At 36.5% G+C, this 57671-nt stretch carries 58 protein-coding genes, 1 pseudogene and 1 riboswitch (2 of these 60 running past the window's edge); of the genes and pseudogenes, 52 read left to right on the forward strand and 7 right to left on the reverse strand.

The genetic code is table 11. The annotated features are described in order from the left end of the window. The 8 genes from truB to AC6UD8_RS02830 form a co-directional block, all read left to right on the forward strand. A protein-coding gene (gene truB, locus AC6UD8_RS02795; RefSeq protein ID WP_500695581.1) for a tRNA pseudouridine(55) synthase TruB crosses the window boundary here: on the forward strand, positions 1–255 show its final stretch. 657 nt of this gene lie to the left of the window's left edge; the window shows 255 of its 912 coding nt (coding positions 658–912); its start codon lies off the left edge, out of view; it ends in the stop codon at positions 253–255. 8 nt (positions 256–263) lie between these two features. Then, positions 264–1214 carry a riboflavin biosynthesis protein RibF gene (ribF, locus tag AC6UD8_RS02800; RefSeq protein WP_500699438.1) on the forward strand — a complete coding sequence of 317 codons (951 nt, stop codon included), beginning with the start codon at positions 264–266 and terminating at the stop codon, positions 1212–1214. A 90-nt stretch (positions 1215–1304) separates the two neighbouring features. Beyond that, positions 1305–2348 carry a heat-inducible transcriptional repressor HrcA gene (gene hrcA / locus AC6UD8_RS02805; RefSeq protein WP_500693835.1) on the forward strand — a complete coding sequence of 348 codons (1044 nt, stop codon included), beginning with the start codon at positions 1305–1307 and terminating at the stop codon, positions 2346–2348. Further along, positions 2345–2926 (forward strand): nucleotide exchange factor GrpE, encoded by a 582-nt coding sequence (grpE, locus tag AC6UD8_RS02810; protein WP_500699555.1) that lies wholly within the window; start codon positions 2345–2347, stop codon positions 2924–2926. The genes hrcA and grpE overlap by 4 nt, the downstream gene beginning before the upstream one ends. Before the next feature lie 39 nt (positions 2927–2965). Then, positions 2966–4825, forward strand: a complete 1860-nt coding sequence (gene dnaK / locus AC6UD8_RS02815; protein ID WP_500693834.1) for a molecular chaperone DnaK — start codon at positions 2966–2968, stop codon at positions 4823–4825. 97 nt (positions 4826–4922) lie between these two features. Continuing rightward, positions 4923–6074, forward strand: a complete 1152-nt coding sequence (gene dnaJ, locus AC6UD8_RS02820) for a molecular chaperone DnaJ (RefSeq protein ID WP_500699439.1) — start codon at positions 4923–4925, stop codon at positions 6072–6074. 115 nt (positions 6075–6189) lie between these two features. After that, positions 6190–8028 (forward strand): translation elongation factor 4, encoded by a 1839-nt coding sequence (lepA, locus tag AC6UD8_RS02825; RefSeq protein WP_500693832.1) that lies wholly within the window; start codon positions 6190–6192, stop codon positions 8026–8028. A gap of 29 nt (positions 8029–8057) precedes the next feature. Continuing rightward, complete coding sequence (locus AC6UD8_RS02830; RefSeq protein ID WP_500723564.1) at positions 8058–8543, forward strand: GNAT family N-acetyltransferase; 486 nt, start codon at positions 8058–8060, stop codon at positions 8541–8543. Positions 8544–9355: 812 nt separating this feature from the next. Here the strand turns inward: AC6UD8_RS02830 and AC6UD8_RS02835 are convergent. Further along, entirely contained in the window at positions 9356–9625 is a 270-nt protein-coding gene (locus tag AC6UD8_RS02835) for a hypothetical protein (RefSeq protein ID WP_500699441.1), read from the reverse strand. 293 nt (positions 9626–9918) lie between these two features. Here AC6UD8_RS02835 and pnuC point away from each other — a divergent pair, with 293 nt between their 5' ends. Next, positions 9919–10683 carry a nicotinamide riboside transporter PnuC gene (pnuC, locus tag AC6UD8_RS02840; protein WP_500693829.1) on the forward strand — a complete coding sequence of 255 codons (765 nt, stop codon included), beginning with the start codon at positions 9919–9921 and terminating at the stop codon, positions 10681–10683. 44 nt (positions 10684–10727) lie between these two features. Here pnuC and AC6UD8_RS02845 read toward each other — a convergent pair whose 3' ends face one another. Then, the gene (locus AC6UD8_RS02845) at positions 10728–11510 is read right to left on the reverse strand and encodes a DNA/RNA non-specific endonuclease (RefSeq protein ID WP_500699442.1); all 783 of its coding nucleotides are present in this window, start codon (positions 11508–11510) and stop codon (positions 10728–10730) included. After that, positions 11507–11641, reverse strand: a pseudogene (locus tag AC6UD8_RS02850) (sunset domain-containing protein); the annotation flags it as partial. The pseudogene AC6UD8_RS02850 and the gene AC6UD8_RS02845, both read right to left, overlap by 4 nt. 444 nt (positions 11642–12085) lie before the next feature. Between AC6UD8_RS02850 and AC6UD8_RS02855 the strand changes: the two are divergent. The 10 genes from AC6UD8_RS02855 (at position 12086) to AC6UD8_RS02900 (ending at position 20099) form a co-directional block, all read left to right on the forward strand. Continuing rightward, positions 12086–13384: a Y-family DNA polymerase gene (locus AC6UD8_RS02855; RefSeq protein WP_500699443.1), complete on the forward strand. Its 1299-nt coding sequence runs from the start codon at positions 12086–12088 to the stop codon at positions 13382–13384. Next, a complete protein-coding gene (locus AC6UD8_RS02860; RefSeq protein ID WP_500693825.1) occupies positions 13377–13691 on the forward strand; it encodes an acetyl-CoA carboxylase in 315 nt (104 codons plus the stop codon). The genes AC6UD8_RS02855 and AC6UD8_RS02860 overlap by 8 nt, the downstream gene beginning before the upstream one ends. Positions 13692–13711: 20 nt before the next feature. Continuing rightward, positions 13712–14074: a hypothetical protein gene (locus AC6UD8_RS02865; protein WP_500693824.1), complete on the forward strand. Its 363-nt coding sequence runs from the start codon at positions 13712–13714 to the stop codon at positions 14072–14074. Positions 14075–14171: 97 nt separating this feature from the next. Continuing rightward, entirely contained in the window at positions 14172–14558 is a 387-nt protein-coding gene (locus tag AC6UD8_RS02870) for a VOC family protein (protein WP_500693823.1), read from the forward strand. A 152-nt stretch (positions 14559–14710) separates the two neighbouring features. After that, positions 14711–15034 carry a hypothetical protein gene (locus tag AC6UD8_RS02875; protein WP_500695594.1) on the forward strand — a complete coding sequence of 108 codons (324 nt, stop codon included), beginning with the start codon at positions 14711–14713 and terminating at the stop codon, positions 15032–15034. Between the two features lie 36 nt (positions 15035–15070). Next, the gene (gene prmA, locus AC6UD8_RS02880) at positions 15071–16027 is read left to right on the forward strand and encodes a 50S ribosomal protein L11 methyltransferase (protein WP_500699444.1); all 957 of its coding nucleotides are present in this window, start codon (positions 15071–15073) and stop codon (positions 16025–16027) included. Then, positions 16028–16771: an RsmE family RNA methyltransferase gene (locus tag AC6UD8_RS02885; RefSeq protein WP_500699445.1), complete on the forward strand. Its 744-nt coding sequence runs from the start codon at positions 16028–16030 to the stop codon at positions 16769–16771. It begins immediately after the preceding gene. 6 nt (positions 16772–16777) lie between these two features. Further along, positions 16778–19003 carry a RelA/SpoT family protein gene (locus AC6UD8_RS02890; protein WP_500699446.1) on the forward strand — a complete coding sequence of 742 codons (2226 nt, stop codon included), beginning with the start codon at positions 16778–16780 and terminating at the stop codon, positions 19001–19003. A gap of 6 nt (positions 19004–19009) precedes the next feature. Next, complete coding sequence (gene dtd / locus AC6UD8_RS02895; RefSeq protein WP_500699447.1) at positions 19010–19465, forward strand: D-aminoacyl-tRNA deacylase; 456 nt, start codon at positions 19010–19012, stop codon at positions 19463–19465. Between the two features lies 1 nt (position 19466). Then, a complete protein-coding gene (locus tag AC6UD8_RS02900; RefSeq protein ID WP_500699448.1) occupies positions 19467–20099 on the forward strand; it encodes an HAD-IA family hydrolase in 633 nt (210 codons plus the stop codon). Here AC6UD8_RS02900 and AC6UD8_RS02905 read toward each other — a convergent pair. After that, positions 20088–20936: a fructosamine kinase family protein gene (locus AC6UD8_RS02905; RefSeq protein ID WP_500699449.1), complete on the reverse strand. Its 849-nt coding sequence runs from the start codon at positions 20934–20936 to the stop codon at positions 20088–20090. The two genes, AC6UD8_RS02900 and AC6UD8_RS02905, sit on opposite strands and share 12 nt — an antisense overlap. Before the next feature lie 13 nt (positions 20937–20949). After that, positions 20950–21801, reverse strand: coding sequence for an N-acetylmuramoyl-L-alanine amidase family protein (locus tag AC6UD8_RS02910; protein WP_500696642.1), 852 nt, complete (start codon positions 21799–21801; stop codon positions 20950–20952). A gap of 348 nt (positions 21802–22149) precedes the next feature. Between AC6UD8_RS02910 and aspS the strand changes: the two genes are divergently transcribed. The 6 genes from aspS to AC6UD8_RS02940 all read left to right on the forward strand — a co-directional run bounded on the left by aspS (position 22150) and on the right by AC6UD8_RS02940 (position 29133). After that, a complete protein-coding gene (aspS, locus tag AC6UD8_RS02915) occupies positions 22150–23928 on the forward strand; it encodes an aspartate--tRNA ligase (protein ID WP_500699450.1) in 1779 nt (592 codons plus the stop codon). Positions 23929–24029: 101 nt separating this feature from the next. Next, a complete protein-coding gene (locus AC6UD8_RS02920) occupies positions 24030–24908 on the forward strand; it encodes a YitT family protein (protein WP_500693813.1) in 879 nt (292 codons plus the stop codon). A gap of 157 nt (positions 24909–25065) precedes the next feature. Beyond that, positions 25066–26133, forward strand: coding sequence for a CDP-glycerol glycerophosphotransferase family protein (locus AC6UD8_RS02925; protein ID WP_500695603.1), 1068 nt, complete (start codon positions 25066–25068; stop codon positions 26131–26133). Positions 26134–26160: 27 nt separating this feature from the next. After that, on the forward strand, positions 26161–26970 hold the full coding sequence (locus tag AC6UD8_RS02930) for an ABC transporter permease (RefSeq protein ID WP_500693811.1): 810 nt from the start codon (positions 26161–26163) through the stop codon (positions 26968–26970). Between the two features lie 11 nt (positions 26971–26981). Continuing rightward, complete coding sequence (locus AC6UD8_RS02935) at positions 26982–28205, forward strand: CDP-glycerol glycerophosphotransferase family protein (protein ID WP_500695604.1); 1224 nt, start codon at positions 26982–26984, stop codon at positions 28203–28205. After that, entirely contained in the window at positions 28198–29133 is a 936-nt protein-coding gene (locus AC6UD8_RS02940; RefSeq protein WP_500699451.1) for a deoxyribonuclease IV, read from the forward strand. Before AC6UD8_RS02935 ends, AC6UD8_RS02940 begins: the two co-directional genes overlap by 8 nt. On the opposite strand, the gene AC6UD8_RS02945 is transcribed toward AC6UD8_RS02940, so the two are convergent. Further along, on the reverse strand, positions 29114–29932 hold the full coding sequence (locus AC6UD8_RS02945) for a pyruvate, water dikinase regulatory protein (protein WP_500696648.1): 819 nt from the start codon (positions 29930–29932) through the stop codon (positions 29114–29116). The two genes, AC6UD8_RS02940 and AC6UD8_RS02945, sit on opposite strands and share 20 nt — an antisense overlap. A gap of 142 nt (positions 29933–30074) precedes the next feature. Here AC6UD8_RS02945 and rpsU point away from each other — a divergent pair, with 142 nt between their 5' ends. The 14 genes from rpsU to pepT all read left to right on the forward strand — a co-directional run bounded on the left by rpsU (position 30075) and on the right by pepT (position 43723). Beyond that, entirely contained in the window at positions 30075–30272 is a 198-nt protein-coding gene (gene rpsU / locus AC6UD8_RS02950; protein ID WP_039142968.1) for a 30S ribosomal protein S21, read from the forward strand. Positions 30273–30326: 54 nt separating this feature from the next. Beyond that, positions 30327–30770, forward strand: a complete 444-nt coding sequence (locus AC6UD8_RS02955; protein WP_500695606.1) for a GatB/YqeY domain-containing protein — start codon at positions 30327–30329, stop codon at positions 30768–30770. Between the two features lie 116 nt (positions 30771–30886). After that, positions 30887–31861 (forward strand): PhoH family protein, encoded by a 975-nt coding sequence (locus tag AC6UD8_RS02960; RefSeq protein ID WP_500693806.1) that lies wholly within the window; start codon positions 30887–30889, stop codon positions 31859–31861. A 2-nt stretch (positions 31862–31863) separates the two neighbouring features. After that, positions 31864–32346, forward strand: a complete 483-nt coding sequence (ybeY, locus tag AC6UD8_RS02965; RefSeq protein ID WP_500693805.1) for an rRNA maturation RNase YbeY — start codon at positions 31864–31866, stop codon at positions 32344–32346. Continuing rightward, the gene (locus AC6UD8_RS02970; protein WP_500693804.1) at positions 32330–32725 is read left to right on the forward strand and encodes a diacylglycerol kinase family protein; all 396 of its coding nucleotides are present in this window, start codon (positions 32330–32332) and stop codon (positions 32723–32725) included. The genes ybeY and AC6UD8_RS02970 overlap by 17 nt, the downstream gene beginning before the upstream one ends. A gap of 10 nt (positions 32726–32735) precedes the next feature. Then, positions 32736–33644 (forward strand): GTPase Era, encoded by a 909-nt coding sequence (era, locus tag AC6UD8_RS02975; RefSeq protein WP_500693803.1) that lies wholly within the window; start codon positions 32736–32738, stop codon positions 33642–33644. Positions 33645–33652: 8 nt separating this feature from the next. Continuing rightward, positions 33653–34426 carry a DNA repair protein RecO gene (gene recO, locus AC6UD8_RS02980; RefSeq protein WP_500693802.1) on the forward strand — a complete coding sequence of 258 codons (774 nt, stop codon included), beginning with the start codon at positions 33653–33655 and terminating at the stop codon, positions 34424–34426. Positions 34427–34706: 280 nt separating this feature from the next. After that, positions 34707–35675, forward strand: coding sequence for a glycine--tRNA ligase subunit alpha (glyQ, locus tag AC6UD8_RS02985; RefSeq protein ID WP_500693801.1), 969 nt, complete (start codon positions 34707–34709; stop codon positions 35673–35675). Further along, positions 35676–37754, forward strand: coding sequence for a glycine--tRNA ligase subunit beta (gene glyS, locus AC6UD8_RS02990; RefSeq protein ID WP_500699452.1), 2079 nt, complete (start codon positions 35676–35678; stop codon positions 37752–37754). A gap of 45 nt (positions 37755–37799) precedes the next feature. Next, positions 37800–39620: a DNA primase gene (gene dnaG / locus AC6UD8_RS02995; protein WP_500699453.1), complete on the forward strand. Its 1821-nt coding sequence runs from the start codon at positions 37800–37802 to the stop codon at positions 39618–39620. A gap of 26 nt (positions 39621–39646) precedes the next feature. Then, positions 39647–40912: an RNA polymerase sigma factor RpoD gene (gene rpoD, locus AC6UD8_RS03000; protein WP_500693798.1), complete on the forward strand. Its 1266-nt coding sequence runs from the start codon at positions 39647–39649 to the stop codon at positions 40910–40912. Positions 40913–40969: 57 nt separating this feature from the next. Next, positions 40970–41674: a tRNA (adenine(22)-N(1))-methyltransferase gene (locus AC6UD8_RS03005; protein ID WP_500695610.1), complete on the forward strand. Its 705-nt coding sequence runs from the start codon at positions 40970–40972 to the stop codon at positions 41672–41674. Further along, entirely contained in the window at positions 41661–42473 is an 813-nt protein-coding gene (locus AC6UD8_RS03010) for a Nif3-like dinuclear metal center hexameric protein (protein ID WP_500699454.1), read from the forward strand. The genes AC6UD8_RS03005 and AC6UD8_RS03010 overlap by 14 nt, the downstream gene beginning before the upstream one ends. Positions 42474–42484: 11 nt before the next feature. Further along, positions 42485–43723 carry a peptidase T gene (gene pepT / locus AC6UD8_RS03015; protein WP_500699455.1) on the forward strand — a complete coding sequence of 413 codons (1239 nt, stop codon included), beginning with the start codon at positions 42485–42487 and terminating at the stop codon, positions 43721–43723. 45 nt (positions 43724–43768) lie between these two features. Here pepT and AC6UD8_RS03020 read toward each other — a convergent pair whose 3' ends face one another. Then, positions 43769–43945 (reverse strand): YjzD family protein, encoded by a 177-nt coding sequence (locus AC6UD8_RS03020; RefSeq protein ID WP_500693794.1) that lies wholly within the window; start codon positions 43943–43945, stop codon positions 43769–43771. A 126-nt stretch (positions 43946–44071) separates the two neighbouring features. On the opposite strand from AC6UD8_RS03020, the gene dnaE reads away from it, so the two are divergent. From dnaE to cmk, 13 genes are all read left to right on the forward strand, one after another. Further along, a complete protein-coding gene (dnaE, locus tag AC6UD8_RS03025) occupies positions 44072–47422 on the forward strand; it encodes a DNA polymerase III subunit alpha (protein ID WP_500699456.1) in 3351 nt (1116 codons plus the stop codon). A gap of 115 nt (positions 47423–47537) precedes the next feature. Then, entirely contained in the window at positions 47538–49298 is a 1761-nt protein-coding gene (gene pyk, locus AC6UD8_RS03030) for a pyruvate kinase (protein WP_500695614.1), read from the forward strand. A gap of 89 nt (positions 49299–49387) precedes the next feature. Further along, a complete protein-coding gene (locus AC6UD8_RS03035; RefSeq protein ID WP_500693791.1) occupies positions 49388–50257 on the forward strand; it encodes a CvfB family protein in 870 nt (289 codons plus the stop codon). A 6-nt stretch (positions 50258–50263) separates the two neighbouring features. Next, positions 50264–51151, forward strand: coding sequence for a site-specific tyrosine recombinase XerD (gene xerD / locus AC6UD8_RS03040; protein ID WP_500693790.1), 888 nt, complete (start codon positions 50264–50266; stop codon positions 51149–51151). A 42-nt stretch (positions 51152–51193) separates the two neighbouring features. After that, complete coding sequence (locus AC6UD8_RS03045) at positions 51194–51574, forward strand: riboflavin biosynthesis protein RibT (protein WP_500693789.1); 381 nt, start codon at positions 51194–51196, stop codon at positions 51572–51574. After that, positions 51543–52265: a segregation/condensation protein A gene (locus AC6UD8_RS03050; RefSeq protein ID WP_500699457.1), complete on the forward strand. Its 723-nt coding sequence runs from the start codon at positions 51543–51545 to the stop codon at positions 52263–52265. Before AC6UD8_RS03045 ends, AC6UD8_RS03050 begins: the two co-directional genes overlap by 32 nt. Then, positions 52265–52837 carry an SMC-Scp complex subunit ScpB gene (gene scpB, locus AC6UD8_RS03055; RefSeq protein WP_500699458.1) on the forward strand — a complete coding sequence of 191 codons (573 nt, stop codon included), beginning with the start codon at positions 52265–52267 and terminating at the stop codon, positions 52835–52837. The genes AC6UD8_RS03050 and scpB overlap by 1 nt, the downstream gene beginning before the upstream one ends. Next, the gene (locus AC6UD8_RS03060) at positions 52830–53555 is read left to right on the forward strand and encodes a pseudouridine synthase (RefSeq protein ID WP_500699459.1); all 726 of its coding nucleotides are present in this window, start codon (positions 52830–52832) and stop codon (positions 53553–53555) included. The genes scpB and AC6UD8_RS03060 overlap by 8 nt, the downstream gene beginning before the upstream one ends. A 6-nt stretch (positions 53556–53561) precedes the next feature. Continuing rightward, positions 53562–53682: riboswitch (FMN riboswitch) on the forward strand. Between the two features lie 6 nt (positions 53683–53688). Beyond that, on the forward strand, positions 53689–54321 hold the full coding sequence (locus AC6UD8_RS03065) for an ECF transporter S component (RefSeq protein ID WP_500693785.1): 633 nt from the start codon (positions 53689–53691) through the stop codon (positions 54319–54321). Beyond that, positions 54318–55400, forward strand: coding sequence for a helix-turn-helix domain-containing protein (locus AC6UD8_RS03070; RefSeq protein WP_500699460.1), 1083 nt, complete (start codon positions 54318–54320; stop codon positions 55398–55400). Before AC6UD8_RS03065 ends, AC6UD8_RS03070 begins: the two co-directional genes overlap by 4 nt. Next, positions 55378–56805: a RecQ family ATP-dependent DNA helicase gene (locus tag AC6UD8_RS03075; protein ID WP_500699461.1), complete on the forward strand. Its 1428-nt coding sequence runs from the start codon at positions 55378–55380 to the stop codon at positions 56803–56805. The genes AC6UD8_RS03070 and AC6UD8_RS03075 overlap by 23 nt, the downstream gene beginning before the upstream one ends. 58 nt (positions 56806–56863) lie before the next feature. Next, positions 56864–57526 (forward strand): LysM peptidoglycan-binding domain-containing protein, encoded by a 663-nt coding sequence (locus tag AC6UD8_RS03080; protein ID WP_500699462.1) that lies wholly within the window; start codon positions 56864–56866, stop codon positions 57524–57526. Positions 57527–57556: 30 nt separating this feature from the next. Then, positions 57557–57671: the start of a (d)CMP kinase gene (gene cmk, locus AC6UD8_RS03085; RefSeq protein ID WP_500699463.1), read on the forward strand. The gene runs 587 nt beyond the window's last position; the window shows 115 of its 702 coding nt (coding positions 1–115); the start codon lies at positions 57557–57559; the stop codon falls past the right edge of the window.

A 57671-nucleotide genomic window follows, 5' to 3' on the forward strand; every position in this document is an offset into this window, starting at 1 on the left:
AAAGAAGCCATGAATTCTAATCAAATCAATAAAGTTGTTTTTCCAATTTCACATGCTCTTAAAGATTTTAAGACTATTGTGATTAATAAAGAGCAGTGGAATCGTGTTCAAAATGGCGGTTTTTTAAGTATTGATGAGATCGCTTGTCAAGATGAAGTGATAGTTTTAAAGTATAATAATATTGATCGAGCTTTGTATTATAGAAATGAACAGGAAAATAATTATAAGCCCAAAAAAATGTTTGATTTAGATTAGAGGAAATTATGGAAGTCAATTATTTATCATACCCACTTGATAAGAACGAAAAAAATCGTCCCCAAGTCATTGCCATGGGGTTTTTTGATGGAGTTCACCTGGGACATCAAAAAGTGATTAATCAAGCTAAACAAATTGCTAAACAAAAAAAACTTCCTTTGGCAATTTTAACTTATGATCATCACCCGTCGTTAGTGTACAAGAAGTTGGATGGAAATGAAAAACGTTATTTAACCCCGCTTAATCGTAAATTACATTTATTTGAGCAACTGGGGGTTGATGTGGTCTATGTCATCAATTACAACTTTGCTTTTCAAAATCAAAATCCCCAAGAATTCGTTGATAATTATTTGATTGGATTGAATGCTGATACGGTTATAGCAGGATTTGATCATACTTATGGAGAACAAAATGCGGGCATGAAGGAGCTCCCTCAATATGCCAGGGAGCGATTTGATGTAGTCAGTGTGGCCGCTGATGAAATGGACGACAAGAAGGTTAGTTCTACTAGGATTCGTCGAAATCTTGAACAGGGACACATCCGGACGGTTAACGATCTTTTGGGATATGAATTCGAAAATGACGGAGTGGTTGTTCATGGGTTTGCTCGTGGTCGTGAATTAGGCTTTCCCACTGCTAACGTTGAGTATTCGGCAAAACAGCAGTTGCCCAAACTTGGGGTGTATGTGGTCCAACTTGAAGTTAATGGTACGTGGTACAAAGCGATGGCATCAATTGGCAAAAATGAGACGTTTGGAAATGATAATCCAGTTACTTTAGAAATTAATATTTTGGATTTCGATCAAAATATCTATGGTAATCACGTCAGAGTTAGATGGTTATCGAAAATGAGAGACGAGGTCAAATATCAGGGGCGGAAACCGTTGATTGATCAATTAAAAATTGATGAAAGTAACACCCGATCTTATTTTAAGAAATACATTAATTCTTACCAGTAAACTTATTTCTTGACGTTCTTTAATACCTTTGGTAAGGTATAAATGTACGTTAGCACTTGATAATAAAGAGTGCTAAAAGAGGTGGTAAGAATGCTCACAAAGAGACAAGATATGATTCTAAAGTACATTGTTGATGACTATACTAACAATGGTGTTCCAATTGGATCAAAACGCTTGGCTGATCAACTCCCAATGAATGTTAGTTCGGCTACCATTCGTAATGAGATGGCAGTTTTAAGTGGTCAAAATTTGATTCAAAAAGTTCATACTTCGTCTGGAAGAGTTCCTTCAAATGAAGGATATCGATATTACATTGATAATTTGGTTAATCCTGTACTGGTTGGCAATGAAGAAAAAAGTTTGATTCATAATGCTCTGGGAGGAACATTTCAACAAATTGATGATATTGTTAAACAATCTGCTGATATTTTGTCCAGCTTGACCGATTATACCGCGATGACTTTGAGTCCAGAACAGACTAATACCGAAACTTTACAACATTTTCAACTAATTAAGTTAGCCGATCACCAAGTGATGGCAATTATGGTGATGAATGATGGGCAAGTTGAAAGTCAGCCCTTTATAACTAATCACCAAATTGATGAAGATAAGTTACTTCAAGTAACTAATTTAGTTAATGACAAGCTTTTTGGTAAGACAATTCCGGAAGTTTTAGAGGCACTTAAAAGTACAATTCCTGACGAAATTAGACACTATTTAACTTCTTCAGAAAACTTTGTTGGAGCCTTTGAATACGTCATTAATAAATCGCTTAAAGACCATTTCTTTGTTAGTGGAAGAATGAATTTATTGGATACAATGGATGATAAGAACGATCTAAAAAATATTAAGCCACTTTATTCAATGTTTGGAAATAACTCGAATATGGCAAAAATTTTAGATAATGAATCCAAACCCATTTCAGTTATGATTGGTTCTGAGCTACGAAATGATTTATTGAAAAATTATAGTATTATCTCTGGAACTTATGATGTTGGGATTCATGGTGTTGGTAGGATTGCTGTAATTGGCCCTACCAGAATGTCTTATCCTAAGGTTTTGGGTCTAGTTGATGCGTTTAAAGATGAACTTCAGAAACGAATCAATGGATACTATGATAATTATGATAAATAAAAAGGAGGTTCAAAATGGCGAGTGATAAGGAAAAGCAAAGTAAAGATTTAGATGATAAAACGGAAAATGTTGATGAATCGAGTAAGTCAGAGCAAGAAGTCAAAACAGACGAGAAAGATGATTCTGCAAAAAAGATTGATGAACTAAATCAACAACTAGATTCAGTTCAAGACAACTACTTACGAGCAGAAGCTGAGATTCAGAACATTCAAAATCGAAACAAAAAAGAGCGTGCTGATTTAGCAAAGTATGGTGCACAAGATCTTGCTAAAGACGTTGTGCCTGTGATGGATGATTTAAAAAGAGCTCTTGACGTTGACGTATCTGATGAAAACGGTAAGCAACTCAAAAAGGGGATCGAAATGGTCCAACAACATCTTGAAAAAGCTCTGAAGGATAATGATATTTCGGAAATTAATGCTAATGGAGTGGAATTTGATCCTAGTTTTCATCAAGCTGTTCAAACGGTTGCTCCAAGTGATGAACATCCAAAGGGAACCGTAGTATCGGTACTTCAAAGCGGTTATAAAATTGCTGATCGGGTCTTAAGACCAGCAATGGTAGTAGTGGCACAGTAATTAAATAGTTATTAAATATATAAAAAGAAGGTTTAAGTTATGGCAAGTAATAAAGTTATTGGAATTGATTTAGGAACAACTAATTCAGCTGCAGCCGTTATGGAAGGTAATGAACCAAAAATCATTACCAACCCAGAGGGATCAAGAACGACCCCATCAGTAGTTGCTTTTAAAGATGGCGAGATTCAAGTTGGTGAAGTTGCTAAGCGTCAAGAAATTACTAACCCAGATACTGTTGTATCAATTAAGAGTCACATGGGTGAGCAAGGATACAAAGTAAAGGCAAACGGAAAAGAATATACTCCACAACAAATTTCAGCTATGATTCTTCAATACATTAAAGGCTATGCGGAAGATTACATTGGTGACACTGTTAGTGAAGCTGTTATTACCGTTCCTGCTTACTTTAATGATGCACAACGTCAAGCTACTAAAGACGCTGGTAAAATTGCTGGGCTTGATGTTAAGAGAATTATTAACGAACCTACTGCTGCTTCACTTGCATATGGTTTAGACAAAAAAGATAAAGATGAAAAAATCTTGGTTTATGATTTAGGTGGAGGTACTTTTGATGTTTCCGTCCTTGAATTAGGTGACGGAGTCTTCCAAGTTCTTTCAACTAATGGTGATACTCACTTAGGTGGGGATGACTTTGATAAGAGAATCATGGACTGGTTAATCGATAACTTCAAGAAGGAAAATGGGGTTGACCTTTCGAAGGATAAGATGGCTTTACAACGTTTGAAAGACGCTGCTGAAAAAGCTAAGAAAGACTTGTCAGGTGTAACTCAAACTGAAATCTCACTTCCATTCATTTCTTCTGGTGAAAATGGTCCGCTTCATTTACAAACCACGCTTACACGTGCTAAGTTTAACGAATTAACTTCTGACTTAGTTGAAAAGACTAAGGCTCCTTTAGACAATGCTTTGAAGGATGCTGGACTTTCAGCTAGTGATATTGACCAAGTAATTCTTAATGGTGGTTCAACTAGAATTCCTGCTGTTCAAGAGGAAGTTCAAAAGTGGACTGGTAAAGAACCAAGTCATTCAATCAACCCCGATGAAGCTGTTGCTTTAGGTGCAGCTATTCAGGGTGGAGTAATTACTGGTGACGTTAAGGATGTTGTTTTACTTGATGTTACTCCACTATCACTTGGTATTGAAACGATGGGTGGGGTATTCACTAAGTTAATCGATAGAAATACAACCATCCCAACTTCCAAGTCACAGACTTTCTCAACTGCTGCTGATAATCAAACGGCCGTTGACATTCATGTTTTGCAAGGTGAACGTCCAATGGCTGCTGATGATAAATCATTAGGTCGATTCCAATTAACTGATATTCCTGCAGCACCAAGAGGTGTTCCTCAAATCGAAGTTACCTTTGATATCGATAAAAACGGAATTGTAAATGTTTCTGCTAAAGATAAGGGAACTGGAAAACAGCAAAAAATCACCATCAAAGATTCCAATGGTCTATCAGACGACGAAATCGATAAGATGATGAAAGAAGCCGAAGCAAATGAAGATGCCGACAAGGAAAAGAAGAACAAGGTTGATCTAGATAATGAAGTTGACCAATTGATCTTCCAGACTGATAAGACATTGAAAGATGTTAAAGGCAAAGTTTCAGATGATGAGATTAAAGCCGCTCAGGATGCTGAAGACGAACTCAAAAAAGCTAAAGAAGATGGCGATACTGATGCAATGAAGACTAAAAAGGATGCTTTGAACGAAAAGGTTCAAGCATTAGCAGTTAAATTGTATCAACAAAACCAAGGCCAAGCTGATCAGGGACAACAAGGTGGAAATAATGCTAACGGTGGATCATCTAATGGAAATGATGATAATACTGTTAATGGTGACTACCATGAAGTCCATGATGATGACAACAAATAATTGTGGCAATTGAGGCTATTAACAATTGATGAAGAGCTAAAGTCAGTTTGATGGGCTTTGGCTTTTTGTTGTATTATTTGAGCTTGGAGGCGAACTAATGGCTAATAAAGATTATTACAAAGTATTAGGCGTGGACAAAAGCGCCAGTGAAGATGACATTAAGCATGCCTATCGAAAATTATCAAAAAAATACCATCCAGATATTAATAAAGCTCCAGATGCAGAGGCAAAGTTTAAGGAAATAACCGAAGCATATGAAGTTTTAGGTGACAAAAAGAAACGAGCCAATTATGACCAGTATGGTTCAGCTGATGGTCCCCAAGGATTTGGAGGCTTTGGTGGCGGAGCCGGTGCTGGTGCTGGTGCAGGCGGACAAGGTGCCGGATTTGGTGACTTTTCTGATATTTTCAATGATATTTTTGGTGGTGGCGGAAGACGTCGTCAAGCTGACCCAACTGCACCACGTCGTGGACGAGATTTGCAATATCAAATGACACTTACATTTGATGAAGCTGTTTTTGGGACTAAAAAGACCATTAAGTATAATCGTGAAGAAACTTGTCCAACGTGCCATGGCACTGGGGCTAAGCCCGGGACTAAGCCAGAGACTTGTTCTAACTGTCATGGAAGCGGTTATGTTACTAAAACGGTTAATACCCCGCTCGGTCAGATGCAGACCCAGGAACCATGTCCCGTTTGTGGCGGCACTGGAAAAGTAATTAAAGAGAAGTGCCCAACCTGCGGCGGTACTGGAAAAGTTGAGAAACAACATTCTCTTGAAGTTACGGTCCCTGCTGGTGTTGAAGAGGGACAGCAAATGCACATGCAGGGTCAAGGTGATGCCGGTGAAAATGGCGGTCCTTATGGTGACTTGTACGTGATCTTTAGAGTTCTTCAAAGCAAGTACTTTAGAAGAGACGGATCTACTATCTACTTTGATCAACCAATTTCATTTGCCACTGCTGGTTTAGGTGGAGAAATTAAAGTTAAAACCGTTCATGGTGACGTTGATTTGAAAATTCCTGCAGGCACCCAGACTGGGACGGTCTTCCGTTTAAGAGGAAAAGGTGCGCCTAAACTTCATGGAAATGGTAATGGTGACGAAATGGTAAAAGTTAAGGTTCAGACGCCAAAGAAACTTAACTCTAAACAAAAAGTTGCTTTACAAGCTTTAGCTGAAGCTAGTGGTGATACTAATGTTGAAGAAGGCAAGAATTTCTTTGATAAAATGAAAGATGCTTTTAAATAAACAAATAAAGGAGCGGTTTAAAGACCGCTCCTTTATTTGTTTGTTATACATATATCGGGTTGTTATAATAATAGTAACGACTTGGACGAATTAATAATGAAAGTAGGAAAATATCGTGGATTATAAAAAAATGAAGGAAAAGCAACGCCGGACGAGGAATTTTGCTATTGTTGCTCATATTGATCACGGTAAGTCAACTTTAGCCGACCGAATTTTGGAGTTGACTGACACAGTTTCTAAAAGGGACATGCAAGATCAAATTTTGGATAATATGGATTTGGAACGGGAACGTGGAATTACCATCAAGTTAAATGCGGTTGAGTTAACTTATCATGGTAAGGATGGGATTGACTATGTATTTCATTTGATTGATACTCCCGGACACGTAGACTTTTCTTATGAAGTTTCTAGAAGTCTGGCTGCTTGTGAGGGTGCCTTACTGGTTGTTGATGCCACTCAAGGAGTTCAAGCCCAAACCTTAGCTAACGTTTATTTGGCTTTGGATGATGATCTTGAAATTATTCCTGTCATTAATAAAATTGATTTGCCTTCAGCAGAGCCCGAGAAAACTAAAAAAGAGATTGAAGATGTGATTGGATTGGATACCTCTGATGCAGTTGAGATTAGTGCCAAGACTGGACTCGGGGTTGAGAACTTATTAGAGGAAATTGTTAAAAAGATTCCTGCTCCAAAGGGAAATATTGAGGGTCCGCTTAAGGCGTTGGTTTTTGATTCAGTTTACGATGATTATCGTGGCGTAGTACTAAGTGTTCGTTTGTATGATGGAGTCGTAAAGCCTGGAGATCAAATTCGCTTGATGAACAGTGGAAGTGAATATGAAGTCACAGAAGTTGGTGTTAACTCGCCGAAGCCACTTCAACGAAAGTACTTAATGGCTGGGGATGTGGGATACATTACTGCCAGCATTAAAGATATCACTAAAACGCGAGTTGGCGATACAGTTACTGACGCAAACAATCCAACTGATAAAGCTCTACCAGGATACCGTGAAATGATTCCCATGGTTTATGCTGGATTGTATCCAACTGATAATGCGAAGTTTGGTGATTTAAGGGAAGCACTTGAAAAACTTAAATTAAACGATGCTTCACTTGAATTTGAGCCGGAATCGTCTGAAGCACTGGGTTTTGGATTTCGTTGTGGGTTCCTTGGATTACTTCACATGGACGTGGTTCAGGAACGTCTGGAACGTGAGTTTGGGCTGGATTTAATTACTACGGCTCCATCAGTAACTTATCATGTGGATTTAAATGATGGAAGTACACTTGAAGTTGAAAATCCATCTGAAATGCCAGATGTATCAGCAATTAAGGATATTAAGGAACCATTTGTTAAGGCTAGTATCATGGTGCCAAACGATTATGTTGGTGCTGTGATGGAAATGTGTCAAGATCGACGTGGTCAGTTTGTCACGATGGAGTATCTAGACGATGCCAGAGTGAATGTCATTTATCAAATGCCATTATCGGAGATTATTTTTAATTTTTTCGACAAATTAAAATCAAGTACGCATGGTTATGCATCACTTGACTATGAATTATCTGAGTATCGACAAAGTGATCTAGTTAAAGTGGATATTCTATTGAACGGTGATAAGGTCGATGCTTTAAGTTTTATTTCCCATAAACAGTTTGCTGCCGGCCGAAGTCGTGAAATTGTTAAAAAACTCAAGAGTATTATTCCAAGACAAAATTTTGAAATTCCAATTCAAGCAGCAATTGGCGCTACCATTATTGCTAGAACTAATATTAAAGCTTATCGAAAAGATGTGACGTCTAGAATTCATACTGGTGACCCTGATCGAAGAGCGAAGTTACTTGAGAAGCAAAAACGTGGGAAAAAGCGGATGAAAGCGGTTGGAAAGGTTGATATTCCTCAAGAAGCCTTCATGGCTGTCTTACAAACTGATGAAGACCAAAAAAGCGACAAATAGTAGTTGCCGCTTTTTTGATACTAACAATTATGGATTATAATAAGTTAAATTTGATGATTGGAGGTGAATATATGTGGATGGTAAAGTCATTTGATCAATTAACTTTGAACGAATTATTTGATATTTATCAACTGAGATGCGAAGTGTTTGTAGTAGAACAAAAGATTACTTTGCAGGATATTGATGATAATGACAAGAAGGCATGGCATGTTTTTTTGCTTAACGATCAAAATCACGTTATTGCTTATGGTCGAATATATAAACAAGATTACTATATAACTTTTGGAAGAATTGCTGTTTCTGCCGAACAACGTGGGAAACATTTGGGAACAAAATTAGTTCAAAGAGTGATGAGGGTTATTAAAGAAAAATATCCTCATAAAGAGATTATTATTGAGGCACAAAAATACGTTGAAAATTTATATGCTTCATTTGGTTTTCGACCAGAAGGAGAAGTTTTCATGGAGGGAAATGTTGAACATGTAAATATGGCCCACGAACCGCTTTTTAAATAATAATTATGATATTTTAAAAATTAAAATTTATTATTTTATTTAGTACTAAAAACCACTATTATAGAATAGTGGTTTTTTAGTTTAAATGATATTATTCTTTCCGTTAATTGTTAATAAATTTCATGAAATGCCGGTATTATGATTATGAAAATCATTAGTTAATGTTATGGATTACACAATTGGATTGAGTACACTAATGAAGTGATATGACTAACTTTTCCAACTATCAAACGAAAGGGTTCTTTGTTTTTAATTATGAATTGCCACTATTAATCCCGTTGTCATGGGTGTTAAGATATGTGATATGGGAAACAATATAATTGTAAAAATTTCTTAGAAAAATTTTTTATAAGATAAAAATTGCTTTATGATTAGTCTTTGTGTTCTCTTATAAGGAGTATATTTTGATATTTTTTACTTATATACTTGATTAGTAACAGCTAATATAATATACTGTAAAAGTAAGGTAAAGATTAAAGAATTCACGCTAGGGGATTTGAATGTACAAAAAAAGCACTCAAATAGAGTGCTTTCTACGATTAGAGAGGTTCAAGAACTGTAGCATAGTTATGAGAAGTAACAATCTAATAAGTAAAGATCTATGAAATAAAAGAGCACACGTGTCTAAGACTAATAAGCAGTAGGAGTGGAAAGCCTTAGCTGATGTGAATGTTGAGAATGTGACAGAAATTTATTACCTCTCTAATCTACACTCTATATTTAATCACACTTTACGAAATTTTACCAGGGAATTCTCATAATTATGATGCTTATTTACCAAAGAAGTACTATCTGTTAGGTAGTACTTCTTTTTATTTTGGAATTGCCATGAACACAACCGTATTATTTGATGGGAATGAGTTCTTTTCACCGAATTCATCAAAGGAAATACTTTCACCAGGAGCTCCCAATTCATGTTTAGCGTCTTTTGTAATGGTTAAAAGATGTTCATGATCACGATCAATATCGTCAAGGGTGACGGCGTCTAATTCTACTTTTTCACCAGATGGCATTTTTACGGTAACTTTCTTAAGATCATGAACTCCATCGGCTTTGATTGCAAATGGGACATTTACTAGCATGTTATTTCCTCCTTTATACTTCATTATTCATTATACATATTTTTTGTTTGCATTTACAATATCTTTTATATTTTATAAATGATACATTTATCTTAATTTGTCACACTTTGAATTTTTTTATCAATTTCTCTCTTATGATCGAAAAAAAATGAAGCTATAAAAATAAAAAAATTTTTTTATGGACCAATGTTGGGCCAATTTATAAAAGTTAGGGTTGTTAGCAAATTTGTTTAGAGATTATAAGTGTGTAATGATGAAAAGTGAATTCAAATTTGTCGAAGGGATGATTATTTATGTCAGAGAAAAACAACATTGCGGCTTATGACATATTAAAGCCTAATTGGTATGTCAATCAGATGAAAGGTTGGAGCTTTAAAAGCTATTTGTTGCTCCTATTTGGTTTGGGAGTCATTGCTGGATCAACTGTCACACAACCACTTTCGTTTATTGCGATTATGACGATGTTAGCGGGGATGCTCGGATTTACTACTACCATTTCAATTACTAATACGAAACCATTAAATGGAATTTTTGGTTTGATTAGTGCTTTGATTTATATCTATGTTGCATTCACTGCTAAGAATTACAATGATATTATTCTCCAAACTACATACATTGTACTTTTGGATATTCCGGTCTTGTTAATTCCTAGTTGGGCTACTAATGTTGATGAACATATTAAGAAATTGACTGTTAAGGGTAACCTTAAAAAAACGTTTATGAATTGGGGGTTGACAGCTCTTTTCTTTGTTGTAGTATTAGGAGCTTTATATGCCTGGGAGCATGGATACAGTGATAGCCCTCGTCCTTTTGTAGATAGTTTTGCGGCCACAATTGGAATTACTGGTGCTTTACTTACGACTTTAAGGTTTCGGGATACTTATTATTTCTGGCTTGCCCAGGGGATTTTCTCGATTATTCTGTGGGGCATTACTGCATATCAGGGTGGTGCCAATTGGACGTTATTCTTAACTTACATTTTGTACTTATGTAATGACTTGTTAAGCTTTTTTGACAAAAACATTGCATGGTTCCATACGAAACCAACCAATCATTAATATTTAAATTGAAAGGACAGTGACTAGATGGTCACTGTCCTTTTTTATGATTTGGTACTGTATCCAGTTTGATAATTAATATTGTATCCTGGCTCGACGTTAAAAATGTACACGTTAAAGTGAATTTGATTACTTCCGACTGATTGGGCTCTCATTTGGACACCACGACTAAGTAATTCATTATTTCGATAAATCGGAGTGACCTGATATCTAACGTAGTTATTTGGATTTTCTTTTAGATAAGTAGCAATATCATCCTCATGATAAAGCATTAATGGGGAATTTAACGTTCTTGTCCCAGTTATTAAGTTTTTGGGATTATTGTTTTCACCACATAGTTGGTAACCAATCAGATGACTTCGGTTATATAACCAACCACTGTTGGTGTGTTTATTGTGCCATCCAGTGGGATTAAAGGTAAGTGGTTCACGTTTCTTAGTGGGCATTGTTTTAACGTTTAACATACCGTTAGCATCGGTGGCTCGGTTAAGATGATCAAGGTTACTAAATCGTAACCAGGGGCGTTTATTATGCAATTCTTCAGTAGAAAAATTAGGATTATTGTGATCAACTTCTACTTCTTGATTTCCGTCGTAATTTAAATCACTTAATTTTAAATCTGGTGCATGTTTCAATTGGTATTGAAGTTTTTTAAGCTTTGATTTTTTAGTGTCAAGTTGCCCTTGAAGTTGATTAATGCTTTTTTCAAGTTGCTGGGTATTTTCATTATCATGAAGGCTTTTGTGTTCGTTTGAATTGGTTTGTTGTGAACATCCAGCAAGTAATAAGGATAATATTATGATTGGAAATAGCAGGAACTTTTTCATCGTTTAGCCCTCCGATATCCAGCTGCTTGTGCGTCTGCCTCCGAATTAAAGTAGATGACGTTTTGGCTGTTCATGTTATAACCCGTTTGGCCAGGGACATGATAAATGTGTGAATTTTTATTTCCAACGATTCGCTGAGCGTTTGAAGTATTGATGTCATTGCTATTACTTTGATTTTGATGCTTTGGTGTAGGTCTTGTTTTTAAGGCATCGGAGTCGACTGTTTTGACATTTGAAACTGGGTTAATCGATACATATCTACTGTTTAGATCATTTTCCGTATGATTGATCTGTTTTGATAGTTGTTGATTCTGTTCAATGAGTGCTTTTTTCTGGGAAATTAATTCTGATCTACTAGATTTTGAAGCAGACAGAATTACTGCCGGAGTAGTGAACAGTAATAAAGTACAACCAGTTAACATTATTGATTTCTTGATTCGATGCATGGTTATTATGCTCCGTTTCTACTTAATATAATTAGAATATCATAAAAAATAAAAGCAAAAAATTATATTTACAAAGCAAATGAAAGATAGTAGTATTTAATACGAACAGATGTTCGGGTAGGTGATATTTTGAATTATGATGATGAACCTCATGGTGTTTACTTTTTCATTGATAATAAGTCTTTTTATGCAAGTTGTGAGAGTGTTAAACGTGGACTTAATCCACTTCGTTCGATTTTGGTGGTTATGTCGGAACAAGCTAATACAAATGGCGGATTAATACTGGCCGCTTCTCCTATGGCAAAAAAGTTATTTGGGATTAGCAACGTTAGTCGTCAGCGTGATCTTCCTGATGATGAAAGGTTGTTGATTGTTCCTCCACGAATGAACTTATACATTAAAAAGAATCTACAAATTAATGATATTTTTGCTGAATTTACTGATGAACATGACATTTTGCCATACTCAATTGACGAGTCATTATTGGATATGACTCATACTTGGAGATTGTTTGGTAGTAGTTTGAGGGAAGTGGCCCTTAAAATTCAAGAGGAGGTCAGAAGCCGTTTAGGACTGTATACAACGGTTGGGATTGGTGACAATCCCATTCAAGCTAAGCTAGCGTTAGACGTTTATGCAAAGCATGATTACGACCTGATTGGTGAGATTCATTACGAAGATGTTCCTGATAAGATTTGGAATATCAATAGACTAACGGATGTTTGGGGAATTGGAAAAAGAACCAAAGTCCATCTAAAACGACTTCATATTAATAATATGTATGAATTGGCGCATGCTAACCCGTATCTGTTGAAAGAAAAAATGGGAGTCATTGGATTACAGCTATTTGCCACTGCATGGGGAATTGATCGAAGTAACTTGAGACAACCCCTGCATACTAAAGAAAAAAGTTACAGTAATTCTCAGGTACTTCCACGTGATTACGTTAAGCGGGATGAGATTGAAGTTGTTATTAGAGAAATTGCGAGTCAGGTTGCTTCACGAATTCGTAATCATGGACTGCAAGCCGGATGTGTGACGTTATGGGTTGGCTTTTCTTTTTCAATAAAACAGCTTATTGGTAGCAATGGTTTTTCTCAGTCAATGAAAGTTGAACCAACAGATGATGATCATGACCTTGGTCGTTATTTAATTGAATTGTTTGAAAGAAACTGGCACGGTGAAGTTGTGCGAAATATTGGAGTTGACTACAGTCATCTCTCAAATAAGGTTGGAGAACAATTAAACCTATTTAAGGATAATCAAAATATGATTAAGCAAAATGTGTTAAATAAAACCGGTGATCAAATTCGAAAACGGTTTGGTAACACGGCTTTATTAAATGCCAATAGTTTGTGTGTCGGTGCTACCGCAATTTCAAGATCTAATTTGGTTGGCGGACACAATGGAGGCAATTCTTATGAGTAATGATGTGATTTTTATTGGGAATCAAGTTTTATCCCATATTAATCATCTATTTTTGCGAATTCCTAAGACCCGCTACTGGATGATGATTGTTAATAACACTTTTGATAAAGAGTACGATTGGTTTTTGAGTTCTAAGAAGAAGTATCAACAGGAGCGATCGCAACCAATCTATGTTATTTCTGATTACGACTTGGAACTTTTAGAAAAGGTAGTTAACTATGTAACTGAATATAACCTGTTAACCATTTATTATCGTAATTTTGATGACATGGTTTGGCCTGATTCACAGAAGAAAATTCAAGATTAACTTAAAGTTAGGAGAACGTTATGAACGAAGAAGCTGTACATGATTTTTTTAAGTTTGATTATCATGATCGTGGGATTAAAAAATGGCAGGGTTATTTTTTATCAGATCATACCAGTAAACTAAATCAAATAAAGAAAGAAAAGGATAATGAGCAAACCAGAAAATTAGATGATCAGATGGATCACTCAAAAATTGATGAAATTCTGCAAAAATCGTTTGTCAGTCGACTGAGAGTGGAACTACAGTATGCTTATTATGACAAAAACGAACTAAAAGTGGAACAAATTATCGGTAGGATGAAAGGGTATTATAAGAACTTAGTAATTGTGGGAGACCAAATTCTTAAATGGAATGAAATTGTGAGTGCTAAATTAATAAAATAAACTAGGATGATGGCTTTATTATTTATCATTAATGTCTTACAATGTAGTTGTTAGAGATTTCACATATGGTGAAAAATATATCATAAGGAGAATTATTATGGCACTTAGTAATTACTTTACCGGCATCCAACATGTTGGTATTCCAGCAAAAGATTTAGATGAAACGATTGATTTTTATAAGAAGTTAGGTTTTGATAAAGCTGGTCAATTCATGTATCAAGGAAATCGTTGTGCTTTTATGAAGTATGGCAATTTAATGATTGAGACATGGGAGGGCGATCCAGTTGCTGATAAAGATGGCGCTATTAACCATATCTCATTAAACACTACTGATGCTGACGCAGCGTTTAAAGAAGCTAAGAAAATGGGCTTAGATGTTCAGGAAGATGAAATTGATACTCGTCCATTCTGGGATAAGGGAATCCGTTTCTTTAACATTTATGGGCCTAACCACGAAAAAATTGAATTCTGTCAAATTGTTTAGTTTATAGTTTGAATGTTTATATTAAGACGTGGCGATACACGTCTTTTTGTTTGCTGGAAGTTAGATGCTTGCCAATTAAATATATCTCCATTATGATATAGACTAAAGGTTTTAAGAACGAGTTTTATTAAAAATATGAGAGGAGGATGAATATGTTAGATCAAACTAAAAGATTTTTGCGCGATCAAGGATATCATTACAAAAAAACATATATCAGACCGTTAATTACTCCAGATAACGTCTATGTATTTCGCTTCGGTAAAGATAATTTAAATAATCGGCTCATTATTCGTTATGGCCATGGATGGACAGGGCGACAAAGAATTAAGGAAATTGATCTTCGATTGCATAAACAAAAGCATCCTCGGATTTTTAAGACAGAACGAGGATTACTTAAATATTTGGCTGGTCATTTGAAACAACACGAGCAGAAGCTTAAAAAAATTGAGGACAATAAAAATAATGCATCCAATTAACGGGTGCTTTTTTTATAAAAAGAATGAGGGATAACAATGAACTTAGTCGAGATTTCAGTTGAAACCAGTCACGAAGCAGTTGATGCGGTCGCTAATATTTTAATGGATCTTGGAGCAAATGGGGTTCAGATTAATGATAGAAATGATTATGAGGTTTTAAAACGAGAATCTAATTGGGATCAGTATGAATTGGGAGATTCTAAAGCTGATAACGATCTAGTTAACGCTAAAGTAAGTGCTTATTTTCAGGATGATATTGAGGTAGATGCGACCGTAAAAAAGATTCATGAAAAAGTTGCTGATTTAACGCGGTTCGGTTTGAATCCTGGTAAAAATGTGATAAATGTTCATGATGTAAAAGATGAGGATTGGGCGACATCTTGGGAAAAGTATTATCATCCAGAACGGGTGACACGATTTTTAACCGTTGTCCCAAGTTGGGAAGACTATGATGTCAAAAGCTCTGACGAGTTGATGGTAAAATTAGACCCTGGAATGGCATTTGGAACCGGCACCCATCCTACTACTAAACTTGCCATGCAAGCACTTGAGATTGTTATTAGAGGAAACGAAAGAGTGTTTGACGTTGGAACTGGATCTGGAGTGCTATGTATTGCAGCGAGGAAACTTGGTGCTGGCAATATAAATGCTTATGATGTCGATAAGGTGGCCGTTAAATCAGCTGAAAAAAACATTGAATTAAATTCTGGGATGAAGGGAATCAACGTTAGTGTTAATAATTTGTTAAATGGAATCGATGAAAAAGCAGATATTGTGGTAGCTAATATTTTAGCTGAGATTATCATTCCGTTAATCCCGCAAGCAGAACAATGTTTAAATGAAGGTGGCGTGTTCATTACTTCCGGTATTATTGCCGATAAATTAGAGCTAGTGATTGACGCGCTAAAAAAACATCATTTTAAGGTTGATCAAGTTTTAAGTATGGATGATTGGCGATCAGTAATTGCAAAGAAAGATAGTGAGGTTAATTAATTGCAACACTACTTTTTAGATAAGCCACTAAAAGTGGGTCAAATTGTTAAACTTCCAAACGATGTGACACATCATTTTGTTGGGGTTATGAGAGCAAAAGCTGGAACCAAGGCGGAGTTTGTTTCTAGTCAAAATATTATTTATATTGGGGAATTAGTTGATGAAACGGCTTCAACAATTAAGATTGTTGATGTAACTAGTCAAAATACTGAACTTCCGGTTAAAGTAACGATTATTTGTGGAATCCCGAAGGCGAGCAAAGCCGACCTCATCACGCAAAAGGCAACCGAAATGGGGGTCAGTGAGATTATTTTTGTGCCTACTGAGTGGTCAATTGCTAAATGGGGGGATAAGGCACCGAAGAAGATTAAGAGACTTCAAAAAATTGCTCAAAGTGCTGCCGAACAATCTCACCGAAATATTATTCCAATGGTGAAGTACACCGATTCAATCACTAAGGTAAAAAAACTTAGTAGTGATCAAAAAGTTGTGGCCTATGAGGAATCGGCTAAACAGGGTGAAAACAGTAAATTGTATGAATGTGTGTCGGAAATGAAGCCTGGCAAAAGCTTGACCGCTTTTTTTGGACCTGAAGGTGGAATTTCACTTAAAGAAATCGAACAATTAAAGCAAGATGGTTTTGTGCCCGTCGGATTGGGGCCGAGGATTTTGCGAACTGAATCAGCACCTTTATATTTTTTATCAGCCGTTTCAACTATATTAGAATTAAAACAAGGTGAGTAGGATATAATGTCGAAAATTAAAGAATGGACACCACAAGAAATCTTTCGTGATGCTTCTGAGTATCTTGATGATAGTGATGTTCAAATGATAAAAAAAGCATATAAATTTGCCAAAATTGCTCATGAGGGGCAAGAACGTGCTTCTGGGCAGCCTTATATTAATCATCCTGTTGAGGTGGCAGGCATTTTAACTGATCTTCATATGGATGCAGAAACGATCACGGCTGGTTTTCTTCATGATGTGGTTGAAGACACCGGTGCAACGATTGAAGATGTTACTGAACTTTTTGGTAAACACGTTTCATTAATCGTTGATGGAGTTTCAAAGCTTAGTAAGATTAAGTATAAATCGAGTAAAGAACAACTTGCTGAAAATCACCGGAAACTATTACTAGCAATGTGCAAAGATATTCGAGTAATGATTGTTAAATTAGCGGATCGATTGCATAACATGGAAACGTTAGATGCTCTTCGCCCAGATAAGCAAAAGCGAATTGCTCAAGAAACTTTAGATATCTATGCCCCCTTAGCTGATCGGCTAGGAATTGGAACGATTAAGTGGGAATTAGAAGATCTTTCTTTGCGGTACTTAAAGCCTGATGATTATTATCAAATTGTTGATTTGATGAATTCCAAGCGGAATGAGCGAGTGGCATACGTTGATAATGCCGTAAAAAAAGTTCAACAAGCGATTAAGGGGCTGGGAATCGAAGGAGAGGTATATGGAAGACCTAAACATATCTACTCCATTTATCGTAAGATGCATGATAAACATAAAGATTTTAAAGAAATCTATGATTTACTAGCTGTTCGGGTGATTGTGAAATCGGTAAAGGATTGTTATGCAGTTTTAGGTGCAATCCATACTGAATGGAAACCGTTTCCAGATCGGTTTAAGGATTACATTGCAATGCCCAAGCCTAATATGTATCAATCGTTGCATACTACAGTTGTTGGGCCTGAAGGCAAACCACTTGAAATTCAAATTCGAACTGAGGAAATGCATCGAATTGCTGAGTATGGTGTTGCTGCTCACTGGGCTTATAAAGAAGGGCAAAAGGACGAAGTTAAAAGTAATAAAAACAATGTTCAACTCAATCTTTTTAAAAAGATCATTGAAATTCAAGAGGAGTCAGAGGACGCCTCTGATTTCATGGATAGTGTCCAAGGGGATTTATTTAGCGACCGAGTTTATGCCTTTACTCCATCAGGTGATGTTATTGAATTACCCAAGGGGTCAATTCCGATTGATATGGCTTACTCAATTCATACGGATGTTGGTAATTCAACCACAGGGGCACGAGTTAATGGTAAATTAGTTCCCCTAGATTATGAAATTAAAAATGGTGATATTGTTGATATTATCACTTCCAGTAGTTCCGACGGCCCTGGCAAGAACTGGATGGGCATGGTTAAAACGCGTCGTGCTAAGCATAAGATTAAGCAATTTTTCAAACGGAGTAGTCATGATGATGACATTAATTCTGGAAAAGAAATACTTGAAAAAGAAATTGTCGATTCTGGATTTGATCCGGCTACCATTTTAACTGATGATAATTTATCCCGTGTTATCAATGAAATGCATTATACAAGTATCAATAATTTATATGCAGCCATTGGGTTTGGTGATATTCAACCTAACGGAGTTGTTAATCGTTTACTAGAACCAGAAAAAGATGAAATTGAGAAGAAACGACAAAAAGATGCCGAACGTGATGTATTAGAAGGTCATAAAACCATCTCACATGAGAGTGAGGACGCAGAACAAGGAAAGAAACCAGAAGATAACATCAAGATTGAAGGCGTTGACAATCTATTAGTTCATATCAGTCGTTGTTGTGATCCGGTTCCAGGAGACGAAATTGAAGGATACATCACCATGGGAAATGGTATCTCAGTTCATAGAAGTAATTGTCCTAACTTAATTCAAGCAAAGAATGGTAATAATCGAATTATTAATCTTAGTTGGCGTAAGACTGATAATAATGTCATTACTTATAGTAGTGATTTAGAGATTCAAGGGTACAACCGAAGTGGTCTTTTAAACGATATCTTAAAACGAGTTAATTCTGCTACTAAGAATTTGAATTCAGTTGAAGGAAAGGTCATTCACGAGGACCTTGTTTCTATCCGGGTCTCTGTGGGCGTAAGAAATATTCAACAGCTAAATCGCATTATTGATAGTGTGAGTGCTGTTCCTGATGTTTATGAGGTTAAACGAACGGAAGGATGAAAAAGATTGAAATTAGTGATTCAACGAGTTAACCATGCAAGCGTAAGTATTGATGGTAAAATAAACGGGAAAATCGGCAACGGATATATGATCTTAGTTGGGGTTACAGATTCCGATGGACAAGATGAAATTGATCATCTTGTTCATAAGGTTGCTCATCTAAGGATTTTTGAAGATGAGAATGGCAAGATGAATTTAAACATCCAGCAAGTTAACGGCTCAATTCTTTCTGTTTCGCAATTTACATTGCTTGCTGACACCAAAAAGGGAAATCGTCCAACTTTCACTGGAGCTGGTAATCCTGAGCACGCTAAACTCATTTACGAAAAGTTTAATGACGCACTCGGAGAGATCGGATTGAAAGTTGAAACTGGCGTGTTTGGTGCCGATATGAACGTTGATTTAGAGAACCATGGTCCTGCCACATTTATTTTGAATTATCAGAAAAAAGGAAAGATTTAACATGACAAATGCAGTTTGGGATTTTGATGGGACACTTTTTAATACTTACCCGTACATGGTGACTTCGTTTTGTAAGGCGTTAGCTGAGAATGGAGTGAGTGATGTTAACTTTGATCCTGAGTCAATCTACGAAGATATGCGAGTTCATTCATTGGGCTCGGCTGAGACCAAATATTGCGCTGAATTTAATCTTAATCGAGATCAATTTCTAAAAGACTATAAAAAGTTTGAAGTTGATGAAGTTATGTTAGCAAAGCCATTTAAAGGGGTTCAATCTGTTTTGTTAAAAGTTTTAAAAACGGATGGAAAGAACGGACTTTTAACTCATAGAGATGACCAAGCATTAATTCTACTTGATCATTTTGACTTAAAAAGACTGTTTACTGGTTTTGTTACCAGCAAACAGTCTTTTAAAAGGAAACCTGATCCGGGGTCTTTGAATTATTTAATTGAAAAGATGAATTTAGATCGATCTGATACTTTTATGATTGGTGATCGACGTTTGGATGTTGATGCAGGTCATAATGCAGGAATTAAAACCATCCTTTTCGATCCTGACTACGTAATTGCTGAATCAGGAGACCCAGATTACGTAGTTCATGATTTTAACGATATGTTAAGTTTAATTAAATGAGCTTAGCACGCCGTCTAATAAGGGTCCAAATGTCTCCCCAAATAATACAACGTGCATTAGTGAGTAATAGAAGCGGTACCAACCGGCCCGGTTTTCAAAACCCGGTTCAATTGGATAGGTGTCATTGTAACCGCGGTAGAAATCGCGGTTAAATCCACCAAAGACGGTTGTTACACCAAGGTCGTATTCACGGTCGCCGAAATAAACGTCTGGATCAATTAACATCGGCTCATGATTAGCTGTAAAAATAGCATTTCCAGACCAGAGGTCTCCGTGGAGCAGGCTTGGGGTACTGGGATGTTTTGTGTAGTAGTCAATAATTTGTTGTCTCATAACTTGATAATGTTGGTCTCTGGAATCATTCCAGCGGCCTTTTTCTTTTGCTATTTTTACCAACGGATCAATTCGTTGTTCGACGTAGAATTTTTGCCAAGTGTCTTGCCAGGTGTTATTTTTTGGTATTTTTCCAGCATCAAAGTTTTGGTCTAATCCAAACTGATCGTTATGAATTTTATGAACGTTTGCGACCATTTTGCCAAGATCGTATTGGTTTCCAGAACCAACGTCAATCCAGTCTAGGATTAAAAAGCCGTCACCATCAATTTCACCAGATGCTACTACCGTTGGTACGTTGGCCGCTTTCGATAACAAGTGAATTCCTTCAACTTCATGATCAAAGAATACTTTTCCACGATTAGGCTGGACCTTCATAAAGTAAGTTTTATCTGGAGTTTTAACTTGGTACGAGTCATTGATGTCTCCGCCTGAAACCGGAGTTAACGATTCAACGTTCTTTAATGGTAATTGAGTAATCCAATCTTGATTTAATTTTTTCATAGTAAACTCCCTTCTAATAAGTCTTGTTTACATAATTATTGATTCCATTGGTTACATCATTTGCAACGAGATTTTGGTAACTAGCATTTTTAATCTTACTAAAGTCATGGTCATTATTAATGTATCCCATTTCGAGTAAAACCGATGGGATTGAGACATCCCTAATCACTAAATAGTTACCAACTTGGACACCACGATTATTAAGGGGAACATCATCCATATTGGAATTGATGTCAGATGCCAGTTGTTTTGATTTTCCTGAATGATAGTAGTAGCTGGTAAATCCACTTGCGGTGTTATCGGTACTGGATGAATCAAAATGGAAACTCACGAAGAGGTTGGCATGATTATCAGTTGAAAAATCGGGTCGTTTGTATAGGCTAACCGTCTTATCTGAATCCCTTGTCATGATAACATGCGCACCACGATTACGCAGCTTATTTGCGACTTGTTGGGCTAGTTTAAGGGTGTAGTTTTTTTCTTTTTGCCCGCTGGTTGATAGTGCACCCGAGTCACTTCCTCCATGACCAGGGTCTAAGACGATGGTTGTTTCTGATAGTTTAGTGGCTTTATTAAGCTTACGATTATTGACTAACCAAGTAGGTACCCAACCAATCTTTTGATTTTGATATACAACTCTGTACCAGTTGTCTTTTTCACTTAGAATTTGAAGTCTAGTTCCTCGGTTAATGGTTTTGACCGTACGATATTCAATCCCTGGACCGGATTTTATGTCCAGGTTATTAAAGCCAATACTGACATTATTTTTTATTAACATAACTAAAAGGATAATCAAGGTTACGCCCACAATTATCAAAGTAGTGTAAAAACCGCGTTTATTTTTTATGTATAAATTTATATTCATCTTTTCGACCTCATTAATGATACGATTACTCATAATAGTATAACTTTTTGTCTTTTTGTTTAAGCATATAATAAAAATACTCACTAGAATCTTGACAATTTATGTGGGTTTTATTAGTCTTAAAGTGATTTAAAATACTGTTGACGATGAATAGTAACCGTTTAGTGGTCTGAAGAGAACGTCCAAGTGCTGAGAGGGCGTGTCCTATAAATGGTAAAGACGCATCGAGGTAAAATGAATAAACAAAAGAAACTAAAAAAGGTGGTACCGTGCTAATTGCGCCCTTGTGATTACATGGTGCGCTTTTTTTATGCTTTTGACTCAACTAAATGAGAGGAAGATTAGTACATGAAGCGAACAACGTATGCTGGAAACGTTAACGAGAATTATTTAGATCAAGAAGTAGTCTTAGATGGATGGGTTGCTAAAAAGCGTAACTTGGGAAGTCTTATTTTTATTGACTTACGTGATCGTGCTGGGATCGTTCAGTTGGTTTTTAATGAAAAAAATGGCAAAGAAGCCTTTAAAGTAGCCGAATCAGTTAAAAATGAGTATGTTATCCAGATTAAAGGAAGAGTGGTTGCTAGAGCAGAAAAAGAAATTAATCCGGATATCCATACCGGAAAAGTTGAAGTTGATGTTTCTGACGCTAAGGTTTTAAGCACCTCCAAGCAAACCCCATTTGAAATCAAAAATGATATCAATGCGTCTGATGACTTAAGATTAAAGTATCGTTATCTTGATCTTAGACGTCCAGTGATGCAAAAGGGATTATTGATCCGGAATCGGATCTTACAGTCTACTCACAAGTATTTTGACGAAAATGGATTTATCGATATTGAAACCCCAGATCTAACGGTTTCAACTCCAGAGGGAGCAAGAGACTACCTAGTCCCATCAAGAGTATATCCGGGATCATTTTATGCATTACCTCAGTCTCCGCAGCAGTTTAAACAGTTACTGATGGGAGCTGGATTTGATCGCTATTATCAAATTGCACGGTGCTTCAGAGATGAAGACTTACGGGGTGATCGTCAACCAGAATTTACCCAGATTGATATGGAGACTTCATTTCTTTCTGCTGAAGAAATTCAGGAAATCACAGAAGGATTAATTAAAAAAGTCATGAAAGATACGGTTGACGTTGATGTTAATTTGCCCTTTGAGAGGATTACTTGGCAGGAATCAATGGACCGATTTGGTACAGATCAACCGGATACTCGCTTTGGGATGGAATTAAAGGATCTTTCGGACGTAGTTACTGGGTCCGACTTTAAGGTATTTGATTCAGCAATTAAAGATGGTGGTCAGGTTAAAGCCATTGCTATTCCTGGTGGTGCAGCAAAATTTTCAAGAAAAGATATTGATAAGTACGGTGAATACGTAAAGCGTTTTGGCGCTAAGGGACTTGCATGGATGAAAGTCACTGATGATGGATTCTCTGGCCCAATCGCTAAATTCTTTAAAGATCCAGAAATGGTAAGTAAAATTAAAAAAGCCACTGGGGCAAAAGACGGTGACTTGTTATTATTTGCTGCTGATCGGAGTAAGGTAGTGGCTGATACTTTAGGATACCTCCGGGTTGCCATTGCCAATGAGTTAAATATGATTCCAGAAGACAAGTATAATTTCCTTTGGATTGTTGATTGGCCACTATTTGAATATGATGAGGGTGCTGGGCGTTGGGTTGCTGCTCACCATCCATTTACGATGCCAAATGTAGGTGACGAACATTACCTAAATGATGGAGAAGATCCCCACAAAGCGCATGCTCAAAGTTATGATATTATTCTGAATGGACTGGAGCTTGGTGGAGGATCAATTCGTATTCATACACGTGATCTTCAAGAAAAGATGTTTAAAGCCCTCGGATTTACTAAGGAAAGTGCGGAGAATCAATTTGGGTATTTCCTTAGAGCATTAGATTATGGTTTTCCACCACATGGTGGTTTGGCAATTGGATTAGATCGTTTTGCTAGGTTATTAGCACATCGTGGTAATATTCGAGATGTAATTGCCTTCCCTAAGAATTCAAAGGCAGTTGAACCATTGACTGGTGCTCCTACACCTGTTTCTGACAAACAGTTAGATGAATTAGGCATTTCAGTCGATAAAAAGGATAATTAAATATTAGCTAAAAGTTGTGGTAACCCCACAACTTTTTATTTTTTTTAAATTTTGGAATGGTATACTAGTTATGAATTTCTAAATGATCAGGGGCTACTTAAATGGACGACGTACAAAAAATTTTAAAGCGACATCAGTACATATCTAAGTTCTCGACCGCCTTCGTGTACGGAATCATGGTTTCAATTGCGATGAATTTCTTTTGGACTCCCGGACACATTTATTCTTCAGGAGTTACCGGTTTTGCACAGCTATTGGATACTCTTACAGAACGGTATTTTCCATTTACAATTTCAGCTGCTTTGGGACTTTTCTTACTGAACATTCCAATGTTTATTTTGTCTTGGAAACAAATTGGTCATCAGTTTACCATGTTTACGTTCGTTTCCGTTGTGGTTGCCAGTGTTATGATCAAAATATTACGGCCACTGACTCTGACAACGGATCCATTGATTTGTGCTATCTTTGGTGGTGCCATTAACGGATTTGGAGTGGGTCTGTCGCTTAAAAATGGGATTTCTACTGGTGGGTTAGATATCTTAGGAATTGTTATCCAACGTAAAACCGGTAAATCAATTGGGACAATTAATCTGATATTCAATACTTTTATCATCTTATCAGCGGGATTCTTTTATGGTTGGCCCTATGCCTTTTATTCAGCAATTGGAGTCCTAGTTAACGCGAAAGCGATGGATCTGGCATATACAAGGCAACAAATCGTGCAAGTAATGGTAGTTACTGATCGTCCTAAGACGGTGGTTGATAGTATTCAAAATCACCTTAGGAGAGGTATTACGATTATTCATAATGCTGAGGGAGCCTATAACCATAAAAAAAAGTCGGTTTTGTTCACCTCAATTTCACGATATGAAATGACCGAATTTGAAGCGGCTTTAAATGAATCTGATCCAGATTCATTTGGAGTGGTTGTGGATGTTGATAAGGTACTAGGGAATTTCTATGAAAAGAAGCGAAAATAGCTTATTAAGTTAGAGTGTCCCGGTTTTTTCTTTATGATATAATGTCTCATTGTAATTATTGAAAATGGTGGTTTAAGTGAAAGTCATGTATACATGGTTAATTAAAATAGTTTCTGCAATTTTTTATTTTCGACCAAAGAAAAATATATATTATGTTATGAGTTTCGATAATAACCTTAGGTTGATTAAACAGATTGCCACTAACACGCCCATTGGACAAGAATTAGTCGTATTATACGAACCCGAAATTGAAGCTGCAGCAACTGATTTGAGTGCATTTGGAATCAAGACGATTCCCTTTAATGAAAACGCTAAATTTGCGTTATTTACCGTTCCTCAATTAATGTCAGCTCGAGTTTTGTTCTGTGATAATTACTTCCCATTTTTGGCTGGTTTAGTACGACCAAAGAGTAAGATGAGAATTGTTCAATTGTGGCATGCTGATGGTGCCATTAAATGTTTTGGATGGGAAGATCCCACGACCAAGAAAAGATCGTTTTTCGATAGACTTAGATTTCAAAGTGTATACAATCATTTTGATGACTTTGTGGTAGCTTCAAAAGCGATGGGAAAGATCTTTGAACGCAGTTATCATGAAGTTCCTAGTAAAATGAAATATTTAGGCTATCCACGTTCGGATCGATTGTTTAAGGAACGCTGGAGAAGAGTTGCCAGACATCGTGTTTATCAGGTTGCTCCAGAATTAAAGGGTAAAAGGGTCATTTTGTATGCTCCAACATATCGGGATGGCTTAGAGTTTGAACCTCCAAAAAGTATTGGCGAAGCATTGACCGCCGATCCAAATGCGATTACAGTGGTTAAACTTCATCCCTTACTCAGGGATCAGGAAGCACGTATTAGAAAGTTTTCAAACGGAAATATTCGTTTTTATAATCAACTTTCAACGTCTGATTTACTTTCAGTTTGTGACACACTCGTAACGGACTATTCTTCAGTTGCCTTTGATTTTAGCTTATTGCCACAAGCGCGATCAATGATTTTCTTTATGTTTGATTTAGAACAATACGAAAAAGACCCAGGAATTCAAAAGGATTTCTTACAGTGGTTACCATCTAAACCAATCACTAAGGTTGATCAGTTGAATAAAGCCATTGTGGATAATCAAAAAATTGATTTTACTAATTTTAATAAACACTGGAACACTTATAATGATGGGTATGCAACCGAACGTGTTATTAAAAAGTATGTTTTACAAAATAATTAGATAAACAGAAAAGGGAGAGTGCTGAGCTTGAAGGAAGTTTGGGCCTTACTTAAGGAACAATTTGAAAATTTGGGCATTATTTTTCGAATTTCAAAGTATGAAGATAAGGCTACGTATCAAAGTCATTATTTGGGCTTAGTCTGGGAGTATCTTTATCCGCTGATTCAAATTGCAATTTACTGGTTAGTCTTTGGTGTGGGGTTAAAGGGTAGTACCGGACACAACGGCAGTTATCTCCCATGGATGGTCATTGGGATTACTCCTTGGTTTTTTATGAACCGAGTTACGTTAGACGCCTCTAAGAGTATTTACCAACGAGCTGGGTTAGTTTCAAAGATGAAGTTTCCAATTAGCATCTTACCTTCGATTAAGTTAGTCAGTAACTTGAGTTCTTTTTGGACAATGTTGGCGTTTTCAATTGTAATTGGTTATCTTTATGGAGTTCGGCCGAGTTTGTTCTGGTTCCAGTGGATTTATTACTTTATTGCCATGATTGCTTGGTTAATTGCCTTTGGCATTTTTAATTCGACCATTACCGTTTTGGTGCGAGATTATCATGTCATGTTGCAATCGTTTATGAGAATGCTGTTCTACATTTCAGGAGTTCTATTTAACTTTGAATCGTCTGCGTCATTCCCACCATTTTTAATCAGAATTTTGGAGTTGAATCCGTTTTTTTATATTGTTCAAGGATTCCGGGATTCAATGTTATCGAGTAGCTGGTTTTGGGAGAAGCCACTGTTAACCGTGATTTTTTGGTTGATGACGTTATTTTTCTTTTTAATTGGATCTCATCTTCACTTTAAATTTAGATCGCATTTTGTTGATTTAGTATAGGTAAAAATAACATGAATGGAAAACAAATTAAAAACAAGTTAATTAATGGGATTAAGTTGACTATTCGCACTGGGCTCATCGTTTTAAACGATGGGTTTATTTGTTTACCAACTAAAAAAAATGAAGTAATGTTTGAAAGTTTTAATGGTAGGGATATAAACGATAATCCAGCCGCCATTTACCTTGCGTGGGTGAAGCAACATCCTCATGATGCTAAAAAAGCCTATTTTGGTGTCAAAGCTTCCAAATACAAACAATTACACGAAAAGTATCCCAACATAAAGATTTTACGGCGTTTTTTTCCAAGGTGGGTTTGGCACATTGCTAGGGCAGACTTTTGGGTTTTTAATTCCCGATTTCCGAAGTGGTGGAAAAAGAATAAGCGGACCACCTATATCCAAACATGGCATGGAACCCCGTTAAAAAAATTAGGAATTGATATCAAACACGTTGCGATTCCAGGTATTTCCACTAATCAATACCATGATGATTTTGTCAAAGAAGCCAAGCGGTGGGACTATTTAATTATGCCTAATCAGTATTCAGAACGAATCTTTGATCACGCCTTTGATTTTAGAAATATTCCGTTACGAATTGGTTATCCCAGAAACGATGTCTTATATCATAAAAATACTTCAGGTGAGATTAAAAAATTAAAAGAAAAAATTATTGGTGACTCGACTTCTAAAGTTATTTTGTATGCACCAACTTGGCGTGATGATGATTATCAAAAGAAGGGCAGTTATAACTTTGAGTTACCGTTTTCTTTAAAGGGTTTCTTTAAGTATGTATCTAGTGACACTGTTTTAATTATTCGTCCGCATTACTTAGTCAAGGACCAAATTGATATTTCTGGGTATGAAAAGCGAGTTTACATTGAAGCTGATCGTGATATTAATGAGTTATACTTAATTTCAGATTTACTCATTACTGACTATTCTTCAGTAATGTTTGATTATGCCAATCTAAAACGGCCAATGTTGTTTTATACTTACGACTTAAAGCATTATAAGGATGAACTACGTGGATTTTATTTTGATTTTCTAAGCGATGCTCCTGGTCCAATTGTTCAAAATCAAAATTCTTTTTATGAAGAGTTGTCTAATTTTAATGAAAATGGTAAGTTTGCTGGGTATCATCAGAAAATGAAGAAATTTTATGGTAAGTTTTGTAGTTGGGAGCATGGAGATGCTTCTAATCAAGTTGTTAAAGTAATGGGGGATAAACATGAGTAATGATGAATTTTTGATTGGTTCACATGTTGCAATGAAAAAGCCAGAGATGATGTTAGGATCCGCAAAAGAAGCCGAACGCGATGGTGAGAATGTCTTTATGTTATACACTGGTGCTCCTCAGAGCTCAAAAAGGACCCCGATTGCAAATCTTAAAATTGATCAAGCACACGACTACATGGCTGATCATGATTTACGTGAGGTGGTAGTTCATGCACCTTACATCATTAACTTAGGTAACACAAAAAAGCCACAAAGTTTCCACTTTGCGGTTGATTTTCTTAAACAAGAGATTGATCGATCTGAAGCAATGGGAGCTGATCAAATTGTTTTGCATCCCGGTGCACATGTTGGTGCTGGCGTTGAAGCGGGAATTAAGCAGATCATTAAAGGGTTAAATGAAGTAATCACCCCAGAACAAAAGATTCAAATTGCACTTGAAACAATGGCAGGAAAAGGGACTGAAATCGGGTCGACTTTTGAACAACTTGCTGAGATTATTGACGGTGTTAATTTGAATGATAAGTTATCGGTTACCTTTGATACCTGTCATACTAGCGACGCTGGTTATGACATTAAAAATGATTTTGATGGGGTTATGGAAGAGTTCGATCAAGTTATTGGTATTAATCGAATCAAAGTGATTCATTTAAACGATTCTAAAAATCCAATGGGATCCCATAAAGACCGTCATACTAACATTGGTTTCGGGACCATTGGATTTGATGCTTTAAATTATGTAGCCCGGTATCCCAAGTTTGATCAAGTTCCTAAGATTTTAGAGACGCCGGTTGTTAAGATTGGAGATGTTAAAATTGATCCTCATCAATATGAAATTAAAATGTTAAAAGAACAAAAGTTTAATTCTGATATGATTGAGGATATTAAAGAAGATTATCAAGCTAAAAAGATTAATGATCTTGTTCGTTAATATTAAGACTTTGAGTTATGATGGTGGCCGTTTCTTCAATTGACTTGTTATACACGTTAATTTGAAGACAATTTAGTTTTCGATAAAGTTGCTTGGCATAGTCAAGCTCTTTTTTTATTTGATTTGAGTCCGAGTATGGAGTGTTTGGGTCTAACCCATAAGCAATCATTCTTTCCTGCCGAATCTTTTTTAGATTGGTAACTGAATTGGTTAAACCAAATATTTTATTGTGGTCGATCTGATAAACCTCTTCTGGTAATTGGATGGTAGGACCGATTGGGACGTTTGCTACCAAGAAGTTTTGATTGGCAAGGTATAGCGATAATGGCGTTTTAGATGTTCTTGATATTCCTAAAAGAACGATATCAGCTTTTTTGAGGTCATTAGGTCGTTTTCCGTCATCATTAGCTACCGCAAATTCGATTGCTGAGATCCGTTTGAAGTAGTCTTCATTTAAGTTATGGACTAGGCCAGGTACCTCTGCGGCAGATTCATGAAGTTTCTTAGAAATGATTTGAATGGGTTTTTGAATGCAGTCAAAACTATAAAGGTTATTTTCTAGTGCAAATTGAGATACCATTTTACTCAGGCTCGGATCAACTAAAGTGTGAAAAATGATGGCGTCCTGTTTTTTAGCAAGTTTGAGTATTCCATCCAACATGGATTGCGTTTGAGTAAATGGGTATCGTTTAAAATTAGCGTTTGCTTCTGGAAATTGAGAAGCAGCGGTTCGGGCGATCGAAGTTGCCGTGGCACCACTTGAATCAGAAATGATAAATGCATTAAAATTAGTTGCCATAATATTACCTCCTACTTTGTTAACATTTTATCATATTTCTTGTTCAGACTCGTTGACGGGCTCCGTGCCATAATGTATAATTAATATTGACCGTTGAGGATTACAGACGGTATCATTTAAGCTCGGAGGGAGGGATTTTATCATGTCAAAAACTGTCGTTCGTAAAAACGAATCTCTTGATGATGCTCTTCGACGCTTTAAGCGCACGGTTTCAAAAAGCGGTACCCTTCAGGAATTCCGTAAACGTGAATTTTACGAAAAACCTAGCGTAAAACGTAAATTAAAATCAGAAGCAGCTCGTAAACGTAACAATAAGAAAAAGAAGCGTCGCAGCTTCTAATATTAAACGCCCCTGATCAGGAGCGTTTTTTATATTGACGAAAAGAGGTCCAATATGACTTTATCAAATGAATTAAATAATGATCTAAAAGATGCAATGAAGAATCATGATAAGACTAAGCTGACAATTGTCAGAATGCTTAAGTCGAACTTAATGAATGAAAAGATTAAATTAGGTCATGATCTTTCTGATAGTGAAGAAGCGGCTGTTGTTAATCGAGAAGTTAAACAACACAAAGATTCGATTGCTGAGTTTAAAGATGGTGGCAGGGATGATTTGGTGAAGGAGCAAGAAGATGAGCTAAAGATTCTTGAAAATTATGCCCCAAAGCAAATGTCAGAAGCTGATCTTGAAAAAATTGTTAACGAAACGGTTAAGCAACTTGGTGCGGCAAACAAGAGCGATTTTGGCAAAGTAATGGGTGCTGTCATGGGTAAAGTTAAAGGACAAGCCGATGGCAACACTGTTAATAAACTTGTTAATAAAGCGCTTAGTTAAGAAGGGAACTCATTGAATGGTCAATGGGTTCTTTTTGTTCTTTTACTTTGTAAGTGGCAAATTATATGCTAGTATTTTAAGTAAAAGTTGAGTTGATATGAAAGGAACCTGTTTTATTGACAGATAATTTTGAATTTAAAAAAGAATTAACGTTAAAGAATCCAAATGATGAATCAGCTTTATTTGGAGCTCAAGATGCCTTTTTAGATATTCTAGAACAGGGGATGGAAACTTCTATTCGCCATTCTGGTGGTAAGATTACGGTTGAAGGTGACACTCAGAAAGCGGTTCAAAATACCATTGATATTTTAAATGGAATGCTTGAACTTGTTCATTCTGGGATCACTTTGAATGGTAGTGATTTTGTTTCGGCAATGAAGATGGCTGAGAAAGGAACTCTAGGTTTTCTCCCAGAATTATATAATCAAGTCCTTTTAAAGGATAATAAGGGGAAGCCGGTTCGAGTTAAGAATTTTGGGCAGCGTCAGTACGTTCAGTCCATCAAGCATAATGATGTTACCTTTGGAATCGGACCTGCTGGGACGGGAAAGACTTATCTAGCAGTTGTAATGGCAGTTGCTGCTTTAAAAAAGGGTGACGTTGATAAGATTGTCTTAACCAGACCAGCTGTTGAAGCGGGTGAGAGTTTAGGCTTTTTACCTGGCGACCTAAAAGAAAAAGTTGATCCATATTTACGACCACTGTACGATGCACTGAATTCGACCCTTGGATCTGATCACACTGAAAGGCTAATGGATCGTGGCGTTATCGAAATTGCGCCATTAGCTTATATGCGTGGTCGGACCCTTGATAATTCTTTTGTTATTTTAGACGAAGCTCAAAACACTACTAATGCTCAGATGAAAATGTTTCTAACCCGGTTGGGTTTTGGTTCTAAGATGATTGTTAATGGTGATATTTCTCAAATTGATTTAAACGGAAGAATCCGGAGTGGATTAGTCACCGCTCCTAAAATCCTGAGAAATATTGATGATATTAATTTTGTAAACTTTAGTGCTGATGATGTAGTTAGACATCCAGTTGTGGCTAAAATCATTAATGCCTACGAAAAAAATGATAATGGGGAATAGATATGGATCTGGAAATATATGATCAAACTAAGGATGGGGTCGACCCCAAAAAAATTGATTTGATTAGAGATATTCTAAATTATGCCGCTAAGTATATTGATTTAAAAAATAATACCGAAATGTCGGTTACTTTGGTCAACAATGATCGCATCAAGGAAATTAACCGGGACTACCGTGGTGTAGATCGGGCCACTGATGTGATTAGTTTTGCGATTGAAGATCAGAGTGATGATGATTTTCCCGTAATCATGAATGATGAAATGAAAAAAGATATTCCTGAAAATATTGGGGATATTTTTGTGTGTGTTGATAAAGTTGCTGAACAGGCTGATTTTTTAAATCATTCAAATGATCGAGAACTTGGTTTTTTAGTTGTACATGGATTTTTGCATCTAAATGGTTATGACCATATGAAGCCTGAGGATGAAGCCATCATGTTCCCACTTCAAAGAAAGATTATGGACTCTTATGGACTCACAAAATAATAAACAGACTGGGAAAAATAAAAATATATTTCAGGCTTTTGGACATGCGTTTGATGGCATTAAATGGGTTTTTGTTCATGAACGAAACTTTAAGTTTGATATAACTAGTGCCATTATTACCCTAATAATTGGTTTTCTTTTGAAAATTAGTTTGGAACAATTTATGTGGCTGTTTACCGCAATTATTTTAGTTCTTGTGGGTGAGATTCTTAACACCGTTGTTGAGAGGATCATGGATTTTATGGCGGACCATCATTACGACGAACGAGTTAAGGTAATTAAAGACGTTGCGGCTGGTGGCGTTGTTTTAACGGCAATTTTTGCGATCATTGTAGGTTTAATTGTTTTCGTTCCAAAAATTATTGATTTAATGAGCTAAAGGGGAAAATATGGCAGAAAAGGCACAGTATAAGTCAGGATTTGTAGCAATTGTAGGACGTCCAAATGTTGGGAAATCAACCTTTTTAAATCGAGTGATTGGGCAAAAGGTTGCGATTATGTCTGACAAGGCACAAACCACTCGTAACAAAATTCAGGGAATTTATACCACTGATGATGCACAAATTGTTTTCATTGATACTCCCGGAATTCATAAACCAAAAAACAAGTTGGATGATTATATGGACGACGCTGCTCTCTCTTCTTTAAAGGAGGTCGATGCAGTCCTTTTTATGGTTAGTGCTACTGAAACTCGTGGTGCTGGTGATAATTACATCATCGATCAATTAAAAAAAGTGGATTGTCCGGTTTACTTAGTTATCAATAAGATTGATGAAGTCAATCCGAACAGTTTATTACCAATCATGGACACGTACAAACGAGCTTATAAATGGGCTGATGTGTTTCCTATTTCTGCTCTTCAAGGGAACAATGTTGATGAATTACTGACTACTTTGGTTTCTAAGTTGCCAGAAGGACCGCAGTATTATCCTGACGATGAAATTACCGATCATCCCGAACGTTTCATCGTTTCCGAATTAATTCGCGAAAAAGTTTTAGAACTAACGAGGCAAGAAATTCCACATTCTGTTGCAGTTGAAGTTGAAAAAATGAAGACCCAAGATAATGGAAACGTTCATATTGACGCTAATATTATTGTTGAACGAAAGGGCCAACGCGGGATCTTGATTGGGAAGAATGGTGGAATGCTGAAAAAGATTGGGACATTGGCCAGAAAAGAGATTGAAACTCTACTTGGAAGCAAAGTTTATCTTGAATTGTGGGTAAAAATTCAACCAAGTTGGCGTGAAAAAGAATCAGCTTTAAGACAATTAGGATACCGAAAAGATAGTTACTAGGTGATATTTTGTCAGTAAATCCAAGGAGTCAAACTTTTCATGGAATTTTATTGTATCGTAAGAACTATCGCGAGCACGATATGTTGGTGAAATTTTTGACGGCAGAAGCTGGGCTCAAAATGTTTTTTATTAGAGGAGCCAATAAAGCGAACTTTAAAATGGCAGGTGATATTTTGCCATTTAGCTTTGGTACGTACGAGGGCACGCTCAAATCAGAAGGATTGTCGTACATTAGTAGTGGTAATGAGGTTAAGCATTTTGAACAGATTGCAAATGATATTTATTTAGATGCATATGCTACTTACATTATGACGTTAGTGGATGCGGCATTTCCTGAGGGAGTTAAGATAAACGATTGGTTTAATCGTTTATACTATGCTTTAAATATGATTAACAGTGGTTTTGATGCTGAAGTAATTACCAATATCATTGAGATTCAACTTCTTCCTGCTTTTGGGGTAGCACCTGAATTTAAATCCTGTGTTATTTGTCATCAAACCAATAAAAAGTTTGATTATTCAGAAGAGTATGGAGGAATTATTTGTGAGGATCATTTTCATCTTGATCCTCATCGAATGCATCTCGACCAAAAAACAATTTACTATCTTCGCTTGTTTTCTGCGATTGACCTGAAAAAAATCGGTAACATTCAGGTTAATAGCAAAACTAAAAAGAAAATTCGCAGTGTGATTGATAAAATTTACGATAGTTCTGTTGGACTAAATTTAAAGAGTAAAAAATTTTTAGATCAGATGAACAATTGGAAAATCAACCTTAATTGATGGTTAACCGTTGACTGTTTTGTGTGATAATTTTATAATTATAGTAGTTAAATAATTGGTGTTGATGAAGGAAGTTTTATGCTTATCACATTTCAGTGAAACCATGTTAGTGGGAAATGGTTAATGTGGGTATAAATTGGCACTTTCGGAGCCATTTAATCTCGAGTTGCTGATTAAGTTCAGAAGTAGGGTGGAACCGCGAATAAATCGTCCCTATGTGAAAGTCATTGTACTTTTGCATAGGTTTTTTTATTTGCTTATTGATTAGGAGGAGAAGTTAATGACAGAAAAACTATCAGTCCAAGATATTATCAGTACTCTAGAGTCATATTGGAGTTCGCTTGGTTGCATGCGGATGCAATCATATGATACTGAGAAAGGTGCGGGAACAATGAGTCCGTACACTTTTTTGCGTGCGATTGGACCAGAGCCATGGAATGTTTGTTACGTTGAACCATCAAGACGTCCAGCTGATGGTAGGTATGGAGAAAATCCTAATCGGCTTTATCAGCATCATCAGTTTCAGGTATTAATGAAGCCATCTCCGGACAACATCCAAGAATTGTACATTAATTCGCTTGAACAACTAGGAATTAATCCACTTGAACATGATATTCGGTTTGTTGAGGATAACTGGGAAAATCCATCAATGGGATGTGCCGGTGTTGGATGGGAAGTATGGCTCGATGGCATGGAAGTAACTCAGTTTACTTATTTTCAGGTTGTCGGTGGATTAACTATGGATCCAGTTGCGGTTGAAATCACCTATGGATTGGAACGGCTTTCTTCGTACATTCAAGACGTCAACAATGTTTTTGACCTGGAATGGGGTAACGGAGTTAAGTACGGTGATATTTTTAAAGAACCCGAATATGAGCATTCTAAGTATAGTTTTGAAGAATCAGACCAAAAAATGTTGCACCAAATGTTTGATGCTTACGAAAAAGAGGCTAAACGATTAATATCACTTGGCTTAGTTCATCCAGCCTATGATTATATTTTGAAATGTAGTCATACTTTTAACCTACTAGATGCAAGAGGAGCCGTATCTGTCACTGAACGTGCTGGTTACCTTTCACGAATTCGAAAAATGGCACACGCGATCGCCAAAGCATTTGTTGCTGAGCGTAAAAAGCGTGGTTTTCCACTTATTAAGGATGAGCAAAAACGACAAGAGCTTTTAAAAGATGATTCAAAAAATAGTAAGAAGAAAAACAAAAAGCATCATGATGGCAAGGGGGATAAGTAGATGGCTAAGACATTTTTGTTGGAGATTGGATTAGAAGAAATGCCCGCTCATGTCGTGACGCCAAGTGTTAATCAATTGGCAGAAAAAGCGGCTCAGTATTTAAAAGATCAAAGAATTTCTTATGACCAAATTAAAAAGTTCTCTACTCCTAGAAGACTGGCAATTCAAATTACTGGCTTAGTTAACAAACAACCAGATGTTGATAAAGAGGTTCGAGGTCCGGCCGAAAAGATTGCAAAGGACAAAGATGGCAATTGGAGTAAGGCGGCAATTGGTTTTACTAAAGGACAAGGATTAACGCCTGATGATATCGTCTTTAAGGATGTTAAGGGAACTCAGTATGCTTTTGTTGAAAAACACGTAGCGGGAAAACCAGTTCAAGAAGTATTAAGTGGTCTTAATGATGTTGTAAAATCAATGACTTTTCCAACGTTAATGAAGTGGGGAACCAACAAGTTTGAATTTATTCGCCCCATTAAATGGATTGTGGCTTTACTGGACGATGAAGTGATCCCAATGCAGATTGTTGATGTTCATTCTGGACGGACCACCTGGGGACACCGCTTTCTTGGAAAAGACGTCGAGTTAAAAAATGCCGATGATTATGAAGAAGCTTTAACCAGCCAACACGTGATTGCCGATGCTAACAAGCGAAAAGATTTAATTCGTAAACAGATTGAAGCAATTGCGAAAAAGAACAATTGGAAGGTCAATATTGATAATGATCTTCTTGAAGAGGTTAATAATTTAGTGGAATGGCCAACTAGTTTTGCTGGAAAATTTGACGACCGTTTCTTAAAAATTCCACGTGAAGTATTGATTACTTCAATGAGAAACCACCAACGATTCTTCTACGTTGAAGATCAGGATGGTAATCTTTTACCTTATTTTGTCTCCGTTAGAAATGGTGATGAGAATCATCTTGATAACGTAGTTGCCGGAAACGAGAAAGTTTTGACTGCTAGACTTGATGATGCTGATTTCTTCTATAATGAGGATCAACAGCAATCAATTGACGATTATGTTAATAAGCTCAAAACAGTTAGCTTTCACGATAAGATTTCTTCTGAATACGATAAGATGCAGCGCGTTCAAGTTATTTCCCAGATAATTGGGAAAAATGTTGGATTAGATGAAACTCAATTAAAACACTTACAACGTGCCTCAGAAATTTATAAATTTGATTTAGTTACCGGGATGGTTGGAGAGTTTGCTGAATTACAAGGAGTAATGGGTGAAAAATACGCATTGCTTGCGGGTGAAGATCCGGAAGTTGCTACTGCAATTCGTGAACATTATCTTCCCATTTCATCCGACGGGGAACTTCCCAAAACTAAAGTAGGTGCTGTTTTGTCAGTGGCAGATAAACTTGACAGTGTGATGACCTTCTTTGCTGCAGATATGATTCCTAGTGGTTCAAATGATCCGTATGCATTAAGAAGGCAGGCAGCTGGAATTGTTAGAATTGTTGTTAGTGAAAAGTGGCGAGTACCACTTATGCCATTAATGAATCAAGTGATTGCTGAAGAGAAAGCTAAAGCGGTCTTACCAAAAGTAGATCAAACTAAGATTGTTTCTGACGTGGTTGCGTTTATTAAAGAAAGAATTAAACGACAACTCAAGTCGAAAGATATTCGCTATGATCTAATTGATGCGGCGGTGGGATCAACTGACAGTGATATTTACTTTAACGTTGAAACCGCAATGACATTAAATGATCATAAAGATGATCCTAATTTTAAAGAATCAATTGAAGCACTGACACGAGTGGTTCGGATTGCTCAAAAAGGTCATTTTCCAGCTGGTAGTGTTAAAGTTGATGAAAAGTTGTTTGAAAATGATTCAGAGAAAGTCCTTAATGATAAAATCAAACTTATCAGCCCAAACTTTAATGAATTGAATGCTAACCAAGCTTTTAATGAATTAACTTCTTTAAAGCCACTCATTGATGAGTATTTTGATAAAACCATGGTAATGGCAGACGACACGAAAGTTCGCAATAATCGTCTGGCAGAATTGACTAATTTAGCAAGAATGATTGATCACTTTGCTGATGTCGACGAAATAATTGTTAAATAAAAAAATTAATATTAGAATAGATTTCCGAGAAAGGATGGTGATCTCATGGCAAAAATTCCTGAAACGGTAATTGATGATGTCTTAAGTAAGACCAACATTACTGACGTTGTTAGTAAGTATGTCAATCTAAAGAAGTCAGGAAATAATTTATTCGGTTTGTGTCCGTTCCATGAGGAAAGAACACCATCCTTTTCTGTGTCAGAAAGTAAACAGATTTTTCATTGTTTTAGTTGTGGACGCGGTGGAAATGTTTTTAAATTCCTCATGGATTTGCAAGGAATTTCCTTTCCAGAAGCTGTTATTGCTGTGGCAGAAGATGAGGGAATTACTCTTCCTGACTCAGTTCAAAATGATAATAGTAAATCTCCAGTAAATTCAGAAAAGAACAGCCTCATTAATCTTCATGAGGAAGCCAGTAAACTCTATCATCATGTATTGGTTAACACTGAGCTTGGAGTTCCCGCATTAAAATATCTGCATGAACGAAAAATAACGGATGAAATGATTGAAACTTTTAACTTAGGATTTGCCCCTAGCCAAAGACTCTTAAAACCGTTCTTTAAGAACAAAAAAACTGATTTTCAACTTTTACGAAAATCGGGATTGTTTGTTGAAAATTCGAGTGGTGAATTGAATGATCGATTTTCGAATCGGATCATGTATCCTATCAGGGATCCTAATTCTAAGACCATTGGATTTTCCGGTAGAATCTTACATCGAGATCCTGATCTTCCAAAATATTTAAATAGTCCTGAAACTAGCATCTTTAATAAACGAAGGATTATTTATAATCTCGATCTTGCCAAGTCTAGTATTCGAAATGAGCAAAATTTAATTCTGTTTGAGGGTTTTATGGACGTTATTTCTGCTTTTCAGGCCGGGGTTAAAAACGGCGTTGCTTCAATGGGAACGAGTTTGACGAACGAACAAATTTATCAGTTCAATCAGTTAACGAATCAGATATACGTTTGTTATGATGGCGATGAACCTGGACAGAAGGCTACTAAGCGAGCGATTAGCCTTTTAAGTAGTGAAGGTAAGTTTAAAGTTGGCGTGATTCAAATGCCTAACGGGGTTGATCCTGATGAGTATCGACGAAAAAATGGAAATGACAAGTTTAAAGATGCTATCAAAAGTGCTCGAGAAACCACAACTTCCTTTGAATTGCATTTTCTTAAAACGCAGTATGATTTAAGTAATGATGAAGAAAAACTAAATTATGTAGATGAAGCCGTTAATGTGATTGCAAAAATTGACAAACCCGTTGAACGTAGTGTTTATTTAAAACATTTAGCTGATGAGTTTGACTTGGATCTCAATGCTTTGTCGGTTCAATGTAAACAAATTCGTTCGACCTTCATCAATAAACAGCAAAGAAAACAAATCCGTAGGTTGAAGACTGACTCATCTCCTGAAGTTTTGAATCGAAATCCAAAGAAGATTACTAAAGTTGAAAGTGCGGAGCGCTTACTTTTGTCACGAATGTTGAATAATCATGATGTTTGGTTAAAGGTGACCGATGATCCTGATTTTAGTTTTGTTCATGATGGGTATCAAACGATTTATTTACTTGCACAACATTATTTTCAGTCGCATGACGAGTACGTTACTGCTGAATTTAGTGACTTTTTGAAAGAATCTGATTTGCAATCAACTTTTGCTAATATTGAAATGGCTGCTTTATCTAATGAGCCAAGTGAAAAAGAAGTTGACGATTGTGTTAAAATAATAAAGCAGGCTTTAACTGGTGGGGTATACCTTAAATCAAAGTATCAAGAAATGTTAGATGCAGTTAAACTTGGTGATACTGATAAGGCTGCCCAATTGGGTAAAGAATACCAGGACCTGCAAAAGAAGTATCAATAAGAATACAGTAATGGGAGGCAATTTTTATGGCAGAAAAAGACATTAAGAAAAATGAAGTAAATTCCACAAATAAGACTGCGAAAGCAGCTCCCAAAAAGAGCGGTGCTCCTAAAAATAAGAGCACTAAAAAGACTACTGCAAAGAAAACGACTAAAACTAAGGCAACTAGAGCAAAGAAGACAACGAGTAAAGAAAAATTTGATAAAACTGGATATAAGAAGGTTTTTGACGCCGTTGTAAAGAAGCACAAGAAGGTTGGTCACATCACCTATGGGGTCTTAGAGGAAGAACTCCAGGTTCCATTTAGTTTGAATAAAAAACAAATGAACGAATTGATGGAAAAGGTTGAAGACTCAGGAATAAGTATTGTTGATGAAAGTGGCGAACCAGATCCCAGAGCTTTAAAAGCAGCTAAAAAAGTTACTCAAAAAGAACTAAAAAATGCTTCCAGTTCAAAGGGAGTTAAAATTAATGATCCGGTCAGAATGTACCTAAAGGAAATTGGTCGAGTTCCATTACTTACCGCTGATCAAGAGGTACAATTAGCTCTCAGAATCGAGCAGGGTGATGAAACAGCTAAACAAGAATTAGCTGAAGCAAACTTGCGATTAGTTGTTTCAATTGCCAAGCGTTACGTTGGCCGTGGCATGCAATTTCTTGATTTGATTCAAGAAGGGAACATGGGTTTAATGAAGGCCGTTGAGAAGTTTGATTACCGTAAAGGATTTAAGTTTTCAACGTACGCTACGTGGTGGATTAGACAAGCAATTACTCGAGCCATTGCGGATCAGGCTCGAACCATTCGAATTCCCGTTCATATGGTTGAAACCATCAATAAACTGATTCGAATTCAGCGTCAATTACTCCAAGACCTTGGCAGAGAACCGTTACCATCTGAGATTGGTGCTGAGATGGATATGCCAACTTCAAAGGTTAGAGAGATCCTTAAGATTGCTCAGGAACCAGTTTCACTTGAAACTCCAATTGGTGAAGAAGATGACTCCCACTTAGGTGACTTTATTGAAGATGAAGATGCCACTAGTCCTGCTGATCATGCTGCTTATGAGCTTTTAAAAGAACAACTTGAAAGTGTCCTAGATACGTTAACTGACCGTGAAGAGAACGTTTTACGACTTAGATTCGGGTTAGATGATGGAAGAACTCGAACCTTAGAAGAGGTTGGGAAAGTCTTTGGTGTCACTAGAGAACGAATTCGACAGATTGAAGCTAAAGCATTAAGAAAACTGAGACATCCATCACGCAGTAAACAATTAAAAGATTTCTTAGATTAAAGATGTGGCAGAGATCCAACTGGATCGCTGCTTTTTTATTGGATTAGGAGGGAAACGATGACGGCAAAAAAGTTATCGCCACGTTTACAAGCAGTTTCTGATTTAGTTCCTAATGGGGCAACAATAGCTGATATCGGTTCGGATCACGCTTATGTTCCGGCTTATTTGTTAAAACGGAATTTGATTAAGTTTGCGATTGCCGGTGAGGTTGCTCCTGGACCACTGCATAACGCAACATTGGAAATGAAAGAACAACACTTAGGTGATAAAATGGTGACCCGGTTGGGAGATGGACTTAATGTGATTAAATCAAGTGACCACGTGAATGCAATTGTGATTGCTGGGATGGGTGGTGAATTAATCACTCAGATCCTTGAACGTGGCAAAGAGAAACTTTCTAAACAAACGGCCCTAATTCTGCAACCAAACGTTGATGAAATTCGGGTAAGAAGTTGGTTAGTTACAAATCAGTATAAGATTGATATTGAAAACATTGTTTTTGATGCTGGGCATTTTTATGAAATGATCTTGGCAACTCCATCAACGAATCCGATTAAGTATTCTAATCAGGAACTAAGGTTTGGACCGATTCTTTTAAAACAACAAAAACAAGCATTTATTGCAAAATGGACTGATCGGATGCGGAAAAATAAGATTGTTTTGGATAATCTGCATAATGCTACTAATCCACCTCTTGAAAAAATTCAACACATCCAAAAGATTAACGAAGAATTAGAGGAGATTTTAGATGACAACCGTTAATGACTTAATTACTAGATTTGAACGATTCGCACCACTTTCACTTGCTGAACCAAAAGACCCAACTGGATTTCAAATTGGTTCTAAAAAGCGAAGTATTAAAAACGTCATGACCACTTTAGACGTTAGACCTGAAGTGGTTGATGAAGCGATCAACAAGAACGTTGATTTTATTTTTGCCCATCATCCCGTGATGTTTCATCCTGCAAAGAATTTAGATTTAGCTGATCCCCAAAATCAAATGTACGCTAATATTTTGAAACATAATATTACCGTTTATGCGGCTCATACGAACTTGGATAATGCAAATGGTGGAATGAATGACTGGCTAGCAGATGCGATCGGTCTTCAAAATACCGTTGGACTGGTACCCCATTTGGATACTAATGGTTTTCCTACTAATTATTCGATGGGACGTGTTGGCAACTTGAAACAATCAATGAAAATCATTGATTTAGGTCGACTATGTAAACAAGTGTTTGGAATTAGTGGTTTACGAATGGTAACAAATGATGATCAAGAGCGTGTTAAGCGGATTGCTATCTTAGGTGGAGACGGTGGCAAGTTCTATCGACAAGCGATTGAACAAGGCGTTCAAGTTTATATTACTGGCGATTTGTATTATCATACTTCTCAAGAGATGCTTTCAAGTGGTCTGTCTGCGATTGATCCCGGGCACCATATTGAAAGTATATGTAAAAATAAGTTAGCTGAAATGTTTACGCGCTGGTCTGATGAAAATCGTTGGGATGTCAATGTATTTGCATCGCAACTAAACACGGATCCGTTTGAGTTTATATAGGAGGAATAGTTATGGCTGATAGCAAGCAGTTACTGGATCGCTTTTTGAAATATGTGAAGGTGAATACGAGATCTAATCCGAATTCTGACACAATTCCGTCTGATCCTAAAGAAGTTGATTTTTTAAACGAACTTTCTTATGAATTAAAGGATATTGGGATGGAAAACGTACGAACCAATGAAAAAAGTGGTTATGTTTTTGCTGATTTACCAAGTAATGTTAAGCAAAAAGTTCCTAAGATTGGATTTATCTCTCATATAGACACGGCAGACTTTAATTCAGAACACGTCAATCCACAAGTAGTTAAAAATTACGATGGAAAATCGATTATTAAACTTGATAAAGATGGCAAATACCAGCTGGATCCGAGCGTATTCCCAACCCTTAAAAAGTATGCTGGTCAAACTTTAATTACTACCGATGGTTCAACTCTCTTAGGAGCTGACGATAAGGCGGGAGTGGCTGAAATTATGACGGCAATGAAATACTTAGTTGATCATCCCGAAATTAAGCATGGCGATATCGTAGTTGGGTTTGGACCAGATGAGGAGATTGGTACCGGAGCCGATCAATTTGACGTTACTGATTTTGGTGCTGATTTTGCATACACGGTTGATGGTGGTCCACTTGGAGACTTAGAGTACGAAACGTTTAATGCGGCGTCTGCCACAATAAAATTCAACGGAACTGATGTTCATCCTGGTGACGCCTATGGTGTGATGGTAAATGCCTCTCAGCTTGCAATTGATTTTCATAATCAATTACCAAAGGACCAACGACCGGAAAATACCAAAGATCGTCAGGGCTTTTATTATCTGCTTGCGATTGATGGGGTAACTGATCATGCTAAATTAGATTACATCATTCGTGATCATGATAAGAGTAAGTTCAACGAACGCAAGCAATTCATTCAAAACTTAGTTAATAAGTTTAATGATAAATATGGTGATGGGAGAGTTGAACTTGAGATGCATGATGAATATTACAACATGGCGGAAATCATTAAGAAAGATATGACACCCGTCAATATTGCTAAGGATGCCATGAATGAAGTTAACATTAAGCCAAATATTTATCCGGTTCGTGGTGGTACTGATGGTTCTAAGATTTCTTTTCTTGGGATTCCAACTCCCAACCTATTTGCTGGACCAGAAAACATGCATGGCCGCTTTGAATATGTGTCGCTTCAAACGATGGAAAAGGCTGTCGATTTAATTATTAAGATTTCAGAGGATGTTTCAAAAGACTAAAAAAATAACCTGCAGGTTCAACCTGCAGGTTATTTTTATTTCTAATTAACGACTAATTAGTTTAATTCCGTTGAAGGCAATAAGGGCAACAACAGCGCCGATTACTCCAACTTGAATCCAATTATAAGGTGCGCCAACCAAGGCCGATCCAATATAACCAATAATTTCGCCATATACAAATCCCCAGAAAGCACCAGTTAAGTTAGCAGCAAACGTCTTCATAATTAACACCTCTCAATACCAGTAGTTTATCACTACAGTAGAAAAAATCAATTACAAACTTCGAATAAAATTTATCGGGTCCATTTGCTATAATGAATATGAAATTAGGAAAGGAGATGACAAATTTTGGGATACAATCCGTTACAAAACATTACATCGTATAGTTTGCTTCAAAGTACCAATACGGTTCCTAAGTTAATTGAAAAAGCTCGTGCGCGTGGTTATCAAAGTGTGGCACTAACTGATCGGAATGTGATGTATGGGTCGGTAGCTTTTTATAATGAGGCAAAAAAGCAGGGTATTAAGCCAATTATTGGTTTAACGGCAGTTTTGGACGGGATGTTTTTTAAAGAAAACAAGTCCGAATTGATTTTGATTGCTAAAGATCAGGATGGGTACAAGAATTTGATGAAAATTTCATCACTTTTGATGAGTAATGAGCAAACTAATGTTATTGAAAAAATCAAGGATAAACTCCACCATCTATTTGTCATTTTTCCAGAGAATAGTGAGTTAAATAAACTGATTGAAGTAGGAAGAATGAGCGAGGTTAAAACCTTAATTGCTAAAGTAAAGAGCGTTAGCGATTCAAATGCAGTAAAAGTTGGAATTAGCTTAAATCGAACTAAGATAATTATAAATGAGCTTAAGAACCTAGGGGTCCAAGCTGATGTTGATTTAGTGGCGCTTAATTCGGTTGAATATCTTGATGCAGATGATTATTTTTCAAATGAAGTTTTAAAGTCGATTGGAACTGGTGACGTGATCAAAAATCCAATGGAAGAACGGCATCAGGTTGGAACCAAATGGTTGAAGGATCGTCATAATATTGAGACTCAGTATCACAATCTAGGGCTTGATCAAGCGGTTTTAAATAACCAGAAAATGGTTGATGAAGTTGACGTAGCGATTCCCAAAGAGCAACCTAAACTACCGACGTTTAAAGCTCCAGATAATCTTTCTTCAATGGACTATTTACGTCAATTATGTGAACTTGGTTTAAAGGAAAGATTGAAGAATGAATCGCATCTTAATCGTAATGAGTATCAGGACCGGTTAGATTCTGAACTAAAAGTTATTAATCGGATGGGATTTGATGATTATTTCTTGATTGTATGGGATGTTTTAAATTTTGCTCATCACCAAGGAATTATAACTGGACCTGGTCGGGGATCTTCAGCGGGATCATTAGTTGCGTACACTTTAAAAATTACCGATGTGGATCCGATTAAGTATAATTTGCTATTTGAACGATTTTTAAACGAAGAACGAGCACAGATGCCGGATATTGATTTAGATATTCCCGATAATCGGCGTGATGATATTTTACAGTATGTTCATCAAAAATATGGAAATGAACATGTTGCTCAAATTGTGACTTTTGGAACGTTAGCTGCCAAACAAGCTCTTCGAGATGTTGGCAGGGTATTTGGAATGACTCCAACTCAAATGGCAAAGTGGTCATCTGCAATTCCAAATCAGCTTCATGAATCCCTGGCTAAGGCCGAATCAGAATCACAGAAATTAAGAAATTTATTAGCTGATAGTAAAACCAATCGGTTGCTATTTGATATTGCTGAAAAACTAGAGGGACTACCACGCCATTTTTCCACTCACGCTGCTGGTTTAATTTTAAGTGAAGATCCCATCGTTGATCGTGCTCCACTTCAATCCGGAAATGATGGATTGTTGATGACCCAGTACTCCAAGTATTATGTTGAAAGCGTGGGGCTCTTAAAGATTGATTTTTTGGGTTTGAGAAACCTCTCTACAATGGCTAACATTTTAGAAATTATTCATTCAAAAGTTGATCGTAATTTTGAAATAACTGACATCAATTTAAATGATCAGGATACTTTGAAGCTTTTTCAATCTGGTAAGACTAATGGGGTTTTTCAATTTGAATCATCTGGGATTCAAAACGTGTTACGTAAATTAAAACCAAATGATTTTGATATGGTGGCAGCCGTGAATGCTTTGTATCGACCCGGTCCCATTAAGAATATTGATATGTTTATTGCCAGAAAGAATGGGACTCAGACGGTTAACTATCCAAATGAAACCATTAAAAACATTTTGGGTTCAACCTTTGGCATTATTGTTTATCAGGAACAGGTTATGCAACTTGCATCGGCAATGGGTGGTTTTACACTGGGACAAGCTGATATTTTGCGCCGTGCGATGAGCAAAAAGCATAAAAAAGAAATGGATAACATGAAGATCCAGTTCATTGATGGCGCTAGTAAAAAAGGATATTCTAAAGACGTTTCAAAGACAACGTTTGACTATATGGAACGATTTGCCGACTATGGATTTAATAAGTCTCACGCAGTTGCATATAGCAAAATGGCGTTTCAGTTGGCCTATTTAAAAGTTCATTTTCCTGGTCCATTTTTTACATCGTTGCTAAATTCGGTGATCGGTAATTCACGTAAGACCAAGAATTACGTTCAAGAAGCCAAAGAATCAGATATTCAAGTTGAGCGTCCTGATATCAATGAGAGTAAAGATGTTTATACTTATCAGGATGGTAAAATCAGGTTTGGACTTCGTACCATCAAAGGATTACGAACCGATTTTATTAAGAATGTTGAGGAAGAACGAAAACAAAATGGTAATTTTCATGATTTACAGGAATTAATCAGTCGAATCGATCCCAGGTTTAGAAAAATTGATCTTTTAAATGCACTTGCTTATTCAGGGGCGCTTGATGGTTTTGGGTATAACCGAAAAGAATTAATTAATGCCATTCCAGAATTTATTAGTTCTACTGAATTAAGTGGAAACTCAATTGAATTAATTCAAGCGTTGGCTCCCAAAATTAAAAGAACTGATGATTTTTCTGATTGGGAGAAACTAAACAAGGAAAATGAGTACCTTGGAACTTATTTAACCGGGCATCCAGTTGGTCACTATACTGATTTACAAGAACAAGTGCATGCTTTAACTACTAATGATATTCATGAGCCCAGTAAAAACGTGAAAATGATTTTGTTTGTATCTCATGTAAAGACGATCCGAACGAAAAAGGGGCAACTTATGGCTTTCATAGATGGTAATGATCAGTTTGGTGATATTGATGTAACCATTTTTCCTAATCTTTACGCTAAAATTAGTGGATGGATAAAAAGTGGAATAGTGGTTTTGGTGTCTGGAAACATTGAGGTTCAACGGGGACTTCAATTAGTGGCAAATTCAATTGAACCAGCTGCTAATGTCGTTCATCAGTCTTTAAAAAAAGTTGATCATCAAAAAAAGCTTTATTTAAAGATTGCGTTAGATCATGATCGAGATTCAATCTATCAAGATCTAATCCGGATAATAAAAAGATATCCTGGTTCAACACCAATTTTGCTTTATCGAGCTTCCGATGATCGAAAGCAACTATTAGATAAAGCATATAACGTGGCCATTAATTCTGATTTAATGCATGATTTACGTGACATTTTAGGAGTGGAAAACGTTGTTACACAATGATAAATTTTGCCTGTGAAACTAACGACAATCCTTATAAAAAGTGATACAATACACTTGAAATCAAATAATGCTTGGTACGCAGATGTGTGCCATGCAAAAAGGAGAGGCTTTACTTATGAAGAGAACAAAGATCGTAAGTACACTTGGTCCTGCAAGTACTGATGTTGATACCATCACTAAGCTTATTGAAGCAGGAGCAAACGTTTTTCGTTTCAATTTTTCACACGGAGACCATGCGGAACATTTAGACCGTATGAATAAAGTGAAAGAAGCGGAAAAGAAAACTGGTAAGGTTGTTGGAATTGTCTTAGATACTAAGGGTGCTGAAATTAGAACCACGGTACAAAAAGACGGAAAGATTGAATACCACACTGGTGATCAATTTAGAATTTCAATGGATGGTAACCTTGAGGGAACCAAAGACAAGATTGCTGTTTCTTACCCAGGCTTGTATGACGACGTTAAAGTTGGCGGACACGTTCTGTTTGATGACGGTCTTTTGGATACCAAGATTGACAAAAAAGATGATGCCAACAAAGAGTTAGTGGTTACTGCCCAAAATAACGGGGTCTTGGGCTCACGTAAGGGTGTTAATGCTCCAGGAGTTTCAATTAACTTACCTGGTATTACTGAAAAAGATACTGATGATATCCTTTTCGGATGTGACCATGGTATTAACTATATCTCTGCTTCATTTGTTAGAAAGCCACAAGATGTCCTAGATATCCGTGCCTTACTTGAAAGCAAGAATATGGAAGACGTTCAAATTTTTCCTAAGATTGAATCACAAGAAGGAATCGACAACTTTAACGAAATCATCAAAGTATCTGATGGTTTGATGGTTGCCAGAGGTGACATGGGAGTTGAAATTCCACCAGAAAATGTCCCAACCGTTCAAAAACATTTAATCAAGATCTGTAATGATTTAGGTAAACCAGTTATCACTGCTACTCAAATGCTTGATTCCATGCAAGAAGAACCAAGACCTACTCGTGCCGAAGTATCTGATGTTGCTAATGCTGTTTATGATGGTACTGATGCAACTATGCTTTCAGGTGAAAGTGCTAACGGTGATTACCCAGTTAAGTCAGTTGCAATGATGAGCAAGATTGATATCGAAGCTGACAAACACTTCTTTGAATTTGGTACTCCACGTCCTAAGTTCGGTACTGGTGACGTCACTGAGTCACTTGGTGAAGCAGTTGCACGGATTGCTAAGGATATGGGAATTCACACGATTGTAGCTGCAACTGGTTCAGGTTACACTGCAAGAATGATTTCAAAATATCATCCAGACGCTGATATTCTTGCTTTAACGTTTAACGATCGTGTTCGTCGTGGATTGACGGTTAACTATGGTGTTCAACCAATCTTAGTTGATAAACCATCAAATCCAGATGAAATGTTCGAATTGGCTGCTAAAAAGGCAGTTGAAACTGGACTCGCTAAGGAAGGCGACATGATCTTGATTACTTCAGGTGTACCATTAGGTGATCAAGGGACTACTAACACAATTCGTGTTAAGTTGATTGGTACTAAATTAGCTCAAGGTCAAGGTGTTGGTGGTGAAACTGTCATTGGCAAGACAGTAGTTGCTAAAGATGCTAAGGAAGCTAACGATAAAGCCGTTGATGGTGGCGTTCTAGTTGTTAAGGATACAAACAAGGACTACTTACCAGCAATGAAGAAGTCAAGTGCAATCGTGGTTGAAAACGGTGGTTTGACCTCATACGCTGCTGTCGTTGGTATCTCACTTAATATTCCAGTAATTGTTGGTGCTACTGATGCAGTTGAAAACATCAAAGATGGTCAATTAGTTACTGTTGATGGTCGTCGCGGTGTTGTTTACGCTGGTAACCAATCAAAAGCTAAATAATAATTATTAAGAATGAAGCACCCGATTATTATCGGATGCTTTTTTATTTGGTATAATATTCATTAAAAGCACTGGGATGGAGAATTAATATGAATGAAGATTTGGGAACCGTAATTACGGGAAAAGTCACTGATGAAAACGATAAGGAGTATTTCATTCAAAATAACGGAATTACCTATTCTTTAAACAAGGGCGAGTTAAAAAAACCAATTAAATTAGGTGGAAATTTTAAGGGATTTGTCTACGAAAATGAAAAGCATCAAATGAAAATCACGCGAAACGTTCCTGATGTTGGAATTGACAGCTATGCATGGGGAAAAGTGGTTGGAATTAAATTTGGATTGGGAATCTTTGTTGACATCGGTTTACCAGATAAGGATGTTGCTGTTTCTCTTGATGATTTGCCGGATATTAAGTCATTATGGCCAGAAGTTGGTGACCAACTTTTAATTGCTTTAAAAAAGGATAGTAAGAATCGAATCTGGGGTAAATTAGCTGATCCTCAGATATATAAAGCGATTTCCCAACCAGTTAATGATCCAAAATTGAAAAATCGGGATGTTAATGCTTGGGTCATTAACCCTAAACTGATGGGAACGCAAGTAATAACGGATCACTATAATTTAGGGTTCATTGACAAATCAGAAGAGGAAGAACAACCACGACTAGGAGAGAAAGTAAACGCTAGGATTATTGGAATCCGACCCAATAAAACGCTTTATTTATCACTTAGACCACGATCTTATGAAGTGATTGGTGAGGACGCCAAGATGATTCAGACAATTCTTGAGCATAAGCCTAATAATGAATTACCTTATAACGATAAAAGTGACCCTCAAGTAATTAAGGATTACTTTGGAATCAGCAAATCTCAGTTTAAACGAGCCCTGGGGCATTTATTAAAGGCTCATGTTATTTCCGAAACCCCAGATGGAATTAAATTAACTGAAACGAGATGAAAGTAAGTGAATGATCAAATTGAAGATTATCTCCACTATTTACTAGTAGAAAGAGGATTATCTGACAATACCATTAAAAGTTATCGACAAGATTTAAGGGAATTTGAGTTGGATTTAAAAAAAAATCACATCAGTTCGTTTAAAGATGTCGACCAGTATGCAATTTTAAATTACATGGAAACAATGAAAAATAGTGGTAAGTCTCGTAATACAATCATTCGATTTGTATCAACGCTTCGTAAATTTTTTCAATATTTAATGGAATTTAAGGTGATTAAAAAGAACCCCATGAACAAGATTGATACTCCTAAAAAGGGCAAGCACTTACCCGATGTTTTATCCGTTAATGAAGTTGATCGATTACTTAAAATGCCGGATGTGAACACCAAGTATGGGGTAAGAGATCGAACCATTTTAGAAGTGATGTATGCTACTGGGCTTCGAGTATCTGAATTGATTAATTTAAAGTTATCCGATCTTCATTTAGAAATGAATCTGATTCAGACCATTGGAAAGGGAGATAAAGAACGAATTGTTCCAATTGGAGAAGTTGCTCAGAATTGGCTATTTAAGTATTTAAATGATAGTCGATTACAGTTACTTAAGCACCGGACATCTCCGTACGTTTTTTTGAATGCGCATGGTGGACGAATTAGTCGACAAAGCATTTGGGAAAAGATTAAACGTTACGTTAGTTTAGCTGGCATTAAAAAGAACGTTACTCCACATACATTACGACATTCTTTTGCAACGCACATTTTAGAAAATGGAGCCGATCTTAGAACTGTGCAGGAATTACTTGGACATTCTGATATTTCCACGACGCAAATTTACACTCATATTTCCCACGAGCGGTTAAGTCAGGTGTATGATAAATATCATCCAAGAGCATAAAATGAGATGGAGTAATGACAGCAAGTAATTGAGGTGATGTCGATGCTATTCAGGTATCGAAATGATTATGAAAAGATTGTGATGGGGATGTTGTCACTTTCTAAAAGTAACGATAAAACGAAACATCTTGTGGAAGAAATGAATTGGTATCGAAATGCTGACAATCGTGACATTTTTCTTTGGAAGGATCGATTTGGAAATTGGGCTGGAATTGTAGGAGTTGAAATCAACCCGAAAAACGTGGTTGTTAGAAGGATTACCCTTACGCCAGATGCTAACAATATTTTTAATGAATTTCGAATTCTTGATAGTGTTGAAAATGAATATCCTGACAAAAAAATCATGGGAACGTTTAATACGCAAGATGTCATTAGTAAATGGGAGTTAAGTCATGAACAGAGACAATCTACAGATTCACGTTAATGACTTTGATGGTCCACTAGAGCTTCTACTGCATCTAATCAAACAAGCAAAGATGGATATTTATGATATTGACATTAAGGATATTACTGAGCAATATTTTAAATATTTAAATAAAATGAAACGTTTAAATTTTGATATTGCTGGTGATTTCTTTGTAATGGCGGCTAATTTGATGCGAATTAAATCTAAAATGTTGTTAGCTAAAGAAACTGATGATGAATTAGATGATGATCCACGGGACGATCTGGTTGATCAGTTGGTTGAATATAATCGGTATAAAAAAGCGTCGAAAAAGTTGCAAAAAAAAGAAGTAGAACGAAATCATTATCATTCTAGGATTCGTTCTTTTAATAAGTCGGAGATTGCAATTAGTGAAAATGAGTTTGAAATTAGCTTGCTGGAACGAGCATGGAATAAGATCATTAGACGACATCAGTTAACTTCTAAACCGCCAGTTCAACAAGTTTCAGAATGGAATTTTAGCGTTAATGAGCAAAGTGAAGTAATTATGAGACGAATAAATGGAGCTAGTAGTCATGAAATCTATTTTTCCAAGTTGTTTGAGGCCAATTCTCCTTTAGAAGAATTAGTGACCGATTTTTTGGCACTTTTGGAAATGGTTAAACATCATCGTATTATGGTTGTGCAAACCAGTAATGACGGAGAAATCTTATTAAGGAAATCTAATTAATGAATTTAATGGCAGAAATTGAAGCTCTCTTGTATGTTTCGGGAGAGTCTGGAATGACAATTGAACGGTTGAAAAAATTAACTTCCGCAAATGATTCCACCATTCGGAGCTGTATTGCTTCGTTGAGTGAGCGTTATTCAAGTGATCGATTTGGCATCTGCATTTTACAAAATGGTGACATTATCCATATGACAACTAAAAAGGATTATTCAAAAGTAATTCAAAAGTTTGTTAAATCCGATGAAGAGTTGTTAACGCAGTCGGCACTTGAGACGCTTACGATTATTGCGTATAAACAGCCAATAACGCGCGTTGAAGTTGATGAGGTAAGGGGCATAAATAGTTTGATTTCAATTAGAAATCTTTTGGCACAAAATTTAATTACCATCAAGGGTGAGCGTGATGAACCAGGCAAACCTAAGCTATATGTTACTACCGACCTTTTTTTAAACGCTTTTAACCTTAAAAGCATTAATGATTTACCAGCTTTAGATGCAGAAAGAGATCCAAAAGATTATGGTCAGATGTTTGATGATAAAATGAAACCATTGGAGGATCAGCAAGATGAGTGAAAGATTACAAAAAGTTATGGCGCATGATGGGGTGGCTTCGAGACGAAAGTCTGAGGAACTCATTAGTACTGGACATGTGAAGGTTAATGGTAAGATTGTTAATCAGTTAGGGATAAAAGTTGAACCCACTGACAAGATTGAGGTGGATGGAACATCGTTAAGAAAAGAAGATCTAGTATATTTTGCCCTGTATAAGCCACGTGGGGTAATTTCTTCTGTGAGGGATGAAAGGGATCGAGAGACCGTTTTGAACTTTTTAAAAAAGGTTCCTGAACGAATATACCCCGTTGGACGATTAGATTATGATACGAGTGGGATAATTATTTTAACTAACGACGGAACGCTTGATTTCCAGTTAACGCATCCTAAATATGAAGTAAAAAAGACATACTTAGTTAAGGTGATTGGGAAACTCGATCACAATGAGTTGAATAAAATTCGAAAGGGTGTTTTAATTAATGGCAAGTATAAGAGTGCACCCGCGGAAGTTGAGGTGATTTATAAGGCTGGTAATTCAAAGAATAATTCGGTGCTACGTTTGACGATTCACGAGGGTAAGAATCATGAAGTTAAAGATATGCTGAAAGCAGTTGGTCATCCTGTTGAAAAATTAAAACGGGAAGAGTTTGCTGGGATCGGTTTAGAAAACTTACAACCTGGTGAGTTTCGTAGGCTCCGAAAAAGAGAAATACGAGATTTGTATGCTTTAACTAAATAATTAATAAAACGTCTTCAAGGTCGGGTGAAATTCCCAATCGGTGGTTACAGCCCACTACCCAATGAAAATTGGTTGAGATGGTGAAATCCCATTGCCGACAGTAAAGTCTGGTATAAAGAAGATGAGTTTTTTTATGGCGCAATTTACCCTAATTGACTTTGAAGAACGTTTAATTGGAGGAATTGTGATGATAGCTAAAAACGATCGAATTAAAAGAATTACTATAACTGCCGTGATTGGTGCGATCTCATTTTTGTTAATGTTGATTTCATTTCCAATCATCCCATACATGAGTTATTTGAAATTGGATTTTTCGGATATTCCAATTTTGATTTGTTTGTTATTATTGGGACCGGGTGCAGCCATTGAAGCTGTGATACTTAAACTATTTATTTACTGGATGGTGATGGGTTTTTCACCACTTGAGTTAATTGGGTTGACCACCTCTCTTTTAGCCTCATTAACAATGATTTTGGTGTTTTACTTTTTGAGAAAATATTTATTTAAAAGTCACTGGATTGACTTTTTGATTGTTTTGGTTGAAACGCTGGCGTTAACAATTGTCATGAGTATTACCAATTTGTTCATTAGTACTCCACTGTATGTGAAACTAACAAATTTAAAGTTAGATTTTTCGCTTGCCAAAACGATTCTTTACGGAGTAGTTCCCTTTAACTTAATCAAGGGTATTGTGATTGGATTGATTTTTGTGATTATTGCAAAACAAATGCAGAAATGGATTAATAAGCGATCTTATCAAAAATGATTAATAATACAAATGAAGCTCTTGGTCTTTTCGTTTTTAGTGCAACCCAAAAACGAAGGGCTCGATTAATTGAAAACTTACTGTTAGGCAAGAAAACGGTAGCCACCTTATACTGGGCGATGAGATATGGTCTTTTAGACCTTCTTGGAGTTGGACGATATTTTAATAAAAACGAATTAGATGTTAAGTCTCTGATTAGTGCGAACTTGCTGGAAGAAGTTGAACATGGTCAGTTTAAATTAACGTCTGAAGGAGAAAAAGAAAGAGCAGAATTAATTAAAATGATTGATGATTCTAATCTTTCTTTTTCATTACATACTTTTCAAAGAATTGATTTAGTTAGTTTTAAGCAACGATTGCAGTTGTTTGTTCAGATTATCTCAGAGCATGTCCATAACGTTAGACACTATTATCCAGTCAATGTTGATGGAGTTAATAAAGATTTTATTAAAAAATATTATCGACTGATTGATCGCAAGCAAGTTGGCACAGATTTAAAGAAAGAGTTGAAACGATTTTTATCCTTACTCGATCTAAATGACGCTGATTTATTTGCTCAAGGATTAGTTGGATTTAATACTAATGGATTCACAATCCAGCAGATTGCACATAATTTAAACCAATCGTTAGTCAAAAGTTATATTGATGATTTTATCAATTATGCAAAATTAGCGAACTTTGTTGAGCAAAGTGACCAATCTGTAATGGTTCCATTACTTAATGGTCTTTTCAAAAATCCAATTTCTGGTAGTGCTAAAAGGACTTTTGATGAATATGAACGATTGGGTAATATAAAAAAGGTTGAACAACTGCGAAATCTACGAGAGTCAACTGTCCTAGAACATCTTCTGGAAGTTGCAATTTACGTTGATTATGACAAGTTTCCTTATCAAAATTTCATTTCCCTTCAAATGGAAAGAAAAGTTAGGCGTATTCTACTTGGAACGGACGTTGATGACTGGGACTATCATCAATTACCAACTGATGTTTTAGAGCAGTTTAGTTTTTTTCAATTTAGATTACTTGAAATCAAACAGACAAAACAGGGAATTAATAATGAACAAGATGAAACTTGCTAAACAAATATTAAAAAATAAGTTTGGCTTTAGTGATTTTAAGCCTGGTCAAGATAAGACCATTTCTGCACTATTAAATGGAGCAAATGTTCTTTCAGTCATGCCAACTGGGGCAGGTAAATCATTAATATACCAGTTATATGGGTATTTAATTAAGCGTCCGGTTGTGATTGTCTCGCCACTTATTTCTCTTATGGAAGATCAGGTTGGTCGGATGAACTTTATGGGAGAAAAGCGGGTGTGTGCTTTAAATTCAATGAACGATTGGTCGAAGCGACACCGGCTATTGAATCATCTTGATCAGTTTCGTTATATTTTTGTTTCTCCAGAACTATTATCTAATTCTGATGTGCTTAACCGCATTAAGCAATTGAAAATTGGCTTATTGGTGATTGATGAAGCACATTGTATCTCTAAGTGGGGGCTTGATTTTCGTCCTGATTATCTGTCATTAAGACAGGTGATTCGTACGTTAGGACATCCGCAAACGCTAATGCTAACGGCAACTGCTTCAAAAAAAGTTCAAAAAGATATCATTAATTATTTGAAGTTAACTGACGTTCAAGAAATAATTGAAAATGTGGATCGGCCTAACATTTTTCTTGCGGTTCATAAAAGTTCAAGTGAAAAAGATAAGCAAGCCTATCTTTTTAATTTAATTGAGAAACTCAAGTATCCCGGTATAATTTATTTCTCTAGCCGAGATAAGGCTTCGAAAGTTGCTTTGAAACTTAGAGAACAAACTGATACCAAAGTGGCAGCTTATCATGCCGGTCTTAGTAACGATGATCGGTATCGGATTCAGCATCAGTTTATGGATAATGAGCTTCAGGTCATCTGTGCAACAAGTGCTTTTGGAATGGGGATTGACAAATCAGACATCCGATTTGTAGTCCATTATCATATGCCGACTGATATGGAAAGTTATGTTCAAGAAATTGGCAGAGCTGGAAGAGACGGTAAACAGAGTATCGCAGTGTTACTTTACTCTAATGGTGATGAACAAATTGCACAGAGCTTAATTGTTAGGTCCATTCCTAATGATCAACAGATTGATAATTTCTTTTCAAATCCCAAAGCTAAAATGAGTGAGCAGAATAAGAGACTCCTTCAGTTCTATTTAAATCATGGGTATGGTAATGATGACGTCAAACAGATTTTTTCTGAGGTCACCCTTAAAAAGGATCAAAGTTTAAAGCAAGTTGTCCGGTACATTAATCATACTGGCTGTCGGCGAAAACTTCTGCTTTCTTTATTTGATGTGAACTTTGATGACCACACTGATGATTGTTGTGACTTTGGAAGTGAAAAGTTTGATTTAATGAGTCTTGGTTTGTTAAAAAACGTTAATAGTGAAAAGTCCAATTTAACTGGTACTTGGTATGAGATTTTGGACAAACTTTTTTAATAATAATTAGGCGCAAAAAATGATATAATCACCATAGAAGTTTTGGAGGGATGTATTTATGAGGGACGACAAACATAAAGATAACAAAAAAAATGATCCATGGGATGATTCATTTTCAGATGACACCGATCCAGATGGAAATCTTTCAAGGACAGAGTACCGTAAGCACCACCGTAGTAATTCATTAGTCGTGATTATGCTGGTTTCTGTTATTGTAATTATTGCCCTTGTTGCACTTGTTTTTGGGCTTTCTAAGGAACGTGCGGTTGGAAATGGGAGTACCAGTGAAAAGACTCAGAGTAGTAAGATGCACCACGAAAAACCCAAAAGGAATAAAGATCAGAAATCAAAGAAACCGAAAGCAAACTCAGGTAGTGTTCAAAGTGAGGATACTACAAATGATAATACTGTTTCATCTGGTGCTGGATCTGAAGAGGCTTCATCTTCATCCGTTCAAAACGAAATGGGAAGTAACCAAAGTAGTACGACTCCAAGTAGTGATTCATCGTCTACTGCTAATAACTCGCAGCAACCAAAACCAGCCCAAACAACGAATGGCACTGATAATGCTGGTAGTAATGATTACGTTAAGGTTCAAAAGGGTCAGGGAGTTTATCGCGTAGCTACTAATGCGGGTATTAGTATGCAACAGTTATTAAAATTAAATGGACTTAGTTCATCCAGCCAGATTCATCCAGGACAAAGTTTAAGGGTTAAATAATTACAAATAAATGATAAGGATTGATTACATTTGGGTAAGAACGGCTTACAAGTTGCAATCGATGGGCCTGCTTCAGCAGGTAAAAGCACGGTAGCTAAACTAGTTGCAAAAAAATTTCATTACATATATTGTGATACCGGTGCAA

Source organism: Fructilactobacillus sp. X1R3C1, from assembly GCF_059901545.1.

Coding starts and splice junctions, on each gene's coding strand:
- ribF (WP_500699438.1), top strand. CDS start 264: ATGGAAGTCAATTATTTATCATACCCACTTGATAAGAACGAAAAAAAT.
- hrcA (WP_500693835.1), top strand. CDS start 1,305: ATGCTCACAAAGAGACAAGATATGATTCTAAAGTACATTGTTGATGAC.
- dnaK (WP_500693834.1), top strand. CDS start 2,966: ATGGCAAGTAATAAAGTTATTGGAATTGATTTAGGAACAACTAATTCA.
- dnaJ (WP_500699439.1), top strand. CDS start 4,923: ATGGCTAATAAAGATTATTACAAAGTATTAGGCGTGGACAAAAGCGCC.
- AC6UD8_RS02830 (WP_500723564.1), top strand. CDS start 8,058: ATGGATTATAATAAGTTAAATTTGATGATTGGAGGTGAATATATGTGG.
- AC6UD8_RS02835 (WP_500699441.1), bottom strand. CDS start 9,625: ATGCTAGTAAATGTCCCATTTGCAATCAAAGCCGATGGAGTTCATGAT.
- pnuC (WP_500693829.1), top strand. CDS start 9,919: ATGTCAGAGAAAAACAACATTGCGGCTTATGACATATTAAAGCCTAAT.
- AC6UD8_RS02845 (WP_500699442.1), bottom strand. CDS start 11,510: ATGAAAAAGTTCCTGCTATTTCCAATCATAATATTATCCTTATTACTT.
- AC6UD8_RS02860 (WP_500693825.1), top strand. CDS start 13,377: ATGAGTAATGATGTGATTTTTATTGGGAATCAAGTTTTATCCCATATT.
- AC6UD8_RS02865 (WP_500693824.1), top strand. CDS start 13,712: ATGAACGAAGAAGCTGTACATGATTTTTTTAAGTTTGATTATCATGAT.
- AC6UD8_RS02870 (WP_500693823.1), top strand. CDS start 14,172: ATGGCACTTAGTAATTACTTTACCGGCATCCAACATGTTGGTATTCCA.
- AC6UD8_RS02875 (WP_500695594.1), top strand. CDS start 14,711: ATGTTAGATCAAACTAAAAGATTTTTGCGCGATCAAGGATATCATTAC.
- prmA (WP_500699444.1), top strand. CDS start 15,071: ATGAACTTAGTCGAGATTTCAGTTGAAACCAGTCACGAAGCAGTTGAT.
- AC6UD8_RS02890 (WP_500699446.1), top strand. CDS start 16,778: ATGTCGAAAATTAAAGAATGGACACCACAAGAAATCTTTCGTGATGCT.
- AC6UD8_RS02900 (WP_500699448.1), top strand. CDS start 19,467: ATGACAAATGCAGTTTGGGATTTTGATGGGACACTTTTTAATACTTAC.
- AC6UD8_RS02905 (WP_500699449.1), bottom strand. CDS start 20,936: ATGAAAAAATTAAATCAAGATTGGATTACTCAATTACCATTAAAGAAC.
- AC6UD8_RS02910 (WP_500696642.1), bottom strand. CDS start 21,801: ATGAATATAAATTTATACATAAAAAATAAACGCGGTTTTTACACTACT.
- aspS (WP_500699450.1), top strand. CDS start 22,150: ATGAAGCGAACAACGTATGCTGGAAACGTTAACGAGAATTATTTAGAT.
- AC6UD8_RS02920 (WP_500693813.1), top strand. CDS start 24,030: ATGGACGACGTACAAAAAATTTTAAAGCGACATCAGTACATATCTAAG.
- AC6UD8_RS02925 (WP_500695603.1), top strand. CDS start 25,066: ATGAGTTTCGATAATAACCTTAGGTTGATTAAACAGATTGCCACTAAC.
- AC6UD8_RS02935 (WP_500695604.1), top strand. CDS start 26,982: ATGAATGGAAAACAAATTAAAAACAAGTTAATTAATGGGATTAAGTTG.
- AC6UD8_RS02940 (WP_500699451.1), top strand. CDS start 28,198: ATGAGTAATGATGAATTTTTGATTGGTTCACATGTTGCAATGAAAAAG.
- AC6UD8_RS02945 (WP_500696648.1), bottom strand. CDS start 29,932: ATGGCAACTAATTTTAATGCATTTATCATTTCTGATTCAAGTGGTGCC.
- rpsU (WP_039142968.1), top strand. CDS start 30,075: ATGTCAAAAACTGTCGTTCGTAAAAACGAATCTCTTGATGATGCTCTT.
- AC6UD8_RS02955 (WP_500695606.1), top strand. CDS start 30,327: ATGACTTTATCAAATGAATTAAATAATGATCTAAAAGATGCAATGAAG.
- ybeY (WP_500693805.1), top strand. CDS start 31,864: ATGGATCTGGAAATATATGATCAAACTAAGGATGGGGTCGACCCCAAA.
- AC6UD8_RS02970 (WP_500693804.1), top strand. CDS start 32,330: ATGGACTCACAAAATAATAAACAGACTGGGAAAAATAAAAATATATTT.
- era (WP_500693803.1), top strand. CDS start 32,736: ATGGCAGAAAAGGCACAGTATAAGTCAGGATTTGTAGCAATTGTAGGA.
- glyQ (WP_500693801.1), top strand. CDS start 34,707: ATGACAGAAAAACTATCAGTCCAAGATATTATCAGTACTCTAGAGTCA.
- glyS (WP_500699452.1), top strand. CDS start 35,676: ATGGCTAAGACATTTTTGTTGGAGATTGGATTAGAAGAAATGCCCGCT.
- dnaG (WP_500699453.1), top strand. CDS start 37,800: ATGGCAAAAATTCCTGAAACGGTAATTGATGATGTCTTAAGTAAGACC.
- rpoD (WP_500693798.1), top strand. CDS start 39,647: ATGGCAGAAAAAGACATTAAGAAAAATGAAGTAAATTCCACAAATAAG.
- AC6UD8_RS03005 (WP_500695610.1), top strand. CDS start 40,970: ATGACGGCAAAAAAGTTATCGCCACGTTTACAAGCAGTTTCTGATTTA.
- AC6UD8_RS03010 (WP_500699454.1), top strand. CDS start 41,661: ATGACAACCGTTAATGACTTAATTACTAGATTTGAACGATTCGCACCA.
- pepT (WP_500699455.1), top strand. CDS start 42,485: ATGGCTGATAGCAAGCAGTTACTGGATCGCTTTTTGAAATATGTGAAG.
- AC6UD8_RS03020 (WP_500693794.1), bottom strand. CDS start 43,945: ATGAAGACGTTTGCTGCTAACTTAACTGGTGCTTTCTGGGGATTTGTA.
- pyk (WP_500695614.1), top strand. CDS start 47,538: ATGAAGAGAACAAAGATCGTAAGTACACTTGGTCCTGCAAGTACTGAT.
- AC6UD8_RS03035 (WP_500693791.1), top strand. CDS start 49,388: ATGAATGAAGATTTGGGAACCGTAATTACGGGAAAAGTCACTGATGAA.
- AC6UD8_RS03045 (WP_500693789.1), top strand. CDS start 51,194: ATGCTATTCAGGTATCGAAATGATTATGAAAAGATTGTGATGGGGATG.
- AC6UD8_RS03050 (WP_500699457.1), top strand. CDS start 51,543: ATGAACAGAGACAATCTACAGATTCACGTTAATGACTTTGATGGTCCA.
- scpB (WP_500699458.1), top strand. CDS start 52,265: ATGAATTTAATGGCAGAAATTGAAGCTCTCTTGTATGTTTCGGGAGAG.
- AC6UD8_RS03060 (WP_500699459.1), top strand. CDS start 52,830: ATGAGTGAAAGATTACAAAAAGTTATGGCGCATGATGGGGTGGCTTCG.
- AC6UD8_RS03065 (WP_500693785.1), top strand. CDS start 53,689: ATGGCGCAATTTACCCTAATTGACTTTGAAGAACGTTTAATTGGAGGA.
- AC6UD8_RS03070 (WP_500699460.1), top strand. CDS start 54,318: ATGATTAATAATACAAATGAAGCTCTTGGTCTTTTCGTTTTTAGTGCA.
- AC6UD8_RS03075 (WP_500699461.1), top strand. CDS start 55,378: ATGAACAAGATGAAACTTGCTAAACAAATATTAAAAAATAAGTTTGGC.
- AC6UD8_RS03080 (WP_500699462.1), top strand. CDS start 56,864: ATGAGGGACGACAAACATAAAGATAACAAAAAAAATGATCCATGGGAT.